The sequence below is a fragment of the Streptomyces sp. NPDC007157 genome, assembly GCF_040634235.1.
Taxonomy (GTDB): domain Bacteria; phylum Actinomycetota; class Actinomycetes; order Streptomycetales; family Streptomycetaceae; genus Streptomyces.
The window spans coordinates 56,429-112,232 of sequence record NZ_JBEYFE010000025.1 but is presented as its reverse complement, the minus strand read 5'-3'; the positions used below and the strand labels follow the sequence as shown (position 1 = coordinate 112,232).

Below are 55,804 nucleotides of genomic sequence, written 5' to 3'. Positions count from 1 at the left end.
CTCGGTCTCGGGCCCGCCGTGCCTGGTGTAGACGTACGCCTTGGGCATCGTTCTTCCTCGCTCTCGGATGCTGTCACCGGCGTCCCGGTACCGGCACTCTGGGCCAAGGACGATCGTCCGGCCGCTATTCCCGCGCCCTCGAATCGTTCATACGGCCGCAATGATCGAGGTCCTGACCTGGGCCGAATCGAGCGGGTCGGCCAAAAAGCGGCCTGGTGAGGGCCTGCCGGGCGGCCTGGTGGAGGGGCTGGTGGGTGGCCTGCCGGTCGGCCCGGTGGGGGGCCTGCCGGTCGGCCCGGTGGGGGGCGTACGGACCGGTTGGCTCGGGGCGCCGGGGCCGTGGATGCGGCGCGTGGCGGAATGTGCGCTTCGGCCGGTGTCGCCTTGGTGGCTCCGGCAGGTGGGCCAGGTACTCCGTACGGGGTAACAGATCGATGTGGACGCTCGCGTGCAAGGGGGGCACGCTGGGAGCTGCGGACCGGCTGTCCGGCCCTACGGCTCCCGTGGCGGCGAGGAGGTCGACATGCGTACCCGAGTGCATGGCTGGCGCTGGCGGCACAACCCGCTGCGGCGCAGGTCCGACCTGGTGGAGGCATGGATCGCGCTGGCCGTGGCGGTCCTGTTGTGCGTGGGTGCGCCCCTGGTGGGGGCGGTGGCGGGGCTGTGGGCCCATGAGCGGGCGCGGGCGGTGGCGACGGTGGAGCGGGCCGAGCGGCACATGGTCCGGGCGGTGGTCGTCGGGAGCACGCCGGAGCAGCTCCCGACGGCGGAGGGCGGCGACCGGGAGCACGCCTACCAGACGGACGTCCGCTGGACCGAACCCGGCAAGGGGACGAAGACCGCCCTGGCCCGGGTGCCGGCCGGGACCCGGGCCGGTGACACGGTGGAGGTGTGGTTCGACCGTCGGGGGCACGGTGTCGCCCCGCCGCCCGACGAGGTCGCCGTCTGGCAGCACACGGTCACCGTGGGCCTGTGCGGGGCGGGCGGCGCCGCGGCCGTGGTGCTGCTCGGCCACGGTGTCGTCCGCCGGGTCGCGCTGCGGCACCGGCTCGCCGAGTGGGAACAGGAGTGGGCTCGCACCGGCCCGGACTGGACCCGCGGCCGCGCCTGAGGCCCCGGAGATCCCCACCTCGCAGGTTCCCCTGCCCCGCCGTCCGCATCCACACCCACATCCGCATCCGCCGGATCCGCATGCGCGGTGACCCGACCACTTGTGACGGCGGCCGGTCGCCAGAGAGCTCCCGGGCGCCGTCGGCGACTGGCAGCCTGGCGCCCCTGACCAGCGGATCGACGGCCGAGGGCATGGGGTCACGGTAGGCGCCGGGCGGTGCGGAAGCCTGGCGACTCGTCCGATGACCGACGTACGGTGTGATCATCTGCACGATCCCTTCGCCAAAGGCGGTTGTTGATGGCTCTGTTCGACCTTCCCTTCGAGGAACTCCGTGAGCACCGCAGTGCGTCGGTGGCGCCCGAGGACTTCGACGCCTTCTGGTCCAAGACGCTTCAGGAGGCTCGCGAGCACGATCTCGACGCCCGCTTCGAGCCGGTCGACACCGGACTGTCCACGGTCGACGTGTACGACGTGACGTTCGCCGGGTTCGGCGGCCACCCGGTCAAGGGCTGGCTGCGGTTGCCGGCCGGGGCCACCGGACCGCTGCCGCTGGTCGTCGAGTTCATCGGCTACGGCGGCGGGCGCGGCCTGGCGCACGAGAACCTGCTGTGGGCGTCGACCGGGCGGGCGCACTTCGTGATGGACACCCGCGGCCAGGGCAGCGCCTGGGGCGGCGGGGGCGGCACCGCCGACCCGGTGGGCGGCGCGCCGGCGTTCCCCGGGTTCATGACGCGGGGCATCGACGCGCCCGAGAACTACTACTACCGCCGGGTGTACACGGACGCGGTCCGGGCGATCGAGGCGGCACGCTCGCACCCGCTGACCGACGCGGCGCGGACGGTGGCGCTCGGCGCCAGCCAGGGCGGCGGGATCACCATCGCGGTCGGCGGCCTGGTCCCGGACCTGGTCGCGGTGGCGCCGGACGTGCCGTTCCTGTGCGACTTCCCCCGTTCCGTCTCGCTGACGGACCGTCACCCGTACCGCGAGATCGCCCTGTTCCTCAAGACGCACCGCGGCCGCTCGGCGGACGTCCTGCGCACCCTGTCCTACTTCGACGGTGTGCACTTCGCGGCGCGCGGCCGGGCACCGGCGCTGTTCTCGGCGGCCCTGGAGGACCAGACCTGCCCGCCGTCCACGGTGTTCTCGGCCTTCAACGCCTGGGCGCACGAGGACAAGGAGATCGAGGTGTACGACTTCAACGACCACGAGGGCGGCGGTCCGTACCACGAGGCGGCGAAGCTGAGCTGGCTGCGCACCTACGCCTGAGAGACGGAGGAGTGCCGGAGATGGACACGCGCGAGGCCGCCGAACGGTTCGTCCGGGTCTGGGAGCGGGGCTGGGCCGCGCACGACGTGGAGACGCTGCTCGCCCTGTACGCCGAGGAGTGCGTGCACCGCTCGATGCCGTTCCGCGCACCACACCGGGGCCGGGACGCCCTCGCCGCGTATCTGCGCTGGTCGTTCGAGGGGGAACGGGTGACGGACGTGCGGTTCTCCACGCCCCTGGTCGGACCTGACGGGGTCGCGGTGGCCGAGTTCCAGGTGTTCTCCGAGGAGAGCGGCACGGCGGTCACGCTGGCCGGGTGTGTGTTCGTGCGTTTCGACGAGCGGGGTCTGGCGGTGGAGAGCCGCGACTACTGGCACACCTCGGAGGGCCACCAGGAGCCGCCCGGGGGTCTCTTCCTCCGCTGACCTTCCCTCCAGTCCGACCAGTCGGTACGTTCAGGGTGCCCGGGCCGCAGCGTCGCGGTCCGGGTTTTCCGGCGTACGACGGAGGACGCATGTCCGAGCACGAGCCACCGGTCCACGGTCACTGCGAGCCGCGTTTCGCGGCGGTGCGGGAGGCCTTCGAGGAGAACTTCCGGGACCGGGAGGAGCTGGGCGCCGCCGTGGCGGTGACGGTCGACGGCGAGACGGTGGTGGATCTGTGGGGCGGCTGGGCCGACCCGGCGCGCGACCGGCCGTGGGAGCGGGACACCCTGGTGAACGTCTGGTCGACGACCAAGGGGCCGGTGGCCCTGTGCGCGCACATCCTGGCCGACCGGGGGCTGCTGGACCTCGACGCGCCGGTGGCCGACTACTGGCCCGAGTTCGCGGCGGCGGGCAAGGAGCGGGTCCTCGTCCGGCATCTGCTCTCGCACCGCGCCGGACTGTCCGGCCTGCGCGAGCCGCACTCGCTCGAGCAGCTGTACGACTGGGAGCTGACGACCGCCCGGCTGGCGGCGACCGAGCCCTGGTGGGAACCGGGAACCCGGTCCGGGTACCACGCGATCACCTACGGCTTCCTGGTCGGCGAGGTGGTGCGCCGGGTGTCCGGGCTGCTGCCGGGGGCGTTCCTGGAGCGGGAGGTGACCGGGCCGCTGGGCATCGACTTCTGCATCGGGCTGCCGGAGAAGGAGTCCGGGCGGGCCGCGGTGCTGGACCATCCACGGGTCACGTCCGCCAGCGAACAGGCCGCGATCTTCAGCCAGTTGGCGCCGGCCGCGGTGGCGGCCCTGGCCAACCCCGGGGTGGGTGCGTCCGCGGCGAACACGCCGGAGTGGCGGGCGGCCGAGATCCCGGCGGCCAACGGTCACGGCACGGCCCGGGCGGTGGCCGCGCTGTACGGCGTGTTCGCGGGCCGGGGCGAGTACGGCGGCCTGCGCCTGCTGTCGCCGGAGGCTGCCGAGCGGGTGCGCGAGGGGCAGGGCAGCTGCCGTGACCTGGTGCTCGGGGCGGGCTTCGAGCACGAGACCGAGGTGGCGCTCGGCCTGTGGCTGAGTGGGGCGAACGGCTCCTACGGGCCGAACCCACGGGCATTCGGCCACGACGGGTTCGGCGGTTCGTGCGGGCTGGCCGATCCGGAGGCGGGGGTTTCGCTGGGGTACGTGATGAACCGGATGGGGCCACGGATCGCGGATGATCCACGGAAGACGGCCCTGGTGACCGCCCTCTACGCGAGCCTGTGAGGCCGGTTCGGTTTCGGCCGAACCTGTGAGCCGCCCTTCCCTGATGGTTTAGACCAATGCTAGATCTGGTCGCGCAATGAGCCCGCACGGCTACGTCTTGTCACCAACAGGAGGCGCGGCATGGCCCGCACCACCCCGCACGACCACTCCGACAGCGAAGGGCAGCCCCTGTACGGGCGGATCGCCACACAGCTGCTCGGCGAGCTGCGCGCCGGTATCATCCCGCCGGGCGAACGGCTGCCGGGGGAAAGACAGTTGGCACAGCACTTCGGCGTCAGCCGGGAGACCGTCCGGCAGGCGCTGGAGGTGCTGCGCCACAGCGGCCTGGTCGCCACCGACCGGCGCGGCAGTCACGCCATGCTGCACGGACGCCCGGTGGAGAGCCCGGTCTCCCTGGCGTTCCCGGTGGGCGCCGGGACCACGGAGCACGGCGCGGTCGACCGGGCCACGGTGACCTGGGAGGAACCACCGCCGCAGCACGCGGCGGCCCTGGGCCTCGCCCCGCACCGGCCGACCCTGGTCCACCGCTACGAGTCCGCCTCCCCCGACGGCCGCGCCCTGCGCACCGCGGTGACCTCCTTCTCGGCCGTCGCCCTGACCGAGGTCGAGGAACTGGGCCGCTACCGGGACCGGGCCGACGGTACGGCCGCCGCCCAACTGCGCCGGGCCTACGACTGGATGCGCAAGGCCGGCCTCACCCTGCACCACCGGGACTCGATCAGTCAGATCGCGGACGCGGCCTCGGTCCTGGTGACCCGCAGGGTGCACGACCAGTACGCCCGCCCGCTGGAGATCACCGACCTGGTGGTGGACGCCCAGCAGGACACGCTGGTCTACGAGTTCACGGTCCCGGCCGCGGGCTGACCTTCGCCGGCCTTCCTGGCCACGACGAGCCGGGCGCGCGGGCTGTCGTCCTCGCGCCGGCCGAACTCGGGCAGCGCGCACAGCTCCACCGAGAACCCCGTCCGCTCCAACTCCTCCAGCACGGAGCCGAGTCGGAAGGCCCGGTAGTACATGACGAACGGCGGCCGCCACAGGGCGTTGCGCACCCGCATGACGGCGTCGAAGCCGAGCAGCATCCAGAACCCGAGGCCGGTGGGGCGGGGCGGCGCCAGCACCGGGAAGGCGAAGGTGCCGTCCGGCCGCAGTGCCGAGTGGACCTGGCCGAAGAGGCCGGGCAGCTCCCGGGGCAGGAAGTGCCCGAACGCCCCGAAGCTGACCACCAGGTCGAAGGCGGCAGGCCCGAACGGCAGGGCCCGGGCGTCCGCACGCACCCAGCGGACGTCCGGCCCGTCGGGCGGGGGCAGCCGCCGGGCGATGTCGAGCATGCCGGCGCTGAAGTCGACGCCGGTGACGCTGCTCCGGCACACCTGGGCCAGCACGTCCAGACCGGCGCCGGTGCCGCAGCACAGGTCGAGGCCGTCCGTGAACGGGCCGAGCGGGGTGAGTGCCTTGGCGACCGACTCCAGGACCTGGTCCGGGGTCCGGAAGGGGGTGTGGTCGAACTTCGGGGCCAGCAGGTCGTAGCCGCGCTCGACCGAGGACAGGGCCTGGACGGTGAGCTCGCGAAGACTCGGGCCATCGGGGCTGAACATCCGGCCAGCTTACGGGAGCCACCGGCGCCGGACCCGGCGAAGGCGCGGTCCGGCGAAGGCGCGGTCCGGCGAAGGCGCGGTCCGGCGAAGGCGCGGTCCGGCGAAGGACCGCGCCTCGGGCCGGGCGTCAGGCCACCGTGAGCGTCAGGGCGCCCGTGTAGGTGGAGCCGGCGGTGAGGGCGGTCTCGGTGCCGTCCACGGTCAGCTTCACCGTCCTGCCGCGCGGCGCCCGCACGGCCGCGTCGGCGGCCAGGGTGAGGCCGGTCAGGTACGAGGTGCCGGTGACCGTCCAGGTCGAGCCGCTGTTCAGCCGGACGACGACGCCGTTGTTGACGGCGGCCTGCACGGTGTTGGTGACGATGCCCAGCTCGTAGAAGGTGGACGAGTCGATCGAGGGCACCCGGTGCCTGGCCCTGGTCGCCGAGATGACGCCCTCGACGCCGGAGTCCTCGAAGGTGAGGACCATGTTCCTGCCGCCCCGCACGCCGTTGTAGAAGTCGCCCTTCACCTCGATGGAGCTGAAGGTGGCGGCGCCGTCGGTGGCGTGGACGGCGGTGACGTCGAAGGAGGAGTCCTTGGCCGGGTCGGTGGTGGGCTCGGTGTAGACGCCGATGTTCATCATCTTGCCGTTGACGTTGACCGGACCCGGGTCGTCCAGCTCGATCATCTGGAGGATGACACCGTCGCGTGGGTTGAGCCGGGCGCCCTGCGAGCCGTCGACCGAGATCGTCGTCTGCTGGCCCTTGTTGAGGAAGGTGGCCCGTTCGGAGTTGACGACGGTGCCGCCGTCCAGGGTGAGTCGACCCGCGCCGAAGAACATGTAGCCGAAGTGACCGGAGTTCACGACCGTGCTGCGCACCGGAACGCTCGCCAACTCGGCCTTGGACAGGCCCAGTTCCAGTTCGGTGTTGAGCGCGGCGACCGCCTCGCGGGTGCTGTCGCCGTAGTGCACGACGGCGGCCGGTCCGGCGATGATCGTCGCGTAGGAGCCGACGTCGAAGCGGGAGCCGAGCACGCGGACGGTGGCGTCGCCGATGGCATAGGTGCCGTAGCCGTAGTCGCCGGTGTTGCCGACATGGCTGTTGATCGCGGTCAGCTTCAGCCCGCTGCCGCCCTCCACCGACAGTGCACCCCACGTCTCCGAGAAGACGGTCGAGTTGAGGTAGGTGGCGATGCTGTTCTCGCCGATCAGGTTGGTGGCGCGGACGTTGCCGTCGAGGCCGAGCATCCAGGGCACGGACTCCATGTACGGGGTCTCGACGGTGGCCTGGTAGTCGGCGGGCAGGACGCCGTTGCGGGCCCGCAGGAAGGAGTCCTTGACGAGGACGTTGGCGCCGTTGTCGGCGATGACGGTGGTACGGACCACGCCCTTGTTGCTGATCCGGGCGCCGTCCACGACCAGCCTGGTCGCGGAGCCGTCGCCGACCACGGCCGCGCCGTACCCGGCGAAGTCGGAGCGACCGTTGCCGTCGAGGGTGATGGTGGGGCTCTGCAGGGTGTAGCTGCCGCTCTCCACGTACACGCCGTTGAAGCACTCGCCGGTGGACGCGATCGACACGTCGCGGGCGGCCGTGTCGGTCACCTTGCCGCCTTGTACGGCGGACAGCACGGACTTCGCGGCGTCGACCCCGTCGGAGCCGACGTACAGAGCCTGCCGGAACGGGAAGGTCAGCGTCTGATAGGTGACGTCGTGGGACCCGGCGACCGTGAGGACGACGTCACCGCGGTAGGTGCCGGCCTGGATGAGGGTCGCGGTGCCGCCGGTCGCGGTGAGCAGCTGGCCGGTCTCCACGCCGTCGACGGTGAGGCTGATGTCGTACCCGTCCGGGGCGACGATCCTGCCGCCGGCGCCGATGGTCAGCAGGCTGACCCTGGTGGTCGCGGCGAGTTCGTGGGTCTCCCCGGCGCCTACGGAGAGGGTGCTGCCCGACGCCTTCGGCGCGGCGGTGGCGGTGCCGGAGGCGGCCGGAACGAGCACGGCCGCCGCTGTGGCGGAACCGGCGATCAGGAAGGAGCGTCGGGATGTCAGCGTCATTGCGGGCCTTTCCACGGGTGGAGTGCGTCGTCGCGCAGAGTCACGAGTCGCCCGTCGGAACCGAGGCGACGAAGGCACTTGAGGTGTGCAGGTGGGAGTGAAGCAGCCTGCGGAAACCCGGGACAGGTCGCGCACACACGCATCCCGGAACCCGATGCCTTCGATCGTCCCGCCCACTGGACAGCGATCACACAGAGTGGCCACAGTCAGAGGCGGTGAGTACGCACGACGGCGGGGCGGACGACCCGCGCGCCGTCCACCTCGCCGTATTTCCCTGGGTGATTACGCCGGTGCGATCATCCCCGCCGACAGGTCGATGTCCGCCCCGCACAGTCCGGGCATCGCGAGCATCGCGACGAGGGCCTGTGCGACCTCGTCCTCCTCGACCAGCCGGCCGAGCGCGGCCCGGGAGACGAAGTCGCGCTCCGCCTCCTCGGCCGTGGCGCCGGTGAGTTCGGCGGTGAGCCGGAAGTTGCGGTCCATGCGGGGCCCGCGGACCGGGCCCGGGGAGAGAGAGTTGACCGCGATCCCCAGCGGGCCGACCTCGCCCGCCAGGGTGCGGGTGAGGCCGATCAGGGCCATCTTGGAGGCGGTGTACGGCGTGCGATGGAGCAGCGGGCGCTTGCCGCTGACCGAGGCGACGTTGACGATGTCACCGTGTCCGGCGGCCAGCATGGGCGGCAGGAAGGCCCGGCACATGAGGTAGACGCCGCGGACATTGGCGGCGAACACGTCGTCCCACTCGTCGGGTTCGATGTCGACGAGCGGCCGCACCGGTCCTGCGACACCGGCGTTGTTGACGAGCAACGACACGTCCTCGTGGCCGAGTCGGCGGGCCAGGGTGCGCACGGACGCCGGGTCGCGGACGTCGCACACCGCCGTGCGGGCCGCTTCGCCCACCTTGGCCGCCGTCTCGGCGAGGGCCTGCTCGTTCCGGCCGACGAGGACCACCCGGGCGCCGGCGTCGGCGAGCGCCAGCGCGAACGCCCGGCCCAGCGGGCCTCCGCCGCCGGTGATCAGGGCCGTACGGCCGTCCAGGCTCACGTTTCGTTCCAGGGCAGCTCGTCGCCCGCGGCCTTCGCGGCCCGTACGTCGCCGGAGCGCGCGTGGCCCTCGAACAGCTCCACCCGGGAGGCGCGTCCGCACAGCCGCCCGAGCAGGGCCTGCGAGGCGGTGTCGGTGACCTCCTGGTAGGTGACCGTCTTCAGGTACTTCCCCACCCACAGGCCGCCGGTGTAGCGGGCGGCCCCACGTGTGGGCAGCACATGGTTCGTGCCGATCACCTTGTCGCCGAACGACACACAGGTGCCCTCGCCCAGGAACAGCGCGCCGTACTGGGTCATCTTCTCCAGGGCCAGGCGCGGCTCGGCGGTGAGCACCTCCACGTGCTCGAAGGCGAACGTGTCGGCGAGGGCGTACAACTCGTCGAGGGTGTCGACGACATGGACCTGACCGTGGTCGCGCCAGGCGGGTCCGGCGTAGTCGCGGGTGGGCATGCCGGGCAGGATCCGTTCGACCTCGGCGATGGTCTTCTCGGCGACCTCGCGGGAGGTGGTGATGAGCACGGCCGGGGAGTCCGGGCCGTGCTCGGCCTGGGAGAGCAGGTCGACCGCGCAGACGAACGGGTCCGCCTGCGCGTCGGCGAGGACCAGGATCTCGGTGGGTCCGGCGAACAGGTCGATGCCGATCTCGCCGAACAGCTGGCGCTTTGCCTCGGCCACATAGGCGTTGCCGGGTCCGGCGATGAGGTCGACCGGCTCCATGGTGGCGGTGCCCACGGCCATCGCGGCCACCGCCTGGACCCCGCCGAGCAGCCAGATCTCGTCGGCGCCTGCCAGGTGCATGGCGGCGACGGTGGCGGCCGGGATCTCCCCGTGGATGGGCGGGGTGCAGGCGACCACCCGCGGCACGCCCGCCACCTTGGCGGTGACGATGGTCATGTGGGCGGAGGCGGTGAGCGGGTAGCGCCCGCCGGGGATGTAGGCGCCGGCCGCCCGCACCGGGATGTGCCGCTGCCCGAGCCGCACGCCCGGCAGCGTCTCCACCTCGAACTCGCGCAGGGAGTCGAGCTGGTGCCGGGCGAAGCCGCGGACCTGTTCCTGCACGAACGTGATGTCGTCGATGACCTGCCGGGGCACCGAGGCGACGATCTTCTCGACCTCCTCGGCGCTCAGCCGGAAGGAGCCGGGGCTCCACTGGTCGAACTTCTCGGAGTACTCGCGGACGGCCGCGTCACCGCGTTCGCGGATGTCGGCGATGACGCCGGCCACGGTGGCGCGCACCTGGTCGAGGGTGGCGGCCACCTCGGCCCCGGGCACGGCGTGCTTCAGGATCTCTGCCACAACTACGGCCTTTCTCAGGGGGATCGGGGTCACACCGGGGGCGCTTCGAAGAGCACGTCGGGGTCGTTGAACTGCTCCTTGGCGACCGACTCGCTCATCGGGTCGGCGGTGCCCCACTGGTCCTGGGTGAGCGGGTCGGCCACGTCGTGCCGGCCGGGGTGCCAGAGGTCCTCTTCGAGGACGGCGAGTTCGGTGGTGTACTCGACGGTGTTGCCGTGCGGGTCGTGGAAGTACGAGAAGGTGTTGTCGCCCGCCAGGTGCCGTCCCGGCCCCCAGGTGAGCCGGGTCCCGGCGCGCAGCGCCCGCCCGGTGCCGCGCATGTACTCCTCCACCCCCCGCATCTCGAACGAGGCGTGGTGCAGCGACACATGGGGCCCGCGGGCGATGGCGAAGGAGTGGTGCAGCGGACTGCACCGCAGGAAGTACATGAGGTCACCCATGTGCGTGGAGTACAGGGTGTCGGTGAGCCGGAAGCCCAGGTGCCGGACGTAGAAGTCGCGCAGTCCCTCCGGGTCCTGGGAGTTGACCACACAGTGCGACAGCCGCACCGGGATGGCCTCGCGCTCCTCGATCCTTCGGTGGCCGCGGGTGGCCACGTCGGCCGACACCTCGACGACCCGCCCGTCGGGGTCGAAGAAGCGCAGCCCGTATCCGCCGCCGGGGGTGTCCAGCGCCCGGGGCTCGTGGACGATCCGCACTCCGGCGCGGCCGAGCCGTACGGCCAGTTCGTCCACCGCCGCCGCGGACACCGCGCCGAAGGCGACGAGGTCCATCCGCTTCCGCTCGTCCTCGCGGACGCGGACGATGTACTGCTCGGGGCTGCCCTCGGCGGCGAAGAACGCGATCCCGCTGTCGTTCGCGACCTCGGTCAGGCCCCAGGTGGTGCCGTAGAAGGCGCGCTGGGTGGCGAAGTCCGGTACGGCCAGGTCGACATGGCGCAGATGGCTGACGGGCTGGAAGCTCATGGGTGGCTCCTGACGGTGTTGCGCTGGTGGCCGAGGCCGGTGATCTCCGCCTCGATCACGTCTCCGGGCCTGAGGAAGACCCCCCAGTGCGCGCCGTTGCCGCCCGGGGAGCCGGTGAGCAGCAGGTCGCCGGGGCGCAGGGTGGTGGTCGTGGAGGCGTAGGCGATCAGCCGCGGAATGTCGAAGATCATGTCCTTGGTGGACTCGTCCTGCCGGACCACCCCGTTGTGCCGCAGCGTGATCCGCAGGTCGCCCGGGTCGCCGACGAATTCCGCGGGGACCAGGAAGGGGCCGGTCGGCAGGAAGGTGTCGGCGTTCTTGGCGGTGAACCAGTCGGTGCCGATGGCCTTCAGGTCGGGCCGGTAGAGCCGGTCCCGGGTCGTCAGGTCGTTGCTGATCGTGTACCCGGCGACGTACGACATCGCCTCCTCGGCCGGGATGTCCTTCCCCGACCTTCCGATGACCAGGGCGAGTTCGAGTTCCCAGTCGTGCTGTTCGCCGAGCGCGGGGAGCACGATGTCGTCGTAGGGTCCGCACAGCGCGCGGGGTGATCCGAGGAAGAGGTACGGGACTCCGTCGCGGATCCGTTCGTCCATCATCGTCTCGGCGTCGGCGCGGGCCTCCCGCGGGGTGGCGCCGTGCACGCTCTCCTTCTCGGCGGCGACCAGGTCGACCACGTGTTTGCGGTAGTTGGCGCCGCTCTGCAGGATCTGGCCCGGCTCGATCGGTGTCAGGACCCGCAGCTCCGCCAGGTCGCGCCAGGTGCCGTCGGCGTGGTCGGCGTCGTCGGCCAGTTCGTGGAGCCGGGGCAGCCAGGTGTCCCAGTCCTCGACCAGCGCGCGTACCGACGCCACCAGGCCGGAGAGGTCACGGACCCGCGCGCCGGCGAGCAGCCCGGGGAAGGCGGCCGCGCCGTCGCCGAAGGTGCCGAGCGCGAAGGAGCCGGCGGGGAAGGGGCCTGCGGAGAAGGGGGAAGGTTCGGGCACGGGCGGCTCTCCTCGTACGGGTGGGGGCTCGCCCTCGACGCTAGGCATCGGGCGCGGGCGACGGAAATGGCCGTTGGCGATGGCTGCCATCGCCCGCGCCGCCACCCCGTGCCGGCAGTGACGTACGGCGGCGCCATCGCCGTACGGGATGGATGCCGTCCCCCTTGCCGATGCCTCGATCCGTTGACCCTGCACGGACCGCCGACCAGGCTCGATGCCACCCCGAACCCGAGGAGAACACCGTGGTGGTCGAGCATGCCGAGCTGACCGTCGAGGAAGGCCGGGAGGCCCAATTCGCGGAGGTCTTCGGCAAGGCCCGTGAGGTGCTCGCCGAGGCCGGCGGCTTCCGCTGGGCGGAGCTGCTGCGCTGCGCCGAGCGGCCGCGGACCTTCCTGCTGCTGGTCGGCTGGGAGTCGGTCGAGGCGCACACGGTCGGCTTCCGGGAGTCGGAGCGGTTCGCGCGCTGGCGGGCGCTGGTCGGTCCGTTCCTCGCCGCGCCGCCGGCCGTCGAGCACTACCACGAGCTGGGCCCGCGCTTCACCGGCTGACAGCCGCAGGCCGTTGCTCTTCGTCTTTCTCCTTTGAGGTCTTTCTACTGTGAGCAAGGATCGCCCATGCCCGTTCACAAGGTGCTCGTCGTCGGCGGCGGCATCACCGGAAGCGTGCTGTGTCTCGCGCTCGCCCAGCGCGGTGTCGAGGTGGAGCTCGTCGAGATCTCGCCCCAGTGGTTCGGGGTGGGCCATGGCATCACCATCCAGGGCAACGCGCTCAAGGCGCTGCGCGCGGTCGGCGTGCTGGACCGGGTACTGGCCCGGGCGGTGCCGTTCGACCTCATGCGGCTGCGCCGGGCGGACGGCGGTCTGATCACCGAGCTGGAGACCCCGCACACGGGCGGTGCGGACCTGCCGTCCACGGCGGGCGCACTCCGCTCGGACCTGCAGAACGCGCTGTGCGACGCGGTGTACGCGCACGGCGTCACGGTCCGCCTGGGCCTGAGCGTCGAGCACCTCGACCACTGCCCCGGTCACATCGATGTCGCCTTCACCGACGGCTCGGCCGGCCGCTACGACCTGGTGGTCGGCGCGGACGGCATCAACTCGGCCATGCGCGCGCTCATCGGCATCACCACGAAGCCCCGCCCGGTCGGCATGTCGATCTTCCGGGTGGTGGCGGAGCGGCCCGCCGAGATGGACTGCGCCGAGGTGTACTACGGCGGCCCGCGCTACAAGGCCGGCTACAGCCCGATATCCGGCGACCAGTGCTACGCCTACCTTCTCGACGAGAACCTGGACGCCTCCCTGATCGGCCCGCGCGCCCCGCTGGACCTGCTGCGCGAGCGCGGCGCCGGGTACGGCGGCACCTGGGGGAAGATCGTCGCCGCGCTGCCGGACGACACGGCGGTGGACTACCGCTGGATCGAGGCGGTGCTGGTCGACGAGGACTGGCACCGGGGCCGGGCGATGGTGATCGGCGACGCGGCGCACGCCTGTCCGCCGCTGATCGCGCAGGGTGCCGCGATGTGCATGGAGGACGCGGTGCTGCTGGCCGAACTGGTCACCGCCGACGAGCCGGTGGACCGGACGCTGGCCCGGTTCATGGCCCGGCGGCTGCCGCGGGTGCGGATGGTGCTGGACAACTCCCTGCGGCTCGCCGAGTGGGAGATCCACCCGGAGACCCCGGGCGCCGACCCGGCGCGGATCATGTCCGAGACGCTCTCCTCGCTGACGGTGGCAGCATGAGCACGCCCGTCGTCGACTTCCACGGCCACCTCGCGGTCCCCGGGGCCGACGCGCTGGTGGCGGGCACCGGGGGCTTCGCGGCCGAGCTGGCCGCCGAGCAGCGCGCCCACTCCCCCGCGTCGCTGGCCGTCAACCGAGCTCAACTCCAGCGGCTCGCAGCGAAGTTGACGGACGTCGGGGCCCGCCTCGCCGACCTGGACGCGATGGGCGTCGACATCCAGGTGGTCGGCCCGATGCCCATGCACCACTACTGGGCCGACCCCGATCCGGCGGTACGACTGGCCCGTACCGTCAACGAGGCGGTGGCCGCGCACTGCGCCACCGCGCCCGAGCGGCTCCACGGCCTGGGCACGGTACCGCTCCGGCACCCGGACCTCGCGGTCGCCCTGCTGGACGAGGCGGTCACCGAGCTGGGCCTGTACGGCATCAGCGTCTCCACCACCGTCGAGGGCCGCGAGCTGGCCGACCCCGCGCACGACGAAGTCTGGTCGAAGGCCGAGGAGTTGGGCGCGGTCGTCTTCGTGCACCCCTGGGGCTGCTCGCTCGGCGAGCGGCTCGCCACGCACTACCTGGGCAACACGGTCGGCCAGCCCACCGAGACCACGGTCGCGCTCTCCCGGCTGATCTTCACCGGGGTCCTGGACCGGTTCCCGCGGCTCAAGCTGGTGGCCGCGCACGGCGGCGGCTATCTGCCGACGTACATCGGCCGCTCCGACCACGCCTGGCGGGTCCGGCCGGACGCGCGCGGCTGCGCCGAACCGCCCAGCGCCTACCTGCGCCGGATGTGGTTCGACGCCCTGGTCTACACCCCCCGCGCGCTGCGCCATCTGGTCGAGGAGGTGGGCGCGGACCGGGTGGTGCTCGGCACCGACCACCCCTTCGACATGGGGGTGACGGACCCGGTGGCCCGGCTCGACGCGGCCGGTCTCGACCCGGTCGCGCGCGACGCCATCGCCGGGGGCAACGCCCTGGAACTGCTGCTGAAAGGACCCGTCCGATGACCGTCGGTCCCATCGAGGAAGAGCTCGCCAAGGCCCGCGCCCTGTACCGCAACTGGGGCCGCTGGGGCGAGGACGACGTCCTTGGCACACTGAACTTCGTCGACGACGCGATCCGCGCCCACGCCGCCGGTCTGGTCCGGCGCGGACGTTCCTTCTCGCTGGCGCAGGAGTTCAACGAGTCAGGCCCGCAGCGCGGCTTCCGGGGCCGGATCAACCCGGTGCACTACATGCGGGACACCGGCTCCGACGCGGCGGCCGGCACCCAGGGCTTCCCGCACGGTTTCGGCGGCGCCGACGACCATGTGCTGATGCCTCTCCAGGCCTCCACGCAGTGGGACGGGCTGGGCCACATCTACGACAACAAACAGGCCTGGAACGGCCGTCCGTGCACGATCGTCAACGGCGACGGCGACTCCGTGACCGGTATCGAGCACATGCGGGACGCCTTCACCGGCCGCGGGGTGCTCCTCGACGTCGGCCGGGCGGCCGGCGACGCGCGCGGTGAACTCCCGGACGGCTTCCCGATCCTGGAGGAGCACCTGCGCACCACCATCGAGGCGCAGGGCGCCACGTCGGGAGTGCGCCGGGGTGACATCGTGCTCGTCCGCACCGGCCAGCTGGGCCGGGTGCGGCGGCTCGGCGAGTGGGGCGGGTACGCGGCGGGGGACGCGCCCGGCCTGTCCTTCACCACCCTCGGCTGGCTGCACCGCACGGAGATCGCGGCCATCGCCTCCGACACCTGGGGGCTTGAGGTACGGCCGTACGAGTTCGCGGAGCCGGCGATGTCGCCGCTGCACCAGATCGCCATCCCCAACATGGGCCTGCCGCTGGGCGAGATGTGGGATCTGGAGGCCCTCGCGGAGGACTGCGCGGCCGACGGTGTCTACGAGTTCCTGCTGGTGGCGGCACCGCTGCCGGTGACCGGCGCGGTCGGTGCCCCCGTCAACCCCATCGCGGTCAAGTGAGCCGCCCGGTGACTGCGATCATTGGGGGGACGACCCCTGAACCCCCGAGGGCGAACCGCTTCTCCGGCACCCTCCGTCTCTCCGGTGACGAGGGCTTCGAGGAGGCCGTGTACCGGAGGGTCTTCAACGCCCGCCGTCCGGCCGACCGCACTCCCGCCGCCGTGCTCGAGGCGGCCACCGAACAGGACGTGGTCGAGGGCGTACGGCTCGCCCTGGAGCGCGGCTGGCAGGTCGCCGTGCGCTCCGGCGGGCACAGCTGGGCGGCCTGGTCGGTGCGCCGGGACGCGCTGCTGATCGACCTCGGCGGCTTCCGCGAGATGGCGTACGACCCGCGGACCGGGATCGTCACGGCCACCCCCAGCGTCAAGGGCGGTGACGAACTCAACCCGTATCTGGGTGAGTTCGGGCGGTTCTTCAACGGCGGGCACTGTCCGTCGGTGGGCATCGGCGGTTTCCTGCTCCAGGGCGGGCAGGGCTGGAACGCGCGTGGCTGGGGCTGGGCGGCCGAGAACATCGTGGCGATCGACGTCGTCACGGCGGACGGCGAGCTGGTCCGGGCCGACGAGACGCGGCACAGCGACCTGTTCTGGGCGGCGCGCGGTGCGGGCCCCGGTTTCTTCGGCGTCGTGACCCGCTTCCATCTGCGCACCCGGCCGCTCCCCGGGCATCTGGCACACACCGTGCACGCCTACCCGCTGGACCTCTTCGACGAGGTCATGACCTGGCTGCACCACACCCATCACACGGTCTCCGACCTGGTGGAGATCGTCGCCCTCACCCAGTCCCCGCCCGATCTCGACGGACCGGTGCTGCTGGTGACGGGTGTGGCGATGACGGACACCCTTCAGGAGGCGGCCGAGGCGCTCGCGCCCCTGCACGCCAACCCGTACGCCGACCGGGCCCTGTTCCGGGTCGAGGCCCGACCCACCACCTTCGTCGAGCAGTTGGCCGGGCAGCGCACCGCCAACCCGGAGGGTCACCGCTACTTCGTCGACAACGCCTGGCTGGCCGGCACCGCCGAGGAGGTGGTCCCGGCGATCCGCAAGGCGTTCACCGAGCACCCGACCCGGCAGACGTTCACCATCTGGTTCTCCATGGCGCCGCTGCGCCGACTGCCGGACATGGCCTTCTCGTTGCAGTCGGAGATCTACTGCGCGAGCTATGTCGTCCATGACGAACCGGGGCGGGACGCGGAGCTGCGCGGCTGGCTGGACGCGGCGATGGCGGCGATGCGGCCGGTGACCGTCGGCCAGTACCTCGGGGATTCCGACTTCACGGTACGGCAGGCGAGGTTCATGGGCGACGAGCAGTGGCGGCGGCTGAACGAGATCCGGGCCGCCCGTGATCCCAAGGGCGTGTTCGCCGGCCATCTGAGCGCCGGAACCGTCACCAACACCAACGACTGGGAGCAGTGAGCCATGCGTTTCGCGACCTACGAGCACGACGGCGAGGAGCGCGCCGGTGTGGTGCGGGACGGAGTGATCCACCCGCTGTCCGAAGGGGTGAGCCTCCTGACGCTGATCGAGGCGGGGGTGCTGTACGCGGCCGGCATCGAAGCCCTCGATGCGCCCGGCAGGTTGACGGTGGATCAGGTACGGCTGCTGCCGCCGCTGAAGCCGCCGTCGATCCGGGACTTCGTCGGCTTCGAGGCGCACATCGAGGGCGTGTCGAAGTCGCTGGACGGTCTGGAGCGGGTACCCGAGGAGTGGTACCGGGCGCCCAACTTCTACTTCACCAACCCACACGCCGCCTACGGAGCGCACGACGACGTTCCGGTGCCCGCGGGCTGCTCGGTGCTCGACTTCGAGCTGGAGGTCGGCGCGGTCATCGGCCGCAGCGGGCGCGACCTCACCCCCGAGCGGGCCGGGGACCACATCATCGGCTACCTGGTCTTCAACGACTGGTCGGCCCGTGACCTGCAGAAGCCGGAGAAGAACCTCGGCCTGGGTTTCTCCAAGGGCAAGGACTTCGCCAACACGCTCGGCCCCTGGCTGGTCACCGCCGACGAGGTACGGGACCGGCGGGATCCGGACGGCTTCCTGGACCTGGAGATGACGGTCACCCTGAACGGGGAGCTGATCGGCCGGGACACCCTCGCCAACGTCTCCTGGACCTTCGAGGAGATGATCGCCTACGCCAGCCGGGACGCCTGGGTGCGGCCCGGTGACATCCTCGGCTCGGGCACCTGCGGCTGGGGCTCGCTGGCGGAGTTCTGGGGCCGGCTCGGGGAGCGCACCCCGCCCCCGCTGAAGCCCGGCGACGAGGTGACACTGAGCGTCGAGGGGCTCGGCACGGTGTCCAGCCGGATCGTGCCCGGGCGGGCGGACGCGTATCTTCCGCGGGCTCGCAAGAGGGGTCGCACGTCCCGCCCCTAGCACCCGAAGCTGTGCGGGGCCTGTGGTGCGTACAGGCCCCCCACCTGGGGGTATCCGGTGCCCGGATGCCTGGCATCGCATCTTCCTGAGAGTCGCCCCGACCCCCTTCCTCGACGGCCGTCCGCTGGTTAACCTCCCGTTTCACCGAAGCTTCAATGACGTGGCCGGCCGGAAGGGGACACCCGTGGGTCTCGGAGCGATCGATCTCAATCTTCTGGTGGCACTGGAAGCGCTCCTGGAGGAGAAGAACGTCACCCACGCGGGTGTGCGGCTGTCCACCAGCCAGTCCGCGATGAGCGGCTCGCTGGCCCGGCTGCGCCGGCACTTCAACGACGAGCTGCTGATCCGGGTGGGCCGCGAGTACGAGCTGACACCCCTGGCGGAACGGCTGCTGCCGGTCGTCCAGGGCTCGCTGCAGAAGGCCGAGGAGGCGCTGTCGCTGACCCGGCACTTCGACCCGGGACGCAGCCGCCAGCGCTTCTCGGTGGTCATGTCGGACTACGTGATGACGGTGTTCGTGGAACCGCTGCTGCGAGTCATCGCGGCCGAGGCGCCGGGCGTCCGGATCGACTTCCACCCGATCGTCGACGGGCAGCTGGAGACCGAGACGCATCTGCGCTGTCACGACCTGATGATCGTGCCGCTCGGCTACCAGCTCCCCGGGGTCAGCGAGGCCGTGATGCACGACCGGTTCGTGTGCCTCGTCGACCCGGACAACCCGCGCCTGGTGGACGGGCGGCTCACCCTGCGGGACCTCGCGGAGATGCCGCACGCGTCCTGCGCCATCGGCAAGAGCCACACGCCCGCCGAGCGCCAACTGGAGACCCTCGGGATCACCCCGAAGGTGCAGGTGAGCACGCCCGGCTTCAGTGTGCTGCCGTTCCTGGTGAGCGGCACGGACCTGGTGGCGATGGTCCCGGAACGGCTGGCAAAGCGGTACGAGGGTTTCGCGCGCTGTGCGGTCGTACCGGCGCCGTTCCCGGACGTGCCGCTGGTGGAGGCCATGTACTGGCACCACAACCGGCACGCCGACCCGGCCCACCGCTGGCTGCGGGACACGGTGCGCAGGGTCGGGGACGCGCTGGGCCAGAAGGCCGCCGAGGAGAACCCGGACGAGATCCCGGGCGAGATCCCGGGCGAGATCGACGGGGCGGATGCCAGCCATCCCGAGCGCGCGTTTCCGCAGCTGTCCGCGGCTTCCTAGCGTGGGCGGGAGGACACTCCCGTATCCCCTTGGAGGAAGCCGTGAGCCGCACGCGCCTGGCGGGCCGTACCGTCGTCGTCACCGGAGCCGCACAGGGCCAGGGAGCCGCCGAGGCGGCCGCGGCCGCCCGGGAGGGCGCCACGGTGATCGCGACCGACGTACTGGACGAGGCCGGCGAGAAGCACGCCGCCGCCCTGCGCGCCGACGGTCTCCACGTCCGGTACGTCCACCTGGACGTGGCCTCGCCCGAGGACTGGGCCGCGCTGGCCGCCTCCCTCGATGCCGTGCACGGACTGGTGAACAACGCCGGCATCCCGATGCGGGCCCGGCTCGGCCAGGTCGAACTCGCCGACTGGAACCGGGCGTTCGCCGTGAACACCACCGGCGCCCTGCTCGGCATCCAGGCCCTCGCCCCGCTGATGCCGGCCGGCTCGTCGATCGTGAACGTCGGCTCGGTCGCCGGGCTCACCGCGCATCACGCGGTCGCGTACACGACCAGCAAGTGGGCGCTGCGCGGCCTGTCCAGGGTCGCGGCCCTGGAACTGGCCCCGCGCGGCATCCGTACGAACGTCGTCCACCCCGGCTACATCGAGACCCCGCTGATGGCCACCGCCAACCCGGTGTTCGTCACCGCCCACCTCGCCATGACACCCCAGGGCCGCCCGGGCACGGTCGACGAGGTGGCGCCGCTCGTCGTCTATCTCCTCTCCGACGAGGCGTCGTACGTCAACGGCGCGGAGATCACCGTCGACGGCGGCTACTCGGCGCACGGCCCGGTGAAGGCCATCACCGACGCCCTCGACCGGAACTGAACGTCAGTCCTTGAGCCGCTCCAGCGTGGACTTGGTGTCTGTCTTCAGCCAGCCCGTCACGTCGTCGAGCGTCGGCGGGTCGGTGTCGCTGTCGTACGAGGAGAAGTACGCGCTGTAGTACATGGTGTAGGTCATCCAGCCGTCCCGCACCGCGAGCGTGGCGTACCGCGAGCCGCTGGTGGTGGAGCCGTTGCTGGTGTCCTGCGTGACCAGGTAGGCCTCGTCGCCGATGCCGCTCACCGGGCTCACGTCGTAGTCCGTGTGGCTGTCGCCGTACTTCTTCCAGGTGGCCGTGAACTCCGGCCCTGGGTCGGTCTTCTTGTGCAGGTCGACCTGTATGGTGAGATAGGCGTCCCCGTAGCTGGCGCTGGTCTTCTTGAGACTGAGACTGCAGTAACTCTGGTCCAGCGCCGGGTCCTTCAGCACGTTCTTCGTCGGGGACGAGTCGTCGACGGGGTACTCCTCCTTGAACGACGAGTAGTCCGCGCTGGAGCAGAGGTTCGCGGGCGCCCGGTAGCCGCGCAGGTCCGCGCTGTTCCCGAGACCGCCGGTCAGGTAGAGGCCGGCCGCCCAGCCCGCGGAGGCGACCACCGCGCCCACGACCGCCCACAGCACGGCTCTTCCGGCCGTGTTCCCGCCGGCCGACGGCGGTGCGGCCGGGGGCGGGTAGCCGTAACCGGGCTGCACGGCATAGGGGTTGCCCTGCTGCGCGCCTTGTTGCGGCGGTGGCACGGGCTGGTTGACGAGGGTCGGCTGGGCGTAGGGGTTCTGCGGCGGCGACTGCGGGTTCGGGTACGGGTACGCGGTCGGCTGGGGCTGCTGGAGCGGTGTCGCCGGCGGCTGGTCCGGCTGCTGCAGAGGCTGCTGCGGGGGCGACGAGGGCTGCTGGGGCTGCTGGGGAGTCGACGGCGGCTGCTGCGGAGAGGAAGGCGGCTGCTGCGGTGGCGTGGACATGTCGTGAAGATAAGGCATTACCCGACATCAAGTCCCCTCCCGGCCAAGACCGTTATGGATTGCGGACATGCGTCGCGGTCCCACGACCCGTCACCGGTACGGCAGTTGGGCACATGTCAGAAGGCCGGGGCGGGAGCCCCGGCCTTCTCGTGGTGTCCGCGGTCAGGCGGACGCGGGCTGCACCGGCACCTGGGCCGCCGCCCGCGCGGTGTTCCTGCGAACCAGCAGCAGGGTGACCAGCGCGCCGAGCAGCGAGGCGCAGCCGCAGATCACCACGCCCAGCGCCATGCCGTGCGCGAGGGCGTCCTGCGCGGCGGCCCTGGCGCTGTCGCTGCCCGCGTTGACCACCGCGAGCGGACCGGCCGCGGCCTCCATGCCCGCGTCGGCGCCGCTCAGCTTGCCGACCAGCGCGGAGGAGGCCGCACTCATCGCGATCGTGCTGATCACGGCGGGCCCGAGGCCCTGACCGAACTCGCGGACCAGGCTGGTCGCGCCGCTCGCCATGCCGGTCATCTCGATCGGTACGGCGTTCACGGCGGCCGACGTCAACGAGGAGACCACGCAGATGAAGCCGATGCCGAGCAGCAGCACCGGGCCGATGAAGGCCGCGAGGTCGGTGGTGGTGATCGGCAGCGCGGCGATCCAGAACTGACCGGCCGCCATCGGCAGCAGACCGCCCATCAGCAGCCAGCGCGGCTCGACGCGGGTGAGCATCCGGCTGAGCACGGGTGCCAGGAGCAGCGGGATCAGCTGAAGGATCACGAACGGCATACCGGCGCGCAGCGCGCTGAGATGCATCACCGCACCGAGCCGGATGGAGACGCAGTAGGCGGTGCCGATGAAGCCGAACATGCCGGTCAACGCGACCACCGCGGCGGCCGCGAACGAGGGGATCTTCAGCAGCTCCAGGTTGAACATCGGAGACTCGGCGCGGCTCTCCGCGACCACGAAGCCGGCCAGTGCCACGGCGGCGAGGACCAGCGCGAGAACGATGGAAGGGCTGCTCCAGCCACGGTCGCCGCCCTCGATGATGCCCCACAGCAGGGCGGTGAGGCCGACGGCGATGCTGATCTGGCCCGGCCAGTCCAGGGCGCGGCCCTCGGGCGCCTTGGAGTCGGTGACCAGCGCCCAGCAGGAGATGCCGACCACGACACCGAGGACGACCGGGGGCACGAACGCCCAGCGGAAGTCGGCGACCGTGGCCAGGATGCCGGAGGAGAGCGGGCCCACGGCGGAGGCGAGGGAGATGCTCAGGGCCCAGGTCGAGACCGCTTTCGCGCGGTCCTTCTCTCCAGGCGTCGCGGCCGCGATCACGGCGAGGGAGCTCGGGAACAGGGCGGCGGCGCCGATGCCGGCGAGGGCCTGACCGATCCAGAGCATGGTGATGTTCTGGGATGTGGCGTTGAGGAGTTCACCGAGCGCCAGCACGAATCCGCCGAGCACCAGCAGCCTCTTACGGCCGAACAGGTCGCCCACCACACCGAAATTCAGTTCCAGAATCGCGGTGGGCAGAATGAAGGCCGAGGTGACCCAGGCGACCTGCGATCCCGAGGCGCCGAACGCGGCCTGTATTTCCCCGTTGATGGGCGACGGGACGGTAATGCACAGCTGCGCGGCGGCAACTGCCAGACAACAGGCGACGAGCGTGCCCACGTCCAGTTTTCTCACAGCGTTGGTCATTCCGTACTCCATCTCACGGGTCAACAGTGGTGCCGCGCTCTATGAGTTCGATGAGATTTCCCTCGGGGTCCTTGACCCAGGCCATCCGTATCCCCGGTTCGGGGGACGGCCCGGGTTTCAGCACCTCGCCCGCCCCGTTCGCCACCAGGGCGGTGTACACGGGGTCGAGTGCCGGGGTGGTGACCGCGAAGTGCCCGTACCCCTCGGTGAGGGCCGCGGTCATCGGGTCCGGGGCCCGGAGGCCGGGTACGGACCCGGGTCTGGCGAGGAGTTCGATCCGCCAGCCGTGCGGGTGTTCCAGGACGACACCGGTGAGGCCGGGGCCGTCGAGACGGAACTCGAAGACGGTCCTCAGCCCGAAGGCCGTTCGGTACCAGGAGAGTTGGGCGGGCAGGTCGCGTACGTTGACGCCCACGTGGTCGAGTCGTGCGTGCATCCGCGCTCAGCCCGCCATCGCGCTGTCGCCGCCGTCGACCATGAGGTTGGCGCCGTTGACAAAGGCCGCCTCGTCCGAGCAGAGGAAGGCCGCCGCGCGGGCGATGTCCTCGGGCCGGCCGACCCGGCCGACCGGGATCCGTGCCTCCAGCTGGGCCTTCGGGCCGTTCGGGTCGTCGAGGAAGGGCGCGGTGGCCGCTGTGCGCGTCATGCCCGGGGCGATGGTGTTGACGCGGATGCGGTGCGGGGCGCCGGCCGCGCACAGGTGCTTGCTCATCGCGAGGACCCCGCCCTTGGCGGCGCCGTGCGGGACCATCGGCATGAACGGCGCGCCGCGCACGGCGGCCACCGAGGCGACGTTCAGGACGGCCCCGCCGCCGCGCGCGACGAGGTGCGGCCAGGCGGCCCGGGTGCAGAAGTAGGGGATGTCCAGCTCGTTCCTGATGGTGAAGTACCAGTCTTCGACGGGCATCGTCTCGAAGGGGCCGTTGCGCAGGGCGGAGGCGTTGTTGTAGAGGATGTCGATCCCGCCGAACTCCGCGATCCCGGCCTCGACCCACTCCCGCGCCCCGGTCTCGGTGGAAAGGTCGACCGGTGCCAGTGAACGCATCACGCCGCCGGACTTGTCGACGAGTTCCACGGTTTCGGCGGCGCTCTTCTCGTCGATGTCGCAGCCGAATACGGTGGCGCCTTCCGCTGCGAATACCTGTGCCGCGGCCCGGCCGATTCCCGCCCCCGTTCCACTGATGAAAGCGATTTTCCCGGCCAGTCGACCCATGATTCCCAAGTCCCTTGTCCCATGCCGCCGAAGTGCGGTGGTGGCAGCGTAGGTAGGGCTTATGGCCAGAACAAGAAATGCGTCAGGGAAGGGCCATCGGGGGTTCGTATGGCTGGTATGCGCCTCAGCCGCCGGTCCGAGGACGAAGTCGTACCGGGAGGGCGCGCACGCTGTTGCCGACGAAGCCGGCGTGCCGGGCGAGGCCGTCCTCGGGGACGGCGAGGTCCAGGGCCGGGAAGCGGTCGAAGAGCCGCTCCAGGGCGACCGTGGCCTCCAGCCGGGCCAGCGGGGCGCCCAGGCAGTAGTGGGCGCCGTGGCCGAGGGAGAGGTGGCGGACGGCGTCGGGGCGGGCGGGCCGGGTGACGTCGAACCGGTCGGCGTCCGGGCCGTGCGTGGCCGGGTCGCGGCCGGCGGCGGAGTAGCCGGCCAGGACCGGGGTGCCCGCGGGGATCAGCGTGCCGTCGACGGTCAGGTCCCGCACGGGGTAGCGGAACGGAAAATAGCTGACCGGCGCGTCCCAGCGCAGTGTCTCCTCCACCACGTCCGCCCAGCTCGCGTCGCCCTTGCGGACGAGTTCGAGCTGGTCGCGATGGCCGCACAGGGCGCGCACGGCGTTGGTGATCAGGTTGAGGGTGGTCTCGTGCCCGGCGATGATCATCAGGACCAGGGTGCCGATCAGCTCCTCCTGCCCGAGCCGGTCGCCGTCCTCTTCCCGGGCGGCGATCAGGGCGCTGGTCAGATCGTCGCCGGGATGCCCGGCGCGGGCCGCGGCGACGGCGGCGAGGACGGCGACCAGCTCCCGGTTGGCGGCGACGGCCTCGGCCGGTCCGATGTCGGTGGCCACGACCTGGTTGGACAGATGATGCAGCCGGTCACGGAACTCGGCTTCCACGCCCAGGAGTTCACCGATCACACCCATGGGCAGCGGCAGCGCGAAGTGCCGGCGCAGATCGGCGACACCGTCACCGTCGGCCGCGGCCCGCTCCAGGTCGCCGAGCAGGGTTCCGGTCAACTCCTCCATCCTGGGCCGGAGTTCCTCGACCCGGCGCGGCGTGAAGGCCCGGCTGACCAGCCCGCGGAGCCTGCGGTGGTCGGCGCCGTCGGCGGTGGTCATGCCCCGCACGGTGGCGAAGGTCAGCAACGGCCAGCCCGCGGGGATACGGCCTTCCCGCAGCTGCGTGAAGTGCCGTGCGTCCTTGGCGACCTCGGGATGCTGGAGGAACTCCCTGAGCGCCTCGTGCCCGAGCACGGCCATGCCCTCGACACCCCCGGGGAGCACGACCGGAGCCACGGCACCGCGCGCCAGCAGCCTGGCGTTGTCGGCGTGCGGGCAGCCGCCGGCGGGGTCCGGGCGGTGCGGCACGGGCGGGGTCTCCACCAGGGGCTCCTGACAGCGGGTACGACGCGGACACGGCCGATCGTAGGTGCCCGAGGGCCCTTGGGAAGGGGCGTTTCCCGGCCAGTCGCGTCCGGGCGGGAACCGATGCCACGCCGAACCCGGAGCGGCAGGAGCCGATGTCGCCTTCTGCACGGGGAACAGGAATATCGGTGACCGGTGCCATGTTGACGACGGCGGAACCCCGGGTATAGTCCGATCAGCACGTGTGGCCGCCCCACTGTCGGGTGCCGCGTGCCGGTTCCACTCCTCCAGCCGCATCGCCCGTCGTCTCCGACCGGCTCACCGGCTTCTCAGCACCACCTCGTGACCTGGGTCTTCCTGTCGTTCCCGAGGTGTCGTTCCCCGCCGCACGGAGGCCTGCGCACACGCCCTCCCGCTCGCGGCCCACTCCCCCTTCACTCATGTCTTCCGTCCTCGAAAGGACCACCTCTCATGACCACCACACTCGAACCCCCTGTACAGCAGCAGGACCGGGCCGCCACCCGGCCCGCCACCGGTGTCCTCGACATCGACGCGGGCGGGAAGGGGCAGCTGCGGGCCCTGAACTGCCTGTCCTCCCCCGCCGACCCGCAGGTCTCCCCGGCGCTGATCCGCCGTCACGGCCTGCGCAAGGGCGACCTCGTCGAGGGCGTCCGCGGCGACCGGCGCACGCTGACCGAGATCACGCGCGTCAACGGCCGTACGCCCGAGGAGCTGCGCGGCCGCCGTCACTTCCGGGACCTGACCCCGCTGCACCCGCATGAGCGGATCCGGCTCGAACATCCCGCCGCCGGGCTCGCCGGACGGGTCGCGGACCTGTTCGCGCCGGTCGGCAAAGGGCAGCGCGGGCTGATCGTGGCCCCGCCCAAGACCGGCAAGACCGTGCTGCTCCAGCAGTTCGCGGCCGCCGTCGCCGGCAACCACCCGGAGTGCCATCTGATGGTGCTGCTGCTCGACGAGCGCCCCGAGGAAGTCACCGACATGCGGCGCTCGGTACGCGGCGAGGTGTACGCCTCCACCTTCGACCGGCCCGCCAAGGAACACATCGCCCTCGCCGATCTCGTCGTCGAGCGCGCCAAGCGGCTCATCGAGGACGGCCAGGACGTCGTCATCCTGCTGGACTCCCTGACCCGGCTGTGCCGGGCCCACAACAACGCGGCCGCGTCCAACGGCCGTACCCTCAGCGGCGGTGTCGACGCCGGCGCGCTGCTCGGCCCCAAGCGGTTCTTCGGCGCCGCCCGCAATGCCGAGGAGGGCGGTTCGCTCACCATCCTGGCCACCGTCCTGGTGGACACCGGCTCCCGGGCCGACGGCTACTTCTTCGAAGAACTGAAGAGCACCGGCAACATGGAGCTGCGCCTGGATCGCGAGCTGGCCTCCCGGCGGGTCTTCCCCGCCCTGGACATCGCCCCCTCCGGCACCCGCCGCGAGGAACTCCTGCTCGCCCCGGCGGAGTTGACCGCCGTACGCGGACTGCGGCGGGCCCTGCAGAGCCGCGAGGGCACCCAGGGCGGCCTGGAGACGCTCCTGGAGCGGCTGCGGGAGACCCCGGACAACGCGACCTTCCTGCGGCGCGTGCAGCCGACCCTGCCGACGGGCTGAGAGCGGGGCGACCCTTCCGGCCGGCTCACACCGGGGCCGGGCGTGCGGCATCCGGGTTGCTCACGGCGCCCGTCCGGCCCAGGCAGCGCGCCGTACCCCGCCTCCGTTCCTACGTTGATCGTATGACGATCGGATTCCCTGACCGATTCCCTCGGCGAGCGGTGGTGTCGACCTGCTCCGTCTGCCTGGCGGGCCTGCTGGCGCTGACGCCCGGCACGGCCGTCGCCGGCACCGCGGCGCTGGACCCGGCCCCGCCCCCGAGGGCGGTGGTGCCCGGGCCGTCGCTGCTCTACCACTCCGGCCCCCAGGTGCGGCCGCACCCCGGGGCCCCGGAGCTCCCCGACCTCTCCGCACTCTCCTGGCTGGTCGCCGACGCGGGCACCGGCCAGGTGCTGGCAGCCAACCACGCGCACCGCAAACTGCCGCCGGCCAGCACCCTGAAGACCCTGTTCGCCCTCACCGTGCTGCCCGTCCTGCCCGCGGACCTCCAGCACCGGGTGACGTCCGAGGAGCTGGCGGACGTCGCCGAGGGCAGCAGCCTGGTCGGCGTCGAGGAGGGCCACACCTACCGGGTGTCCGACCTGTGGCGCGGGGTCTTCCTCAGCTCCGGCAACGACGCCGTGCACGTCCTGGCCGCGCTCGACGGGGGCTGGGACCGCACCGTCACCCGGATGCAGGCCAACGCCCGCTCCCTGGGCGCCCTCGACACCCATGTCGAGTCCCCCGACGGCTACGACGCACCGGGACAGGTCTCCTCCGCGTTCGACCTGGCGGTGTTCGGCCGGGAGGGGCTGCGCAACCCCGACTTCGCGCGGTACTGCTCCACCGCCCAGGCCCGTTTTCCGGACGGCGCCGGCTGGTCGTTCGGTATCGAGAACACCAACCGGCTACTGACCGGCGAGGACGGTGTGGGGCGGTACCCGGGCCTGATCGGGATCAAGAACGGCTACACCAGCAACGCCGGCAACACCCTCGTCGCCGCCGCCCGGCGCGGCGGGCGCACCCTCCTGGTGACGGTGATGAACCCCCAGGACGGCGGCGTGTACGACGAGGCCCGTCAGCTGCTCGACTGGGGTTTCGGCGCGGCCGGACGGGTCGACCCGGTGGGCTCGCTGGACGGTCTGCGGGCCAAACCGCGGCCCCGGCCGGGCCCGAGCACCGTACCGGTGGCGGCGGCCACGGCGCCCGAGGACGACTCGGGCTGGTCGGGGACCGCGCTCGTGGCGGGCTTCGCGGTGCTCGGTGCGGGCGCCGTCACCCTGGCGATGCGGCTCAGAGGAGAACGCTCCGGACGGGACTGACCGACCGGCAGGCCCAGCAGCAGGCCCAGCGTGATCCAGGTGTAGATGTTGCTGCCCAGGAACCCGTCGATGCCTGACGCGTCGTCGAACCACAGCCACACCACGCTGGTGCACATCACCGCGTAGAGGGCGCCCGCGATCCGCGGGTGCCCGGCGCGCGCCAGCAGCGCGAACGACGGCAGCACCCACACCAGGTGGTGCACCCAGGTGATCGGGCTGACCAGGCAGGCCGCGAGACCGGTGAGCGCGAAGGCGGCCGTCCAGTCGCCGGCCGTCACGGCCCTACGGGTCCGCCACGCCCACACGGCCAGCGTGAGCAGGGCCACGATCGCCCACAGCGGCTTGTCCGGATGACCGAGCCGGGCCAGTACGCCCTGCAACGACTGGTTCGAGACGTAGTCGAGCCGGCCGACCCTGCTGGTGTCCCAGAGCGCCTGCGTCCAGTAGAAGCGGGACGCCTTCGGGTCGGCCCAGGCCGCGAGAGCGGTCGCGGCGAGCGCCACGGCCGTGGCGACACCGGCCGCACGCCACTTGCGGCCGATCAGCAGCATGCCGATGAACAGCGCGGGAGTGAGCTTGACCGCCGCGGCGAGCCCGATGCCGATCCCGGCCCAGCGGCTCCGCCCGCTGCGCAGCAGCCAGCAGTCCACGAGCACCAGGGCGAGCAGTATCAGGTTCACCTGGCCGAAGCTGAACGTGTCCCGCAACGGCTCGAACAGCGCCAGCGTGCACAGGGCCAGGGCCCAGCGGTACCAGCCCCGGCGCCGCCAGCCCGGTCCGGCCAGGATGCGCAGCACGAACGCCAGCGCGGCCAGGTTCAGCAGCAGCGAGGCGGCGATGGCCAGGCGCAGGCCCACCAACGCCATGGGCAGCATGCCGACGGCGGCGAACGGCGGATACGTGAACCCGTACGTCGTCCCGGGCACCCGGTAGTCGTAGATCCGCCCGCCGTGGTGCACCCAGGTGTGCACGGTGCCGTAGTACACGCGCAGGTCGAACCAGTCGCGCAGCAGCGGCACGGTGGCCGTGAACACGGTCACGGCGGCGACCAGGACCAGGACGAGCAGCAGCCTCCCCCGGTCGGTCCGCGGTCCTCTCGGGCCCCTCATGCCGTACGTCCCACGGCCGGGGCCTGCGCGGCCTGGTGGGCCTGCCACAGCACGACCACGCCGAGCACCCCGCCGGAGACGGCGAGGACCAGCTGGCCGATGTCGGCGGGGCCACCGCTGGGCAGCACGGCGAGGGCGAGCACGCCGGTGACGGCCGCCACCCGGTGCCGTACCGAGGTGCTGGGCGCCGCGGCCGCTATCAGGAACAGGCCCCAGATGGCGTACCAGGGGCGGATCGCCGGCCCGAAGGCGGCGACCGCGGCCAGGCTCAGGCCGAGGGCGTAGACCGGGCGGGGCCGCAGCCGGACCCATATCAGCAGCACGGTCACCGCGGTGAGTGCCAGCCCGAGCAGATGCCAGACCGGGACGGCGAGCGGTGCCAGATCGCTGCCGAGGTGTTCGAGGAGCGCGCCCGTGGCCCGTCCGAGCAGGCTGCTGAGCGCCCAGTTGTGCGGGGAGACGGGCGTGTCGAGTGCCCTTATCCACCCGTACCCGGTCCCGGCGACGGCGGTCGCCAGCACCGTCGTCGCTCCCGACGCGATCGCCGTCGTCAGGGTGGCCCGCACGGGACTGCGGCCCTTGCGCGCCTGGACGACGACGACCGCGAGCAACCCGAGCGCGGCGGGCGCCTTGACCAGCGCCGCGAGCGTGACGAGCACGACGCCGAGGAACGGCCAGCGGCCGAGCGCCGCGACCAGGCCGAGGCCCAGCAGACCGAGCATGATCGCGTCGTTGTGGGCGCCGGCGACCAGGTGCAGCAGCACCAGCGGGTTGAGGGCGCCGAGCCAGAGCGCGGCGGCCGGGTCGGCGCCGCTGTGCCGGGCGAGCCGGGGCAGCGCGGCCGCCATCAGGCCGACGCCGAGCAGGGCGACCAGCCGCATCCCGAAGAGCCCGGCCGGGAGTTCACCGCGGGTCAGCCCGGACAGCAGCGAGGCCACGCCCATGAACGCGGGGCCGTAGGGGGCGGCGGTGTTCTGCCACACCGGGGCGACCTCGTCGGCCAGCGGGCCGCCGAGCTGGGCGGGGCCCGACGTGTAGACGTCCATGTGCGCGTCGACCATGGCGCCCTGCGCGAGGTAGCTGTACACGTCCCGGCTGAACAGCGGGGGCGCCAGCAGCAGCGGGGTCGCCCAGACGGCGAGGACCAGCAACAGCTGTCGCGGGGTGGGTGGTTCGGCGCCGCGCACGAGGCGGCCGAGCAGCAGCCACGCCGCGATCAGCAGCACGACGCCGAAGTAGACGCCGACCAGTCCGAACGCCGCCTGCACGGAGCTGGGGGCCAGCAGATCCTCCACGGGCAGGGCACCGGCTGTCTCACCTCCCAGGGCAAGGAAGGCGGTGCCGGCCAGGCCAAGCACCTGGCAGCGGCGTAGATCGACGGGAAAAGCCATGGCCAACACTGGGTCAGCGTGTCAATTGCGGGTGGCCGGAAAGCGACGGGGTGTTTTCTTGGGAGGGGCCTGGTTGTTACCTGTGGGTGGTGGATCGTGGTCGGGGGCGGGTGGGCGGGTGTCGAGCGCGCCACCGTGGGCGGTTCACGCCCCCAGGGTGCGATAGGTGCCGTCGTGGTACAGCAGGGGACGATGGTCGTCGCCGATCGCCGCGTGCCGCACTCTGGCTATGGCCAGCCGATGGTCGCCCGCCGGTATGAGGCTCTCCAGGGAAAGCAGCAGCCAGGTGTCCACCCCCGCCAGCACGGGCTCGCCTCCGGGCAGCAGACGGTAGCGGGTCGGCGCCGCGAAACGGTCGATGCCGCTGGTGACGAAGCGGCGGGCGACGTCCTCCTGGCCGGCTGTGAGGAGGTGGGCCACGGCCGTGCTCCCGTCCCGCACGAAGGGCCAGCTGGACGCGGCGGCCGCGATGGCGAAGGAGACCAGCGGCGGGCTGAGTGACAGCGACACCAGCGAGGTCGCGGTGAAACCCGCGGGACGCGGCCTGCCGGGCAGCGTGATGACGGCCACGCCCGCGGGATGGCCCCGGAAGACGGCCTTGAACCGCTCGGGCGCGACGGCGGGCTCCGGCGGCGCGGAGTCGACGGCGAACATCCTCGTCAGGGACATGAGGACTCTCCTTTCGACATGAGCTGCTGCTGATGTTTCCGGCCTGAGCCGCCGGCGGCGTCGGGCCGCCTGGTGCGCCGTGCGCCCGGCGGGCGGGACAGGGGGAACCGGAACGGGTGAGGCGGGCCGTGAGCCGGGAGTCTGTGCTTCCGGTTCACGGCCCGCCGAGGACGTCACGGACGGATCCGCCCGGGGGATTCGACGCCCCGTCCCGCACGCCCAGCCCAGGGAACGGGGTCAGGCCTTGCCGGCCTCGTTGAGGGATCCGGCGGGTGCCGCCGGGGGTGCCGCGGCGGCCGCGGCCGCGTTCCGCTCGGTCACGGCGAGGAGGAGCGCCGGCAGGGTCGCCGCCACACCGATGGCCAGTACCCAGCCGAAGGCCACACCGAAGCCGCTCGCCTGGTCGCCCGACGAGTGGGCGTCCTGCAACTGCTTCTGGAGGACGACCGCGAGGATCGCCGCGCCGAGCGAACCGCCGATCCGCTGGCCCATGTTGAGCTGGACCGTGGCGTCCGGGATCTTCATCATCGACACGGCTCGGTAGGCCGCGGTGACCGCCGGTACCGCGCAGGTGCCGATACCGAATCCGCGCACCACCATGGCCACTCCGATCCACCAGTACGAGGTGTGCGCGCCGATCACCACGAAGGGCACGGTCGAGGCGATGCTGATGAGACCGCCGACCAGGGCGACCGGGCCGCTGCCGAACCTGTCCACGAAGCGGGCCACCCGCCACATGGCGATGGCGACGCCCACGCCCTGCGGGATCAGCAGCAGACCGGTGTTGACCGCGTCCTCGCCGCGGACGACCTGGAAGTACAGCGGCATGAGGATGACGGCACCCAGACTCAGCGCGCCCATGAAGAAGTTGGTGAGGGAGGCCGCGGTGTAGAGCCGGCCCTTGAACAGCCTGATGTCCAGCAGGGGTTTGGCGCTGCGCAGGGAGAGGACGACGAAGGCCACCAGGAGCGCGACGCCCGCGACGAGCGCGACCACCACCTTCGGCGAACCGGCGTCACCGGAGTTGCCGATCTCGGCGAGCCCGTAGGTGAGTGCGATGCTGGACCCGACGATGGTCACGAGACCCGGCACGTCGAGCCGGCCCGGCTGCGCGGCCGTGTCGGCGGGCAGCAGCCACAGGGCGAGCAGCACCGTGATGATCCCGATCGGGATGTTGACCAGGAAGATCGACCGCCAGCCGACGTGCTGGAGCAGCAGTCCGCCGACCGTCGGGCCGATCACCGGCGCCATGATGACGGGGATACCGCTGACGCTCATCACGCGGGCCATCAGCCGGGGGCCGGCGGCGCGGACCAGGATCGCCTGGCTCACCGGGACGGCGATGCCGCCGATGCCCTGGATGGTGCGGAAGACGATCAGCTGGTCGATCGAGGTGGCGAGTCCGCAGGCCAGGGAGGCCAGGGTGAACAGGGTGATCGCCCCGATGAAGACCCGCTTGGCGCCGAGCCGCATGCCGAGCCAGCCGCTGATGGGGATGACCGCGGCCATCGCCAGCAGATAGGCGGTGACCAGCCACTGGATGGTCGACAGCGAGGCGTCCATCTTGATCGTCAGGGTCTGGAGCGCCACGTTGACGATCGTGGAGTCGAGGAAGGTCATGAACGCGCCGAGGGTGGTCACCGCAATCACTTTGCGGAGCCCGGGCGAGAAGGGCTCCCGTCCGGTGTCCGGCGGGCTGGTGGTGCTCTCCGCTGCCATGGGTCGGTCTCCCTATGAGTGTCGACCTGGAGGTTATGTAGGATGAGGAGCACTGCTCCGATAAAACGGAGCGGTGCTCCTAATGAATATACGGAGCACTGCTCCGATTCTCAACCGAGCGAGGTGCCATGAGTGACAAGCAAGGCGCGGCCTCGGGTCCGGCCGACGGTGCGGGCTCGTCCCGCGGCCCGGCGGGAGCCGCGGCGTCGGACGGCCGCACGCCACGGACCCCGGCCGAGGGCGGCATGCGCGTCGATGCCCGCCGTAACCGCGACAACCTCCTCGCGGTGGCCCGCACCGTCCTCGCCGAAGAGGGGCTGGAGGCGTCCCTGCGGGATGTCGCACGCCGCGCGGGGGTGGGTATCGCCACTCTCTACCGGCACTTCCCCACCCGCGAGGCCCTCGTCCAGGCGGTGCTCAGCGACCGGCTCAACGCGCTCGCCGACGCGGCCGACGAGTCCCTCACCGCGCCGTCCCCGGGCGAGGCGCTGACCGCGTGGCTCCAGCGGTTCGCCGCCGGCTCCGGCACCTTTCACGGGCTGCCCGGTTCCGTGCTGGCCGCCCTGCACGACGTCCGTTCCGAACTGCACGGCTCCTGCGCGGCGATGCACGAATCGGCCTCCCGGCTGCTGGAACGCGCCCAGGCCGCGGGAGAGGTGCGGCCGGACGTGGACGCCGAGGACCTCTTCACCGCCGCCGCCGCCATCGGCTGGGCCGCGCAGTACTCCGACCGCGAACGCGCCCAGCGCATCCTGACGCTGCTCACCGACGGGATGCAGTCCGGCCGCGCGGACGCCGTACCGGGCGGCTGACCGGTCCGCACAGCAGGTCAGGACCGCGCGCGGTGCAGCACCTGGAGCTCGGTGAAGGAGTGATGGCCCCACAGACCGTTCTCGGTCCCTTTGTGGCCGCCGAAAGGCTGGTGCGGCCCGAGGGCGAAGTGGGTGTTGACCCAGGCCGTGCCGCACTCCAGCCGGCCGCCACGGCCGCGGCGCGGTCCGGGTCGGCACCCCACACCCAACCCGACAGCCCGTACTTCGTCCCGTTCGCCCGGTCCACGGCGTCATCGACGTCCGTGTACGGCACCACCGGCAGCACCGGGCCGAACTGCTCCTCGTCCACGACGGGAGCACCGTCCACGGCACCGTGACGTACGCCTGGCCGACGAACGAGATCGCGGTCATGGGCGCCGAGGGTGCGGCCAACGTGATCTTCCGTCGGCAGATCGCGGAGGCGGACGACCCCGAGGCGATGCGCGCCCGCATGGTCAAGGAGTACAAGGCCGAACTCATGCACCCCTACTACGCGGCCGAGCGCGGCCTGGTCGACGACGTCATCGACCCGGCCGAGACCCGCGAGGTACTGGCCTCCGCCCTCGCGATGCTGCACACCAAGCACGCCGACCTGCCGCTCCGCAAACACGGAAACCCCCCGCAGTAGCGACCGGGTTGCTCAGCTCACGGCCGCGAACGGGTTGTCCTGCCGGAATGTCCGGGTGCGGCCGGCGGACATACCCAGGTCCTGGTGAAGCACCGGAACTAGAACACGGACAGACCGGTGAGTGTCGTGAATCGGTCCAGCGCCGCCACTCCCGCCACCGAGTTGCCCCGCTCGTCCAGCCCCGGGCTCCACACGCAGAGCGCGCAACGCCCCGGTACCACGGCGACGATGCCACCGCCCACCCCGCTCTTGCCGGGCAGGCCCACCCGGTACGCGAAGTCGCCTGCCGCGTCGTAGGTCCCGCACGTCAGCATCACCGCGTTGACCTGTTTCGCCTGGCTTCTGGTCAGCAGGCGGGTGCCGTCGGCCCGGATGCCGTGGCGGGCCAGGAAGGTGGCCGCCAGGGCGAGGTCCGCGCAGGAGGCCGCGACGGAACACTGGCGGAAGTACTGGTCGAGGAGGACCGGGATCTCGTTGTCGATGTTGCCGTAGGACGCCATGAAATGGGCCAGCGCGGCGTTGCGGTCGCCATGTTGGGACTCGGAGGCGGCCACCTCCATGTCGAACTCCAGCGAGGCGTTGCCGCTCTCGGCGCGCAGGAAGGCCAGCAGCTCACCGGCGGCGTCTCCGGTACGGGTCTGGAGCCGGTCGGTGACGACGAGGGCACCCGCGTTGATGAACGGGTTGCGCGGGATGCCCTGCTCGTACTCCAGCTGGACCAGGGAGTTGAAGGGGTTGCCGGAAGGCTCCCGGCCGACGTGCTCCCACAGTTCGTCGCCCTCGCGGGCCAGGTCGAGGGCGAGGGTGAAGACCTTGGTGATGGACTGCGTGGAGAACGGCTGCCGCCAGTCGCCGACGCCGTAGACCGTGCCGTCCAGCTCGGCCACGGCCATGCCGAAGCGGCGGGGATCGCAGGCGGCGAGCGCCGGGATGTAGTCGGCGGGCCGCCCGCGACCGGGCGTCCGCTCGATCTCCTCCGCGATCCGCTCCAGGACCGGCAGAAAGGCTGGGGACGACGTCATTGTCATGATCACCATTGTGCCTCCGGGCCGGTCCTGGTGCGTACTCGCAGGTCAGGCGAGGGGCGAGCCGCTGCCGGCGACGACCTCGGGGCGCAGCAGGTCGGCGAGCCGCTCGGCGGGCAACAGGCCCTTCTCCAGGACGAGTTCGGCCACGCCCCGGCCGGTGACGAGGGCCTCCTTGGCGATGTCGGTGGCCGCCGTGTACCCGATGTACGGGTTGAGGGCGGTGACCAGGCCGATGGAGTTCTCGACCGTCGCCCGCAGCACCTCGGTGTTGGCGGTGATGCCGTCGACGCAGCGCTCGGCCAGCGTCAGGCAGGCGTTCCGCAGATGCGTGATGCCCTCCGACAGGGAGTGCAGGATGATCGGCTCGAACGCGTTCAGCTGGAGCTGCCCGGCCTCGGCCGCCATGGTGATGGCGACGTCGTTGCCGATGACCTCGAAGGCCACCTGGTTGACGACCTCGGGGATCACCGGGTTGACCTTGCCCGGCATGATCGACGAACCGGCCTGCACGGGCGGCAGATTGATCTCGCCGAGTCCGGCACGCGGCCCGGAGGACAGCAGCCTCAGGTCGTTGCAGCTCTTGGAGAGCTTGACCGCGATCCGCTTCAGCACGCCGGACATCTGGACGAACGCACCGCAGTCCTGGGTGGCCTCCACCAGGTTGGCGGCGGTGACCAGGGGCAGTCCGGTGATCTCGGCGAGGTGCCGGCGGGCCGACTCGGCGTATCCGGCGGGCGCGTTGAGGCCGGTGCCGATCGCCGTGGCTCCGAGGTTGATCTCGTGGATCAGCTCGACGGCCTCGGCGAGCCGGCTGCGGTCCTCGTCGAGCATGACGGCGAAGGTGGAGAACTCCTGCCCGAGTGTCATGGGAACCGCGTCCTGCAACTGCGTACGGCCCATCTTCAGCACGTCACGGAACTCGACGGCCTTGCGCCCGAAGGAGTCCTGGAGCACGGCCATCGCCCGGAGCAGCCCACGCACCGCGAAGACGGTCGCGACCTTGACGGCCGTCGGGTAGACGTCGTTGGTCGACTGACCGAGGTTGACGTCCTCGTTGGGATGCAGGTACCGGTACTCCCCCTTCCGGTGCCCCATCAGCTCCAGCGCCCGGTTGGCGACGACCTCGTTGGCGTTCATGTTGGTCGACGTCCCGGCACCGCCCTGGATGACGTCGACGACGAACTGGTCGTGCAGCTTGCCGGCCCGTATCTCCCGGCAGGCGGCCACGATCGCGGCGGCCTTCGCGGGAGCCAGCAGCCCCAGCTCCTCGTTGGCGAGGGCAGCGGCCTCCTTGACGGCGGCGAGCGCGTCGATCAGATGCGGATAGGCGGAGATCGGCATCCCGGTGATGGGGAAGTTCTCGGTGGCCCGCAGGGTGTGCACACCCCAGTAGGCGTCGACGGGCACATCACGGTCACCGAGCAGATCGTGCTCGCTACGGGTGACGAGGGCGGTGGTCATGAGGGTGGGAGTTCCTCTTTCGGAGGGAGTGATTCTTCAGTGAACGGGGACGGATGCGCCCCGATGGGGGCGCGGGGCTGTGACAATTGCGGCTCCGCCGCGTGGGCGCGACCGGCCAGGGACGACCCGCGGCCGCCCACCGGCATGGCCACCCGAATCACCAGGCGCACACGGGAACGTCGACCGGCTCCAGCGAGCGAACGGGCCGTACACGCCCGACCTCCCGGCCGCCGCCGAGCAGCGCCTCACCGGCGAACTCGCTCAGCAGCTCCGGGTCAACCCCGGCCCTCGCCAGCGCAGCGGCCGCCACCGGAACCCGCGCCCGGTTCGCCCCGTCCGCGATCTTCACGGCCACGGCCCGTCCGTCCGGCAGCGCCGCGACCTCGACGCCCTCGAAGCCGTCCTTGGCCAGCAGCCCCGGCACGGCCCGCATCAGCGCGGCCACGTCCCGGCCCGCACCGGACGCCATCTCGGCGTGCTCCCGCATCGCGTCGGCGACCCGCGCCTCCGGCGTCCCCGGCGGGGCGGTCACGATCCGCGACATCGCTCGGGCCAGCCCGTGCAGGGAGACGGAGAACAGCGGCGCTCCGCACCCGTCCACGGTGGTCCGCGCGACGCGCTGCCCGGTCAGGTCCTCGACGATCTCGGCGATCGCCTGCTGGAGCGGGTGCTCCGGCTCCAGGTAGTCGTCGAGCGACCAGTCGTTCAGCTTCGCGGTCCACAGCATCGCTGCGTGCTTGCCGGAGCAGTTCTGGGCGAGCCGTGACGGCTTCCGGCCCTCGCGGATCCAGGTGTCGCGCACGGCGGGCCCGTAGGGCAGGTCGGGGACGTTGCGCAGGTCGTCCTCGGTGAGGCCGGCGAGGTCGAGGATCCGCCGGGTGCCGGCGAGGTGGCGTTCCTCGCCGGAGTGGCTGGCGGCGGCCAGCGAGAGCAGCTCGCCGTCGAGCGGCAGCCCGGCCCGCAGCATGGCCACGGCCTGGAGGGGCTTGACGGCCGAGCGCGGGTAGAACGCGGCCTCGATGTCGCCGAGCTGGAACTGGACCTCGCCGTCGGCGCCCAGGACGACGACGGATCCGTAGTGGATGCCCTCGACGACCCCGCCGCGTATGAGGTGGGCGACGGGGGCGTGCAGGGGTTCACGGACGACGGGTGCGGCCGCGGGGGAACTGCTGTACATCACTGCCTGGTCTCGGGTGAGTCGGGACGGACCGGTACGCGGTTCACGCGTCGGTTCCGGCGGACGGGCGCGCGAGTCGGCCGCGGATGGCGTACCAGCCGGCGACCAGCGCTGCGACGATCAGCGGCAGGCACAGCACGGTGGTGCGTCCCGCGCCGCCGTCGGCGTACATGAGGACCAGGACGGTGGCGAGGAACGCCAGCGTCACGATCTCGGTCCAGGGGGAGCCCGGCAGTCGGTAGCCGGGGCGGGTCAGTTCGCCCTTCCGGGTCTTCTGCCAGAAGAGCAGGTGACAGAGCATGATCATGCCCCAGGTGGCGAGGATGCCGATCGCCGCGAAGTTGAGGACGATCTCGAACGCGTCGGCGGGGACGACGAAGTTGAGGCCCACGCCGAGCACACAGATCCCGCTGGTCAGCAGGATTCCGCCGTACGGCACCTGGCTGCGGCTCATCTTCGCGGTGAAGTTGGGGGCGGAGCCGTTCACGGCCATGGAGCGCAGGATGCGGCCGGTGGAGTAGAGGCCGGAGTTGAGGGAGGACATGGCCGCGGTGAGGACGACGAGGTTCATCACACCGCCGGCCGCCGGGATCCCTACGTGCGAGAGGACGGTGACGAAGGGGCTCTCCCCCGCCGTGTACTTGTTCCAGGGCAGCAGCATCGACAGCAGGACGACCGAGCCGACGTAGAACAGGCCGACCCGCCACATGATCGAGTTGATCGCCTTGGGCATGATCTTCTCGGGGCTCTCGGTCTCGCCCGCCGCGACGCCGACCAGTTCCACCGACGCGTAGGCGAAGACGACGCCCTGGATGATCAGCAGCATCGGCAGCAGGCCGTTGGGGAAGACACCGCCGTTGTCGGTGATCAGGGAGGGGCCGGGGGCGGCGCCGTCCACGGGGTGCTGGGTGACCAGCAGGAAGATGCCGATGCACATGAAGATCACCAGCGCGCTGACCTTGACGATCGCGAACCAGAACTCCAGCTCGCCGAAGATCTTGACCGAGATCAGATTGACGGTCAACACGACGGCAAGGGCGATCAATGCGATCAACCATTGCGGGATGTCGGAGAACATCCCCCAGTAGTGCGTGTAGGTGGCCACCGCGGTGATGTCGGCGATGCCGGTGGTCGCCCAGTTCAGGAAGTACATCCAGCCCGCGGTGTACGCGCCCTTCTCGCCGAGGAACTCCCGGGCGTACGAGACGAACGCGCCGGAGGACGGGCGGTACAGGACGAGTTCGCCGAGGGCGCGTACGACGAGGAAGGCGAAGACTCCGCAGACCGCGTACGCGACGAAGAGGGAGGGGCCGGCGTCGGCGAGGCGGCCGCCGGCGCCGAGGAAGAGGCCGGTGCCTATGGCGCCGCCGATGGCGATCATGTTGACGTGCCGGTGCTTCAGCGACTTGCTGTAGCCGTGGTCTCCGGCGTCGACGTGACGGGAGGGGCGCGTCTCGTCTTTGAGGTGCGGTTCGCTCACGCCTCGGTTCCGCCTTCCGTGTGCTCGTCCGTGCGCGCGGGGCGCACGATGCGGGTGAGGGTCGTCTCGACGCGGTCCAGGTGGTGGCTCATGGCGTCCACGGCGTCGGGTTCGGAACCGTCGATCAGCGCTTCGACGATGGCCCGGTGCTCCCGGTTGGACTGCTCGCGGCGGCCGCCCAGCTCGTTGAGGAAGGCCGACTGACGCGCCAGTGCGTCCCGGATCTCCTCGATGACCCGGCGGAAGACCGGGTTCTGGGCGGCCTCGGCCACGGCGAGGTGGAAGAGGGTGTCCATCGCGACCCACGCGGTGGTGTCCGTCTCCCGCTCCATGCGGTCGAGCAGATGGGCCAGGTGGTCCAGGTTCTCCGGGGTGCGGCGCAGCGCCGCGTACCCCGCGACCGGGATCTCGATGTGCCGGCGGACTTCGAGCAGGTCGCTGGCGGCGTAGTCACCGAAGGTGGGGTCCTCGACGGCGCTGGCGACGACGAAGGTGCCCTTGCCGGTCTTGGAGACGGTCAGGCCCATCGTCTGCAGGGCCCGCAGGGCCTCGCGCAGGACGGGCCTGCTGACCTCCAGGGAACGGCACAGCTCCGCCTCGGAGGGGAGCTTGTCGCCCATGGCGTACTCGCCGCGCTCGATGGCACCGCGCAGATGCGCCAGTACCGCCTCCATGGCGCTCACACGCCGTAGGGGCTGTCCGGCTGTCGGGCTGTCTGACAGGTTCACGGGTGAGATGTTCCGGGTTGCGGGCCGGGACTGTCAAGGCGTGCGGAAAGAAAAAATTCACGGGGTGCGACACCTGAATGGACAGGCGTCACACCCCGTGGCGGCGCGAGGAACGGGTCAGGCGCTGATCGAGTTCGTCGCGAGCAGCCCGAAGAGGGCCAGGCCGATGACGATCCGGTAGATCACGAACGCGTTGAAGGAGTGCTTGGCGACGAACTTCAGCAGCCAGGCGATGGAGCCGTAGGCGACCACGAAGGAGACGACCGTGCCGACGACCAGCGGGGCGGCGCCGACGCCCGCGCCCAGGGCGTCCTTGAGTTCGTAGAGGCCGGCGCCGGTCAGGGCCGGGATGCCGAGGAAGAAGGAGAGGCGGGTGGCGGCGACCCGGTCCAGGTCGAGGATGAGCGCGGTCGACATGGTGGCGCCGGAGCGGGAGAAGCCGGGGAAGAGCAGGGCGAGGATCTGCGAGCTGCCGACCAGCATCGCGTCCTTGAAGGAGGTGTCGTCCTCACCGCGCTTGTGGCGGCCCATCTGGTCCGCCGCCCACATCACCCCGGAGCCGACGATCAGCGAGCCCGCGACCACCCAGAGCGAGGCGAGTGGGCCGTCGATCAGCGGCTTGGCGGCGAGGCCCACCAGGACGATCGGGATGGTCGCGGCGATCACCCACCAGGCGAACTTGTAGTCGTGGTGGTAGCGCTCCTCCTTGTTGACCAGCCCGCGGCCCCAGGCGGAGACGATCCGCCGGATGTCCTTGAAGAAGTAGACCAGCACGGCGGCGATGGCGCCGACCTGGATGACGGCTGAGAACCCGACGACGGACTTGTCGTCGACGGGGATGTTCATGAGCCCCTCGGTGATCTTGAGGTGGCCGGTGGAGGACACCGGGAGGAACTCGGTCACCCCCTCGACAACCCCGAGGATGGCGGCCTGACCGACGGAGATGGCGCTCATGGGATCCAGTTCTGCAGAGTTTGGTCGACAGTGCTGTAGACAGTCTTACAACGGGCGGGTGCGAGGCAAGTCCTAGGCCCACACCGCCTGGGCGATCGCCACTCCGGCGAAGGCCGCTCCGAGCCCCGCCACCACAGTGGCGACGACGTTGGCCGCAGCGTAGAGCCCGGCGCCGGTCTCGGTCAGCCGCAGGGTCTCGTAGGAGAAGGTCGAGTAGGTCGTGAGCGCCCCGCACAGCCCGGTGCCCAGCAGCAGCTGGAGGTGAGGGCTCGCCGCGCCCGCCGAGGCCGCTCCGGTCAGCAGCCCGAGGATCAGGCAGCCGACGACGTTCACCACGAGGGTGCCACAGGGGAAGACGGAGTCGTGCCCGGCCTGGACGGCGCGGTCGGTGAGGTAGCGCAGCGGAGCACCGACGACGGCTCCGGCGACGACCAACAGCCAGTTCACAACGACTTCTTACCCTTCGCATCCGTTTTGCCGGAGTTCGCGGCCCGTCCGACGTACCTGATGACCTCGCAGTCGTCCAGGGTGACGAGGCCCTCGGTCGCGAGACCGGCCGTGTGGGCGCGGTGCACGATCTCCGTGTACAGGGAGCTTGTGGTGCCGGATGCCGTCCTCGCCGATGCAGACCGTCAGGCGCAGGGCGCGGCCGGTCAGTCTCGTCATCGCTGCCTCCGGGTGAGGACACGGCGGGTCGCGGTCGCCGCGCACCACACCGCCGCGAGAGCCGCGCACAGGGTCGCGGCGAGGTAGGCCAGGCCCGTGGCGGGACGGCCGTGGTCGACCAGCTTCTGGATGTCGACGGCGTAGGTGGAGAAGGTGGTGAAGCCGCCGAGGACGCCGGTGCCGAAGAAGGGCCGGACGAGGCGGTGCGCGGGCAGGCCTTCGGTGATCAGGACCAGGAAGGTGCCGATCACCGCGCAGCCGACGACGTTCGTCCAGAAGGTCGCCCAGGGGAATCCGCCCGCCGCCGTGGGCAGCGCCAGGGCCAGCGCGTAGCGGGCCACCGCTCCGATCGCGCCGCCGGCGGCGACCACCGCGACGACCGGCGCCTGGGCACGCCACTCGGACCGCCGCTGGGGGCTCGGCTGGACACGGAGGCTCTCGGCTTCCGGGGCTGTCATGGGTCGTGGGTCTCCTGTTCGGCACCGCCCCGACGGGTGCACCAGGGTACCGCCGGGTCTACCCGGCGGTCACTTCGCGGTGGGGGCCGTACAGACCGCGACACCGGGCTCCCAGACGCTGCCGAGGACCAGGTGGCGGCCGGTCACGCAGACGCTGGTGGCCATCCGGAAGCCGGAGTGCTGCCGGGCGAGGTGGTGGACGACCCTGCCCTGGTCGTCGAGGGCCGTCACGGCGATGGTGCCGGCGGGGCGGTAGGGGGCGTGGACGGCGGCGCGCGCGGCGGCCCGGCGGACGGCGGCCGGGGTGCGGTGGAGGAGGTCGAGCGGCGGGTTGCGCGGGCCGGCCAGGGCGACCCAGGTCAGCTCGCCGTCGCGCCACATGTTGTCGGGCATGCCGGGCAGCTCGGCGAAGAACTCGGCGCGGCCGGCCCGCGGGCCGGTGAGCCAGTAGCGGGTCAGACGGTACGCGCCGGTCTCGGCGACGATCAGAAAGGTGCCGTCGCCGCTCACGGCCAGCCCGTTGGCGAACTGGAGCCCGTCGCAGACCACTTCGGCGTTGCGGGCGCCGGGCGCGAGGCGCAGCAGCCGGCCGGTGCCGCTGTGCTCCACGATGTCGCCGATCCACCGGTCCAGCGGGAAGCGGCGGCTGGAGGCGGTGAAGTACACGGTGCCGTCGGGCAGGGCCACCACGTTGCTCGCGAACCGCAGCGGCTCCCCCTCGACCGAGTCGGCGAGGACATGGACGGCACCGTCGGCGAGGCCGACACGCAGCAGGCCGCGCTCCGCGTCGCACACCAGCAGATCGCCGTCCGCAAGGAGCTCGAGGCCCAGCGGTCGGCCGCCGGTCCGGGCCAGCTCCCGGACCCGGACGGTGTCCGGGTCGCCGAGCCCGTCCAGGCGCAGGATGCGGCCGTCCGCGACGCCGGTCAGGACCCCGCCGTCCGGATCCGTCACCACGTCCTCCGGGCCGCGGCCGCCGATGGCGACGTAGTGGAGCGGGACGAGGCGCGCGGGTCGGTCCATGAACCCCATACTGACAGGCGTGGCCGGTCTCACCAGCCCTTCTCGAACATCCGGGCCACCTCGGCGATCCGGACCTCGTCGCGCCGGTAGTAGGTGCGGTGCCGGACGCGCCGGGTGCGCAGCAGGCCGAGCCGGGTCAGCACGCCCAGATGGGCGCCGGCGACCTTGCGGGAGACGCCGAGTTTGGCGGCGACGGCACGGACGGTGACGCCGTTCTCGGTGAGGTCCCCGTGCCGCCGGGGTGGGAAGTGGGTCGCCGGGTCCTTGAGCCAGTCCAGAATGTCCAGGCGGCTCACGCTCTGGGAGTTCCTCAGCATCCGACCGGCCTCCGTCCGTCCCCTGCCTCCTCGTAGTTGGTTTTCCCACTGTTCCGCAGCCGAAGCCCCCACGTCAGGGAGTCGGCGAGCCTTGTCCGAGACCGCACGGCGGTACGAAGTCGACCGACGGGGGCCTTGTCTTCGCGGCCCGCCCGGGACAGGGCTGAGGGGCCCGGCCGTCCCCTTGTGGCCGGGCCCCCGTCAGTGGTGGTTCAGCGGTGGCTGAACCACGCCATGGAGGAGAGCGCCTTGTCGTCGTAGCCGAACAGGGCCTGGTTCTCCCACCCGTTGCCGGAGGTGGCGTCGGTCGGATCCCAGCCGTTGCCGGTGACGGCGGTCCAGGTCGCCTCCCAGTAGAAGACACCGAGGCCACGGCCGTTCGGAACGGCCTCGACGATGTTCGCGACGGCGTTCATCCAGGCCAGCTGGCCGGCCGCGGTGGCCGGGTAGCCGGTGACCAGTTCACCGCTGGTGTCGATCTGGTTCTCCAGCGAGTCGTCCTGGGCGAGGGTGAACGGGTAGGCGGTCTCGGCGATGTAGACCGGCTTGGAGTAGCGGGAGGCCACGTCGTCCAGGGTGGTCTGGGCGGCGGCGAGCGAGCCGTGCCAGTAGCCGTAGTACGACAGCCCGATCACGTCGTAGTTGATGCCGTAGGTCTTGGCGTTGTCGAACCACCAGCGGACCGTGGCGTCGTCGCCCGCGTTCGCCAGGTGCAGGGCGACCAGGGTGCCGGAGGAGACCGCCTTGGCCGCGCTGTAGCCGGAGTTGATGAGGCCGGCGAGCTGGGACCAGTTGTCGGTGGAGCCCTCGGACCAGAGCATGCCGCCGTTGATCTCGTTGCCGATCTGGACCATGTCGGCGGTGGTGCCCTGCGCCTTCAGCGCGTTGAGGACGTCGTACGTGTGGTTGTAGACGTCGGTCTTGAGCTGGCTGTAGGAGTGGCCGGACCAGGCGGCGGGCTTGGTCTGCTGGCCCGGGTCGGCCCAGCTGTCCGAGTAGTGGAAGTCGACCAGCAGCTTCATGCCGGCCGCCTTGACGCGCTTGGCCATGGCCAGGACGTGCGCCTTGTCGTTGTAGCCGTCGGCCGGGTTGACCCAGACCTTCAGGCGCGCGTAGTTCATGCCGGCGCTCCTGAGGATGGTGACCGCGTCCCCGGTGGTGCCGGAGCTGGTCTTGTAGACGCCGCCCTTGGCCTCGCTCTTGGCGAGTGACGAGATGTCGGCGCCCTTGATGGCCAGGCCTGTCGAGCCGGCGGCGAAGGTCAGGTCGTCGACGTTGATCCAGTTGCCCGCGTTGGCATCGGAGTTGATGCTGATCGTGCACTGGTTGCCGGTGACCGCGATCGAGGTGACGATCCGCACCCAGCTGCTGGTGGAGACCGGCAGATCGGTCCGCTGCTCCGAACTGCCGCAGTTCTTCAGGGATATGTAGGCGGAGTTCTGCCCGCCGCTGGAGCGGACCCAGGCGGTGAGCGTGTAGGTGCCGTTGGTCAGGCCGGAGAGGTACTGGTACGTCTCCACCTTGTAGGCGGCGGCCGAGTAGTGGCTCAGGCGGTAACTGCCGCTGTGGCCACCGGACTCGGTGTACGAAGCGCCCGTGTCGCCGTACTCCGACCAGCCGGTGGGCGCGGCCGCACCGGCACCGTCCGACTCGAAGCCGCCGTTGGTGAGGGTGCTCGCGGCCTGGGCGGTCTGCGCGGGAAGGGCGGTGAGGGCGAGCCCGGCCAGCAGCGGCAGCAGCAGGGCTCTGATGGTGCGTCTGGGATGGAACATCATCGTCCGTCGTCCCTTCGACATGACTGGGGAGGGGTGTCCTCCGGCGGGGCCGGAGGAGGCCCCTCCGCCCACGGCTCTCGTGGCACTCGCGGGCGGAGGGGAGTCTCGGCGGACCGGGTGCGGCGAACCGGTCCGCGGCCGGGGCTCAGCCGTCGAGCCGTACGACCCGGACGGCGCCCGCGGGGACCGCGAGGCGGCCGGCGGCGCGTTCGCCCGTCAGCAGTTCGGTGCCGTGCGTCTCCAGGGGCACCTTGGCGTCGGTGGCGGTGTGGTTGATGGCGAAGAGGAAGGTGCCGGACTCGCCGGTTCGGCGGACCACTTCGACATCGCGGGGCAGGTCGGCGCGGGGTGCGATCCGGGCGTCCTCGGCGGCCCGGCCGAGCAGCGCGTCCAGGCCGTGCGCGTCCAGGCGGGTCGACACGTACCAGGCGGTGCCCTCCCCCGACCGGTGCCGGGTGACCGCCGGGTGGCCGGCGGTGAGGCCGTCGGCGTAGGTCCAGACGGTCTCGGCTCCGCGCGGGGCGACGAACTCGGTCCACACGTCGCCGGTCGGCTCCAAGCCGTCGGGGCCGGTCAGCCGTACCCGCTGGTCCTGGAGGAGGGGTGAGAACTCCTCGACGGTGAGGCCGAGGACGTCGCGCAGCGGACCCGGGTAGGCGCCCTCGTGCACGGCGTCGTGCTCGTCGACGATGCCGGAGAAGTAGGAGACGACCAGGGTGCCGCCGTTCTCGACGTACTCCTTGAGGTTGTTCCCGGCGGCCTCCGTCATCAGGTAGAGGGCCGGTACGACGACAAGGGGATAGGCCGACAAGTCGCTTTCCGGGTGCGCGAAGTCGACCGTGAGGTGGCGGTCGTAGAGGGCCTCGTAGAAGGCGTCGGCACGCTCGCGCGGGTCGTGGTCCTCGCTGGGGCGCCACTGGAGATTCTGCGCCCACCAGGACTCCCAGTCCCACAGGACGGCCGCGTCGGCCTGCGTGCGGGCACCCTTGACCTGGGCCAACGAGTCGAAGGAGGCGCCGAGTTCGACGACCTCGCGCCACACCCGGGTCCCGGTGCCGCCGTGCGGGAGCATCGCCGAGTGGAACTTCTCGGCGCCGCGCCGGGACTGCCGCCACTGGAAGAACATCGCGCCGTCGGAGCCGCGGGCCACATGGGCCAGGGAGTTGCGGGCCATCTGCCCGGGCGCCTTGGCCGGATTGCGCGGCTGCCAGTTGACGCCCGAGGTGGAGTGTTCGAGCAGCAGCCAGGGAGCGCCGGCGGCGACCGAGCGGGTGAGGTCGGCGGCCATCGCGAGGTTGACGTGGGTGCGGCGGCCGTCGGTGATCAGGTAGTGGTCGTTGGTGACCAGGTCGACCTCGCGGCCCCAGGCCCAGTAGTCCATGGAGTCGCACTGGCTGAGGGCGGTCATGAAGTTGGTGGTCACCGGGACGCCGGGCGAGAGGCGGTGCAGGATGTCCCGCTCCGCGCGGAAGTTCTCCCGGATGGTGGCGTCGACGAACCGCTTGTAGTCGAGGGCCTGGCCCGGGTTGCCGACGGTCGGGGTGGCGCGCGGCGGGTTGATCTGCGCCAGGTCGGTGTAGTGCTGGCCCCAGAAGGCCGTGCCCCAGGCCTCGTTGACGGCGTCGACCGTGCCGTAGGCGTCGGTCAGCCAGCGGCGGAAGTGGGCGGCGCAGGAGTCGCAGTAGCAGGCCGAGACGGGGACGCCGTACTCGTTGTGGACATGCCACAGGGCGAGCGCGGGGTGGTCGCCGTAGCGCTCGGCGAGGCGGGTGGTGATGTTCGCGGCGGCCGCGCGGTAGTCGGCGTTGGAGTGACAGATGGCGCCGCGTGAGCCGAACTCGTACCGCACGCCCTCCGCGGTCACCGGCAGGGCCTCGGGGTGGGCCCGGTAGAACCAGGCGGGCGGCACCACGGTGGGCGTACCGAGGTCGACGCGGATGCCGTTCTCGTGCAGCAGGCCGATGACCCGGTCCAGCCAGCCGAAGTCGTACTCCCCCGGCGCCGGCTCCAGCAGGGCCCAGGAGAAGATCCCGACGCTCACCATCGTGACCCCGGCCTCGCGCATCAGCCGGACATCCTCCTGCCAGACACTTTCCGGCCACTGCTCGGGGTTGTAGTCCCCACCGAAGGCGAGCCTGGTGAGGCCCCTGGGGGTGGTGTCCGACATGGATCTCTCCCGTTTAATCGATCATTTGGGAACGTGCACACACATCGATCGTGGCGTGAGCCCAACATAACCGCACAGCAACAACCATTGACAAGTGTCCGGGATGTTTCTCTACTGTGAACGCTCACAGAGCATGACACGGACTCGCGACGGGCGATGATCCGGGTCTGAGAACGCTCACACATCTGCATGGCAAGGTCCCCGCGTCGGGTGGGGACCCAGGTCAGGGGAGAGATCCATGCCGCACACGAAGCGCCGCCGCCTCGTGACAACCGCCGTCGCCGTCTCGCTCGGCGCCACCGCCCTCGCCGCCTGCGGCTCGTCCGACGACGACAGCAAGGCCGACTCCGGTCCGGTCTCGCTGACGTACTGGGCCTGGGCGCCCGGTATGGACAAGGTCGTGGACCTGTGGAACAAGGGCGAGGGCAAGAAGGATCAGATCACCGTCACGGTGAAGAAGCAGGCGTCCGGCGACACGCTGGTCACCAAGATCCTCACCGCGCACAAGGCGAAGAACGGCCCCGACCTGGTGCAGGCCGAGTACCAGGCGCTGCCGACGCTGGTCAGCAACGACGCGGTCGCCGACATATCCAAGAGCGTCGGCGAGGCCAGGTCCAAGTTCGCCGACGGGGTCTGGCAGCAGGTCACGCTGGGCACGGACGCGGTGTACGCGGTGCCGCAGGACATCGGCCCGATGATGTTCTACTACCGCGCGGACCTCTTCAAGAAGTACGGCCTGACGGTCCCCACCACCTGGGACGAGTTCGCGAAGACCGCCCGCGCGCTGAAGAAGAAGGCGCCGGACACCGACCTGACCACCTTCTCCGCCAACGACTCCGGTCTCTTCGCGGGCCTCGCCCAGCAGGCCGGCGCCAAGTGGTGGACCACCTCCGGCGACAAGTGGAAGGTCGCCATCAACGACGCGGCCACCCAGAAGGTCGCCAAGTTCTGGGGCGGCCTGGTCAAGGAGGGCGCCATCGACAACCAGCCGATGTACACCCCGGCCTGGAACAAGGCGCTGAACACCGGCAAGCAGATCGCCTGGGTGAGCGCGGTGTGGGCGCCGGGCACGCTGACCACGGCGGCGCCGGACACCAAGGGCAAGTGGGCGATGGCCCCGCTCCCCCAGTGGTCCACGTCCGAGGACGTCACCGGCAGCTGGGGCGGCTCCTCCACCGCCGTCACCACCGACTCCAAGCACCAGGAGGCCGCCGCCAAGTTCGCCGCCTGGCTGAACACCGACGGCGACGCGCTCAACGCGCTGGCCAAGGAGAGCGGCATCTACCCGGCGTCCACCTCGGCCCAGCTCAGCGGCGCCTTCGCCAACCCGCCGGAGTACTTCTCGAACCAGGCCGACTTCTACACCGAGGCCGCCAAGATCGCGAAGACCACGGCGCCCTCCGCGTGGGGCCCGAACGTGAACGTCGCCTACACGTCGTTCAACGACGCGTTCGGCGCCGCCGCCAAGAACAAGTCGGACTTCGGGGCCGCCCTGAACACCATGCAGGACGCCACGGTCGCCGACATGAAGAAGCAGGGCTTCGAGGTCTCTCAGTGACCAGCCCCACCAGCCGGAGGTCGTACGGGGTCAAGGGGGCCCCGTACGGCCACCCGTCGCCCACCACCACCCGCGAACGAGCGCGCAGCGCCCCCTACTTCTTCCTGCTCCCCGCCACCGCCCTCTTCGCCCTGTTCTTCGCGCTGCCCATCGGGTACGCGGTCTGGCTCAGCTTCCGCAAGGTGCACGTCTCCGGGCTCGGCCTGGGCGCGGGCGCCCGCAGCGAGGTCTGGGCCGGACTGGAGAACTACCGGGACGCCCTCAGCGACAACGAGTTCTGGGCCGGCGCGCTGCGCGTCGTCGGCTACGGCTGCATCGTCGTCCCGGTGATGCTGGCCCTCGCCCTGCTGTTCGCGCTGATGCTCGACACCGAGCGGGTCCGGCTGGCCCCCTTCACCCGGCTCGCGATCTTCCTGCCGTACGCCATCCCCGGCGTGGTGGCCGCGCTGCTGTGGGGCTTCCTGTACCTGCCGGACGTCAGCCCCTTCTACTACGTGCTCGACAAGCTGCACCTGCCGCAGCCGAACCTGCTGGACGGCGGGCCGCTCTACCTGGCCCTCTCCAACATCGCGGTCTGGGGCGGCACCGGCTTCAACATGATCGTCATCTACACCTCGCTCAGGTCCATCCCGGCCGAGGTCCACGAGGCGGCGAAGCTGGACGGCGCCACCCCGCTGCAGACCGCCCTGCGGATCAAGATCCCGATGGTGGCGCCCTCGCTGGTGCTGACCTTCTTCTTCTCGATCATCGCGACGCTCCAGGTCTTCAACGAGCCGACCACCCTCAAGCCCCTCACCAACTCGGTCAACACGACCTGGAGTCCGCTGATGAAGGTGTACGTCGACGCCTTCACCAAGGGCGACATCTACTCGGCGGCGGCCGAGGCGACCCTCATCGCCCTCGCCACGCTGGTGCTGTCCTTCGGGTTCCTGCGGGCCGCGAACCGCCGCAACAAGCAGGAGGCAGCGCAGTGAGTTCTGTCGCCGTCCGCAAGGCCGCCCCGGCCGCGGGTACGACTCCCGGTACCGCCCAGGGACCGCCGCTGCGCCGCCGGATCGCCCTGATCCCCACGCTGACGCTCCTCCTCGGCGCGGTCTACACGCTCCTCCCGGTGGCCTGGGTGGTGATCGCCTCCACCAAGTCCGGCAGTGAGCTGTTCTCCACCTTCACCTTCCTGCCCGGCACCGGCTTCCTGGACAACCTCAAGGACCTCGACGCCTACCGTGAGGGCATCTACTGGAACTGGATGGGCAATTCCGCCCTGTACGCCGGTCTGGGCGCCCTGCTGTCGACCTGCGTGTCCGCCTTCAGCGGCTACGCCCTCGCCACCTACCGCTTCCCGGGCCGCGAGTCGATCTTCAACGTGCTGCTGGCCGGCGTGCTGATGCCCCCGGTCATCCTCGCCATCCCGCAGTACCTGCTGCTGGCCAAGGCCGACCTCACGGACTCCTACTGGTCCGTGCTGCTGCCGCAGATCCTCTCCCCGTACGGCGTCTACCTCTCCCGTATCTACGCGGCCGCGGCCGTGCCCACGGACGTGGTCGAGGCCGGGCGGATGGACGGGGCCGGCGAGTGGCGGATCTTCACCCGGATCGCGCTGCCGATGATGATCCCCGGCATGGTGACGGTGTTCCTCTTCCAGTTCGTGGCCGTCTGGAACAACTTCCTGCTGCCGTACATCATGCTCAGCGACGACGAGAAGTTCCCCCTCACGCTCGGTCTGTACACGCTCCTCGAACAGGGCGCCAACACCCCGGCGCTGTACACCCTGGTGATCACCGGGGCGTTCCTGGCCGTGCTGCCACTGATCGCGCTGTTCCTGGTCATTCAGCGCTTCTGGAGCCTTGACCTGCTGTCCGGGGCCGTAAAGTCATGACCATGGGCAGTAATGCGGGGGGCCGGCGCAAACCGCCGACGATTCACGACGTGGCGCGCGAGGCCGGCGTCTCACGAGGGACGGTCTCGCGTGTGCTCAACGGCGGGCACTACGTCAGCCCCGCCGCCGAGCAGGCCGTGAACGACGCCATCAGCCGTACCGGGTACGTGGTGAACCGGCACGCCCGTTCGCTGATCACCGGACGTTCGGACTCGGTCGGCTTCCTGCTGACCGAGCCCCAGGAGAGGTTCTTCGAGGACCCCAACTTCAACGTGCTGCTGAGCGGTTGCACCAAGGCGCTGGCCGGGCACGACATCCCGCTGCTGCTGATGCTGGCGGGCACCAAGGACGAACGGCGCCGCATCACGCGGTACATCACCGCCGGGCACGTCGACGGAGTGCTGCTGGTGTCCAGCCACTCCGGCGATCCGGTCGCCGAGGAGCTGCGGGCGGCGGGCGTGCCGCTGGTCGCCTGCGGCAAGCCCATCGGCCTGGGCTCGAAGGTGAGTTACGTGGCCGCCGACGACCGGGACGGCGCCCGGGACATGGTCCGGCATCTGCTGGAGGTGGGGCGCCGCCGGATCGGCATGATCACCGGTCCGCTGGACACCCCCGGCGGTGTCGAGCGGCTCGCCGGGTACAAGGAGGTCCTCACCGAGGCGGGCGTCGAGATCGACGAGTCGCTGATCGTGTCCGGGGACTACAGCCGGGCCAGCGGCGAGGCCGGCGCCGAGCGGCTGCTCGCGCAGGCCCCGGACCTGGACGCCGTGTTCGTGGCCTCCGACCTGATGGCCCAGGGCGTTCTCACGGTGCTGCAACGGGCCGGCAAGCGGGTCCCGGATGACATCGCTGTCGGCGGTTTCGACGACTCCCCGGTGGCGACCTCGGTGTCGCCGGCGCTCACCACGATCCGGCAGCCCTGGGACCGGATCAGCACCGAGATGGTCCGCGTGCTGCTCGCCCAGATAGGCGGCGAGGACCCGGCGGCGGTGATCCTGCCGACGGAACTGGTGCGGCGCGAGTCGACCTGAGGCGTGGGACGGGCGGTCCGGCAGCCGGTCAGTTTTCGAGAAGCCGTGCCGCCCCTCGTCCTCCTAGCGTGGGAAGCACCGGACGGACCGCGCCGGGCAGCCAGGTACGAGGAGCGAGAAGACCATGACCGCAGGCATCCAGACGATCATCTACCCCGTGAAGGACGCGGAGCGGGCCAAGGCCCTGTTCACCGCCCTGCTGGGCGTCGAGCCGTTCGCCGACGAGCCGTACTACATCGGGTACAAGGCCGCCGGACAGGACGTCGGCCTGGACCCGAACGGGCACGCCCAGGGACTGACCGGGCCGACGCCGTTCTGGCATGTCACCGATCTGCGGGAGCGGCTCGCGGCACTGCTGGCGGCCGGTGCGGAGCTGGTGCAGGACGCCCGGGACGTCGGCAACGGCCGGCTGGTCGCCTCCGTGAAGGACGCCGACGGGAACATGGTGGGGCTGCTCCAGGACCCGGTGGCCTGACCGTCGTACTCCCCCTGGTGCGACCCGCGGAACGCTGCTTGCACCCGCACTAGTTGCACACTCAACGATTGGCCGGATCGGTGCTACGGTGCGGGTATGGCAGTCAAGACGGCCGAGGCCCGGCTGGAGGAGCGCTGGCGGGACATCCTGTCGGTGCACGCGCGCACGATGTGCGAGATCGACCGGGTGCTGCACCCGCACGGGCTGGGCGCGAGCGACTTCGAGGTGCTCGACCTGCTGGCGACCGAGTCGCCCGCCGAAGGTGACCACTGCCGGGTGCAGAACCTGGTGGGACGGGTGCATCTGAGCCAGAGCGCGCTGTCCCGGCTGATCGGGCGGCTGGAGAAGGACGGCCTGGTGGAACGGTCGGTGTGCGTCGAGGACCGGCGGGGCGTGTGGGTCGCGCTCACCGCCAGGGGCCGCGCCGTGCACGCCGAGGTACGGCCGCTGCAGCGGGCCGCACTGGAGCGGATGCTCGAAGGTCCGGCCGCCGGCTAGAGCGCGAACTCGACGCCGTCCGGCAGGACTTCGATGCCCGCGCGGTTCCGCCGCGGGAATCCGCCGCCGGCGGCGGTGCCCAGCAGGACGAGCCCCACGACGATCCGCCCCTCTCGGTCTCCCCGGCCCCTGCTGGGATCTTCCCTCAGGATGGGCCGCGCTGCCCGTGGCCGGGGGGAACCTACGGCCGCCCTTCGGGGGGCTGCCGGTCCACCGGGCGCATCGGCGGGATCGGTTCCGACGGGAAGTCGCGCCCGCCGGTCCACAGCGCCGGTACGGCGTCGCACCGGCGGCACAGTTCGTAGGCCACGGCCTCGTAGTTGACCCGCCAGCCGTGGAAGTGCGGCCAGGCCTCCCGCGTGCCGCGTTCCGCGTGGAAGCCGGTCTTCTCCAGCATGGCCACGGCCGCCTCGAACTCGCCGTACGTCAGGTCGATCGGGGCGTCCGGGGGCGGGTCGGAGTCGAAGGTCGCCCTGACCGAGGCGGCGATGTCGCGCAGGGCGGTGAACCCGGCGCGCAGCACCAGGCGGGCCTCCGGTGGGGCGGCGCGCGGGCTGAGCGCGAGCTGCAGGGCGGCCGCGTCCATGACGGCGATCAGACCGACCAGCCAGCTGCGGTAGGGGCGCGGCGAGCGGAACGCCAGCAGCACCGGGTAGGTGGCGTGGCTCTCCCCCATGTCCGCGGCCAGCCGTTCCCAGTCCCGGTACAGCTGGGGCAGCGCGACCTCGGTGTCGACCAGCCACTGGCGGGCCAGGATCTCCGGACCCCAGGCGGGTTCGCCGGCCCGGGACTGCAGGAGGGTGACCTCCAGTTCGCGGCGGTTGTAGGCCGCGTACAGCGTGGGGAGGTAGGCGATCTGCAGGGCGATGACGACGGGGCCGGTGGCGGCGGCGACGAAGTCCAGCGCGGACAGCCGCAGCCGGACTCCGCTGGCGAACCCGAGGGTGAACAGGCTGGAGCCGGCCTCCCGGAACGCGGTGCTCCAGGACAGCGGGGAGAACGCGTAGAGCAGCAGGCCGAAGCCGAGGAACGCCCCACCGAGCCAGGCGGCGAGCATGCCGATCAGCATCAGTGGGGCGAGCCAGGTCTCCGCCCGGTCGATCGCCCGGTAGTCGCGGCCGCGCGCGGTGAGGCAGAGCAGCTTGCGCAGGGTCCACCAGAGCCGGTACACCAGCACGGAGTACAGGCCCCGGGGGACCACGAGAGTGCGCAGGATGCTGCGCAGGACCAGGATCAGTACCAGTCCCCCGGCCACCCCGGAGATCCATTCCATGAGGCCATTCTGGCCCGCACGGCGGCCTCCCGGTGACCGGGACCCGTCGTCAGCCCGTCGGCCGGGCCAGCAGGGTGCGCACGCCCTCGGAAGTGAGTGTCAGCGCGTGCGTCGAGCTGCCGTCGATGGCGAGCGACAGGTTGTCCTCGGGCCACTGCTGGGCGAGCGCGCCCAGCGGCACCAGGCGGTAGCGGGAGACCGTCGGCAGCAGACCGGTCAGCTCTCCCTCCGAGGTGAACACGGGGACGACGGGGTCGCCGTCGGGGCGTTCCAGGACGGGTAGCGCGATCATGGCGGGGTCGGCCGCCTCCGCCGCGTCGTCCGGCACCGGGACCAGCACGTCGCTGTGCGCGAGCGTGTCCAGTGCGTCACGGTCCTCGGCGTTCACGGCCAGCGTGTCGAGTGCCCGCTGGGCCGGCGTCGGAAAGTCGTCGTGTGCGGGTGTCTCCATGACAGATCCCCAGATAGTGGCGGTACGGGCCGCAGGTCCCGGCGAGTACCGGGCGGCCACGGCACGCGTACCCGATCGACGCCGGGGCATGCGTCCGGGCTCCCGGCCCCGGACGCCCGAAGGGCAGCTCCGGCCGGGTGACGGGGGGACTGGGCGGCGCGGCGCGGGGCGGGCACGGTGCGAGGCGGGCGCGGTGCGAGGCGGGCGCGGGGCAGGCGCGGTGCGGGGGTGAGGGCAGGGCGGGCGGGACGGAGGCGAGGGCGGGGCGGCGATGCGGCAGTGGGCCGTCGGCAGGGCGGGCGGGGTGGTCATGGGGGCAGTGGGCCGGCCCGGGTGGTCATGCGGGCGGCGCCGGAGTGGTCGCGGCCCGGGCCTCCTGGGCGCGGATCCGGCCGCGGCTCAGCGCCAGGGTGCCGACGAAGCCGAGTGCCAGGGCCGCCAGGACGCCCAGGTTGGCGTACGCCCACGCGCCCGACTTGCCGCCGAGGCCGAGCGGCCCCAGCAGATAGCCCTGCCAGGTCAGCCAGCTCGCGGCGGCGTTGGTGACCAGGCCCCAGCCGAGGGCGGTGGCGGCCGACGTGAGCAGCAGGGGCGGCAGCGGTACGTCGCCGTAACGGCCGGCCGGGCGGTAGAGGTCGGCCTCGTCGTAGTCGCGGCGGCGCAGCGCGAGGTCGGCGAGCATGATGCCGCACCAGGCGGCGATCGGCACGCCGAGCGTGGTGAGGAACCCCATGAACTGGCCGAGGAAGTCGTCCGCGAAGAAGACGATGTAGACCGCGCCGGCGGTCATCAGGACGCCGTCGACCAGGGCGGCCAGGTAGCGCGGCACCCGCAGGCCCGCGGAGAGCAGCGCGAGGCCCGAGGAGTAGATGTCC

Annotated in this window: 52 protein-coding genes and 4 pseudogenes (2 of these 56 cut by a window edge); 23 read left to right on the top strand and 33 right to left on the bottom strand. The window is 71.4% G+C overall.

Annotation, left to right across the window (positions count from 1 at the left end):
* Positions 1-48, bottom strand: the 5' portion of a protein-coding gene (locus tag ABZ642_RS35530) for an NADP-dependent oxidoreductase (RefSeq protein WP_360491961.1). Its footprint begins 876 nt before the window's first position; 48 of the gene's 924 nt are visible here — the first part of the coding sequence; the start codon lies at positions 46-48; the stop codon falls past the left edge of the window.
* Positions 49-523: 475 nt separating this feature from the next.
* Between ABZ642_RS35530 and ABZ642_RS35525 the strand changes: the two genes are divergently transcribed.
* The 5 genes from ABZ642_RS35525 (at position 524) to ABZ642_RS35505 (ending at position 4,922) form a co-directional block, all read left to right on the top strand.
* Positions 524-1,111, top strand: coding sequence for a DUF3592 domain-containing protein (locus tag ABZ642_RS35525; RefSeq protein WP_360491958.1), 588 nt, complete (start codon positions 524-526; stop codon positions 1,109-1,111).
* A gap of 297 nt (positions 1,112-1,408) precedes the next feature.
* The gene (locus ABZ642_RS35520) at positions 1,409-2,377 is read left to right on the top strand and encodes an acetylxylan esterase (RefSeq protein WP_360491954.1); all 969 of its coding nucleotides are present in this window, start codon (positions 1,409-1,411) and stop codon (positions 2,375-2,377) included.
* A 20-nt stretch (positions 2,378-2,397) separates the two neighbouring features.
* Positions 2,398-2,802 (top strand): nuclear transport factor 2 family protein, encoded by a 405-nt coding sequence (locus ABZ642_RS35515; protein WP_360491951.1) that lies wholly within the window; start codon positions 2,398-2,400, stop codon positions 2,800-2,802.
* A gap of 89 nt (positions 2,803-2,891) precedes the next feature.
* On the top strand, positions 2,892-4,058 hold the full coding sequence (locus tag ABZ642_RS35510; protein WP_360491948.1) for a serine hydrolase domain-containing protein: 1,167 nt from the start codon (positions 2,892-2,894) through the stop codon (positions 4,056-4,058).
* 120 nt (positions 4,059-4,178) lie between these two features.
* Positions 4,179-4,922: a GntR family transcriptional regulator gene (locus ABZ642_RS35505; RefSeq protein WP_360491945.1), complete on the top strand. Its 744-nt coding sequence runs from the start codon at positions 4,179-4,181 to the stop codon at positions 4,920-4,922.
* On the opposite strand, the gene ABZ642_RS35500 is transcribed toward ABZ642_RS35505, so the two are convergent.
* From ABZ642_RS35500 to ABZ642_RS35475, 6 genes are all read right to left on the bottom strand, one after another.
* Positions 4,892-5,653, bottom strand: a complete 762-nt coding sequence (locus ABZ642_RS35500) for a methyltransferase domain-containing protein (RefSeq protein ID WP_360491942.1) — start codon at positions 5,651-5,653, stop codon at positions 4,892-4,894. The two genes, ABZ642_RS35505 and ABZ642_RS35500, sit on opposite strands and share 31 nt — an antisense overlap.
* Positions 5,654-5,780: 127 nt before the next feature.
* On the bottom strand, positions 5,781-7,688 hold the full coding sequence (locus ABZ642_RS35495; RefSeq protein WP_360491939.1) for a hypothetical protein: 1,908 nt from the start codon (positions 7,686-7,688) through the stop codon (positions 5,781-5,783).
* Between the two features lie 282 nt (positions 7,689-7,970).
* On the bottom strand, positions 7,971-8,732 hold the full coding sequence (locus ABZ642_RS35490) for an SDR family NAD(P)-dependent oxidoreductase (RefSeq protein WP_360491936.1): 762 nt from the start codon (positions 8,730-8,732) through the stop codon (positions 7,971-7,973).
* On the bottom strand, positions 8,729-10,030 hold the full coding sequence (gene hisD, locus ABZ642_RS35485; protein WP_360491933.1) for a histidinol dehydrogenase: 1,302 nt from the start codon (positions 10,028-10,030) through the stop codon (positions 8,729-8,731). Before hisD ends, ABZ642_RS35490 begins: the two co-directional genes overlap by 4 nt.
* A gap of 29 nt (positions 10,031-10,059) precedes the next feature.
* Positions 10,060-10,995, bottom strand: coding sequence for a VOC family protein (locus ABZ642_RS35480; protein WP_360491930.1), 936 nt, complete (start codon positions 10,993-10,995; stop codon positions 10,060-10,062).
* The gene (locus tag ABZ642_RS35475) at positions 10,992-11,981 is read right to left on the bottom strand and encodes a fumarylacetoacetate hydrolase family protein (protein WP_360491927.1); all 990 of its coding nucleotides are present in this window, start codon (positions 11,979-11,981) and stop codon (positions 10,992-10,994) included. The genes ABZ642_RS35480 and ABZ642_RS35475 overlap by 4 nt, the downstream gene beginning before the upstream one ends.
* A 242-nt stretch (positions 11,982-12,223) precedes the next feature.
* Between ABZ642_RS35475 and ABZ642_RS35470 the strand changes: the two genes are divergently transcribed.
* From ABZ642_RS35470 to ABZ642_RS35435, 8 genes are all read left to right on the top strand, one after another.
* The gene (locus ABZ642_RS35470) at positions 12,224-12,529 is read left to right on the top strand and encodes an antibiotic biosynthesis monooxygenase (protein ID WP_360491924.1); all 306 of its coding nucleotides are present in this window, start codon (positions 12,224-12,226) and stop codon (positions 12,527-12,529) included.
* A gap of 66 nt (positions 12,530-12,595) precedes the next feature.
* Complete coding sequence (locus ABZ642_RS35465; protein ID WP_360491921.1) at positions 12,596-13,720, top strand: FAD-dependent monooxygenase; 1,125 nt, start codon at positions 12,596-12,598, stop codon at positions 13,718-13,720.
* Positions 13,717-14,721, top strand: a complete 1,005-nt coding sequence (locus ABZ642_RS35460) for an amidohydrolase family protein (protein WP_360491918.1) — start codon at positions 13,717-13,719, stop codon at positions 14,719-14,721. The genes ABZ642_RS35465 and ABZ642_RS35460 overlap by 4 nt, the downstream gene beginning before the upstream one ends.
* Positions 14,718-15,686, top strand: coding sequence for a cyclase family protein (locus ABZ642_RS35455; RefSeq protein ID WP_360491915.1), 969 nt, complete (start codon positions 14,718-14,720; stop codon positions 15,684-15,686). Before ABZ642_RS35460 ends, ABZ642_RS35455 begins: the two co-directional genes overlap by 4 nt.
* Positions 15,687-15,694: 8 nt before the next feature.
* Positions 15,695-17,101 carry an FAD-binding oxidoreductase gene (locus ABZ642_RS35450; protein WP_360491912.1) on the top strand — a complete coding sequence of 469 codons (1,407 nt, stop codon included), beginning with the start codon at positions 15,695-15,697 and terminating at the stop codon, positions 17,099-17,101.
* 3 nt (positions 17,102-17,104) lie between these two features.
* Complete coding sequence (locus ABZ642_RS35445; RefSeq protein ID WP_360491909.1) at positions 17,105-18,061, top strand: fumarylacetoacetate hydrolase family protein; 957 nt, start codon at positions 17,105-17,107, stop codon at positions 18,059-18,061.
* 184 nt (positions 18,062-18,245) lie between these two features.
* Positions 18,246-19,265: a LysR family transcriptional regulator gene (locus ABZ642_RS35440; RefSeq protein WP_360491906.1), complete on the top strand. Its 1,020-nt coding sequence runs from the start codon at positions 18,246-18,248 to the stop codon at positions 19,263-19,265.
* A gap of 41 nt (positions 19,266-19,306) precedes the next feature.
* A complete protein-coding gene (locus tag ABZ642_RS35435; protein WP_360491903.1) occupies positions 19,307-20,077 on the top strand; it encodes an SDR family oxidoreductase in 771 nt (256 codons plus the stop codon).
* Positions 20,078-20,080: 3 nt separating this feature from the next.
* On the opposite strand, the gene ABZ642_RS35430 is transcribed toward ABZ642_RS35435, so the two are convergent.
* The 5 genes from ABZ642_RS35430 to ABZ642_RS35410 form a co-directional block, all read right to left on the bottom strand.
* Positions 20,081-21,031, bottom strand: coding sequence for a hypothetical protein (locus ABZ642_RS35430; protein WP_360491900.1), 951 nt, complete (start codon positions 21,029-21,031; stop codon positions 20,081-20,083).
* A gap of 162 nt (positions 21,032-21,193) precedes the next feature.
* Positions 21,194-22,711, bottom strand: a complete 1,518-nt coding sequence (locus ABZ642_RS35425) for an MFS transporter (protein ID WP_360491897.1) — start codon at positions 22,709-22,711, stop codon at positions 21,194-21,196.
* 13 nt (positions 22,712-22,724) lie between these two features.
* Positions 22,725-23,147, bottom strand: a complete 423-nt coding sequence (locus ABZ642_RS35420) for a VOC family protein (RefSeq protein ID WP_360491894.1) — start codon at positions 23,145-23,147, stop codon at positions 22,725-22,727.
* A 6-nt stretch (positions 23,148-23,153) separates the two neighbouring features.
* Positions 23,154-23,924, bottom strand: a complete 771-nt coding sequence (locus ABZ642_RS35415; RefSeq protein ID WP_360491891.1) for an SDR family NAD(P)-dependent oxidoreductase — start codon at positions 23,922-23,924, stop codon at positions 23,154-23,156.
* A 124-nt stretch (positions 23,925-24,048) separates the two neighbouring features.
* Positions 24,049-25,302: a cytochrome P450 gene (locus ABZ642_RS35410; RefSeq protein ID WP_360491888.1), complete on the bottom strand. Its 1,254-nt coding sequence runs from the start codon at positions 25,300-25,302 to the stop codon at positions 24,049-24,051.
* A 453-nt stretch (positions 25,303-25,755) separates the two neighbouring features.
* On the opposite strand from ABZ642_RS35410, the gene rho reads away from it, so the two are divergent.
* Together rho and ABZ642_RS35400 are read left to right on the top strand one after the other, a co-directional pair.
* The gene (gene rho / locus ABZ642_RS35405) at positions 25,756-26,904 is read left to right on the top strand and encodes a transcription termination factor Rho (RefSeq protein ID WP_360491885.1); all 1,149 of its coding nucleotides are present in this window, start codon (positions 25,756-25,758) and stop codon (positions 26,902-26,904) included.
* Positions 26,905-27,026: 122 nt separating this feature from the next.
* A pseudogene (locus ABZ642_RS35400) lies at positions 27,027-27,920 on the top strand (serine hydrolase); the annotation flags it as partial.
* 41 nt (positions 27,921-27,961) lie between these two features.
* Here the strand turns inward: ABZ642_RS35400 and ABZ642_RS35395 are convergent.
* From ABZ642_RS35395 to ABZ642_RS35380, 4 genes are all read right to left on the bottom strand, one after another.
* Entirely contained in the window at positions 27,962-29,314 is a 1,353-nt protein-coding gene (locus ABZ642_RS35395) for a glycosyltransferase 87 family protein (protein WP_360491882.1), read from the bottom strand.
* Positions 29,311-30,705, bottom strand: a complete 1,395-nt coding sequence (gene mptB / locus ABZ642_RS35390) for a polyprenol phosphomannose-dependent alpha 1,6 mannosyltransferase MptB (protein WP_360491879.1) — start codon at positions 30,703-30,705, stop codon at positions 29,311-29,313. The genes ABZ642_RS35395 and mptB overlap by 4 nt, the downstream gene beginning before the upstream one ends.
* 144 nt (positions 30,706-30,849) lie before the next feature.
* Positions 30,850-31,374: a flavin reductase family protein gene (locus ABZ642_RS35385; RefSeq protein WP_360491876.1), complete on the bottom strand. Its 525-nt coding sequence runs from the start codon at positions 31,372-31,374 to the stop codon at positions 30,850-30,852.
* 237 nt (positions 31,375-31,611) lie between these two features.
* Complete coding sequence (locus ABZ642_RS35380; protein WP_360491873.1) at positions 31,612-33,093, bottom strand: MDR family MFS transporter; 1,482 nt, start codon at positions 33,091-33,093, stop codon at positions 31,612-31,614.
* 128 nt (positions 33,094-33,221) lie between these two features.
* On the opposite strand from ABZ642_RS35380, the gene ABZ642_RS35375 reads away from it, so the two are divergent.
* Positions 33,222-33,905, top strand: coding sequence for a TetR family transcriptional regulator (locus tag ABZ642_RS35375; RefSeq protein WP_360491870.1), 684 nt, complete (start codon positions 33,222-33,224; stop codon positions 33,903-33,905).
* 17 nt (positions 33,906-33,922) lie between these two features.
* On the opposite strand, the pseudogene ABZ642_RS35370 reads toward ABZ642_RS35375, so the two are convergent.
* A pseudogene (locus ABZ642_RS35370) lies at positions 33,923-34,224 on the bottom strand (aldehyde dehydrogenase family protein); the annotation flags it as partial.
* Positions 34,225-34,239: 15 nt separating this feature from the next.
* Here ABZ642_RS35370 and ABZ642_RS35365 point away from each other — a divergent pair.
* Positions 34,240-34,533: pseudogene (locus tag ABZ642_RS35365) on the top strand (carboxyl transferase domain-containing protein); the annotation flags it as partial.
* A gap of 98 nt (positions 34,534-34,631) precedes the next feature.
* Here the strand turns inward: ABZ642_RS35365 and ABZ642_RS35360 are convergent.
* From ABZ642_RS35360 to ABZ642_RS35300, 13 genes and pseudogenes are all read right to left on the bottom strand, one after another.
* The gene (locus ABZ642_RS35360) at positions 34,632-35,570 is read right to left on the bottom strand and encodes a glutaminase (RefSeq protein ID WP_360491867.1); all 939 of its coding nucleotides are present in this window, start codon (positions 35,568-35,570) and stop codon (positions 34,632-34,634) included.
* Positions 35,571-35,606: 36 nt separating this feature from the next.
* Positions 35,607-37,022 carry an aspartate ammonia-lyase gene (aspA, locus tag ABZ642_RS35355; protein WP_360491864.1) on the bottom strand — a complete coding sequence of 472 codons (1,416 nt, stop codon included), beginning with the start codon at positions 37,020-37,022 and terminating at the stop codon, positions 35,607-35,609.
* Positions 37,023-37,179: 157 nt separating this feature from the next.
* Complete coding sequence (locus tag ABZ642_RS35350; RefSeq protein ID WP_360491860.1) at positions 37,180-38,199, bottom strand: asparaginase; 1,020 nt, start codon at positions 38,197-38,199, stop codon at positions 37,180-37,182.
* A 43-nt stretch (positions 38,200-38,242) separates the two neighbouring features.
* The gene (locus ABZ642_RS35345; RefSeq protein WP_360491857.1) at positions 38,243-39,679 is read right to left on the bottom strand and encodes an amino acid permease; all 1,437 of its coding nucleotides are present in this window, start codon (positions 39,677-39,679) and stop codon (positions 38,243-38,245) included.
* The gene (locus ABZ642_RS35340; protein WP_360492077.1) at positions 39,676-40,353 is read right to left on the bottom strand and encodes a FadR/GntR family transcriptional regulator; all 678 of its coding nucleotides are present in this window, start codon (positions 40,351-40,353) and stop codon (positions 39,676-39,678) included. The genes ABZ642_RS35345 and ABZ642_RS35340 overlap by 4 nt, the downstream gene beginning before the upstream one ends.
* A gap of 171 nt (positions 40,354-40,524) precedes the next feature.
* Positions 40,525-41,361: an undecaprenyl-diphosphate phosphatase gene (locus ABZ642_RS35335; RefSeq protein ID WP_360491854.1), complete on the bottom strand. Its 837-nt coding sequence runs from the start codon at positions 41,359-41,361 to the stop codon at positions 40,525-40,527.
* A gap of 72 nt (positions 41,362-41,433) precedes the next feature.
* Complete coding sequence (gene crcB / locus ABZ642_RS35330; protein ID WP_360491851.1) at positions 41,434-41,808, bottom strand: fluoride efflux transporter CrcB; 375 nt, start codon at positions 41,806-41,808, stop codon at positions 41,434-41,436.
* Positions 41,805-42,027, bottom strand: a pseudogene (locus tag ABZ642_RS35325) (hypothetical protein). The gene crcB (ABZ642_RS35330) and the pseudogene ABZ642_RS35325 overlap by 4 nt, the downstream one beginning before the upstream one ends.
* Entirely contained in the window at positions 42,024-42,485 is a 462-nt protein-coding gene (gene crcB / locus ABZ642_RS35320; protein ID WP_360491848.1) for a fluoride efflux transporter CrcB, read from the bottom strand. Before crcB (ABZ642_RS35320) ends, ABZ642_RS35325 begins: the two are co-directional and overlap by 4 nt.
* A 69-nt stretch (positions 42,486-42,554) precedes the next feature.
* Positions 42,555-43,508: an SMP-30/gluconolactonase/LRE family protein gene (locus tag ABZ642_RS35315; RefSeq protein WP_360491845.1), complete on the bottom strand. Its 954-nt coding sequence runs from the start codon at positions 43,506-43,508 to the stop codon at positions 42,555-42,557.
* A gap of 29 nt (positions 43,509-43,537) precedes the next feature.
* The gene (locus ABZ642_RS35310; protein ID WP_360491843.1) at positions 43,538-43,825 is read right to left on the bottom strand and encodes a helix-turn-helix domain-containing protein; all 288 of its coding nucleotides are present in this window, start codon (positions 43,823-43,825) and stop codon (positions 43,538-43,540) included.
* A gap of 212 nt (positions 43,826-44,037) precedes the next feature.
* Positions 44,038-45,597, bottom strand: a complete 1,560-nt coding sequence (locus ABZ642_RS35305; RefSeq protein ID WP_360492074.1) for a glycosyl hydrolase 53 family protein — start codon at positions 45,595-45,597, stop codon at positions 44,038-44,040.
* 148 nt (positions 45,598-45,745) lie between these two features.
* On the bottom strand, positions 45,746-47,767 hold the full coding sequence (locus ABZ642_RS35300; protein ID WP_360491840.1) for a beta-galactosidase: 2,022 nt from the start codon (positions 47,765-47,767) through the stop codon (positions 45,746-45,748).
* A 238-nt stretch (positions 47,768-48,005) separates the two neighbouring features.
* Here ABZ642_RS35300 and ABZ642_RS35295 point away from each other — a divergent pair, with 238 nt between their 5' ends.
* The 6 genes from ABZ642_RS35295 to ABZ642_RS35270 all read left to right on the top strand — a co-directional run bounded on the left by ABZ642_RS35295 (position 48,006) and on the right by ABZ642_RS35270 (position 53,205).
* Positions 48,006-49,325 (top strand): extracellular solute-binding protein, encoded by a 1,320-nt coding sequence (locus ABZ642_RS35295; protein ID WP_360491837.1) that lies wholly within the window; start codon positions 48,006-48,008, stop codon positions 49,323-49,325.
* A 104-nt stretch (positions 49,326-49,429) separates the two neighbouring features.
* Positions 49,430-50,299, top strand: coding sequence for a sugar ABC transporter permease (locus ABZ642_RS35290; RefSeq protein WP_360492071.1), 870 nt, complete (start codon positions 49,430-49,432; stop codon positions 50,297-50,299).
* The gene (locus ABZ642_RS35285; protein WP_360491834.1) at positions 50,296-51,201 is read left to right on the top strand and encodes a carbohydrate ABC transporter permease; all 906 of its coding nucleotides are present in this window, start codon (positions 50,296-50,298) and stop codon (positions 51,199-51,201) included. The genes ABZ642_RS35290 and ABZ642_RS35285 overlap by 4 nt, the downstream gene beginning before the upstream one ends.
* Positions 51,198-52,232: a LacI family DNA-binding transcriptional regulator gene (locus tag ABZ642_RS35280; RefSeq protein ID WP_360491831.1), complete on the top strand. Its 1,035-nt coding sequence runs from the start codon at positions 51,198-51,200 to the stop codon at positions 52,230-52,232. Before ABZ642_RS35285 ends, ABZ642_RS35280 begins: the two co-directional genes overlap by 4 nt.
* Positions 52,233-52,356: 124 nt before the next feature.
* The gene (locus tag ABZ642_RS35275) at positions 52,357-52,707 is read left to right on the top strand and encodes a VOC family protein (RefSeq protein WP_351736329.1); all 351 of its coding nucleotides are present in this window, start codon (positions 52,357-52,359) and stop codon (positions 52,705-52,707) included.
* Positions 52,708-52,803: 96 nt separating this feature from the next.
* Positions 52,804-53,205, top strand: coding sequence for a MarR family transcriptional regulator (locus ABZ642_RS35270; protein ID WP_360491827.1), 402 nt, complete (start codon positions 52,804-52,806; stop codon positions 53,203-53,205).
* 181 nt (positions 53,206-53,386) lie between these two features.
* Here the strand turns inward: ABZ642_RS35270 and ABZ642_RS35265 are convergent, their stop codons facing one another.
* The 3 genes from ABZ642_RS35265 to ABZ642_RS35255 all read right to left on the bottom strand — a co-directional run.
* Positions 53,387-54,478, bottom strand: coding sequence for a hypothetical protein (locus ABZ642_RS35265; RefSeq protein WP_360491824.1), 1,092 nt, complete (start codon positions 54,476-54,478; stop codon positions 53,387-53,389).
* 49 nt (positions 54,479-54,527) lie between these two features.
* The gene (locus ABZ642_RS35260) at positions 54,528-54,929 is read right to left on the bottom strand and encodes an SseB family protein (RefSeq protein WP_360491821.1); all 402 of its coding nucleotides are present in this window, start codon (positions 54,927-54,929) and stop codon (positions 54,528-54,530) included.
* 337 nt (positions 54,930-55,266) lie between these two features.
* On the bottom strand, positions 55,267-55,804 hold the end of the coding sequence (locus tag ABZ642_RS35255; RefSeq protein WP_360491818.1) for a cytosine permease. 938 nt of this gene lie beyond the right edge of the window; the window shows 538 of its 1,476 coding nt (coding positions 939-1,476); its start codon lies beyond the right edge, outside the window; its stop codon occupies positions 55,267-55,269.

Coding starts and splice junctions, on each gene's coding strand:
- ABZ642_RS35525 (WP_360491958.1), top strand. CDS start 524: ATGCGTACCCGAGTGCATGGCTGGCGCTGGCGGCACAACCCGCTGCGG.
- ABZ642_RS35520 (WP_360491954.1), top strand. CDS start 1,409: ATGGCTCTGTTCGACCTTCCCTTCGAGGAACTCCGTGAGCACCGCAGT.
- ABZ642_RS35515 (WP_360491951.1), top strand. CDS start 2,398: ATGGACACGCGCGAGGCCGCCGAACGGTTCGTCCGGGTCTGGGAGCGG.
- ABZ642_RS35510 (WP_360491948.1), top strand. CDS start 2,892: ATGTCCGAGCACGAGCCACCGGTCCACGGTCACTGCGAGCCGCGTTTC.
- ABZ642_RS35505 (WP_360491945.1), top strand. CDS start 4,179: ATGGCCCGCACCACCCCGCACGACCACTCCGACAGCGAAGGGCAGCCC.
- ABZ642_RS35500 (WP_360491942.1), bottom strand. CDS start 5,653: ATGTTCAGCCCCGATGGCCCGAGTCTTCGCGAGCTCACCGTCCAGGCC.
- ABZ642_RS35495 (WP_360491939.1), bottom strand. CDS start 7,688: ATGACGCTGACATCCCGACGCTCCTTCCTGATCGCCGGTTCCGCCACA.
- ABZ642_RS35480 (WP_360491930.1), bottom strand. CDS start 10,995: ATGAGCTTCCAGCCCGTCAGCCATCTGCGCCATGTCGACCTGGCCGTA.
- ABZ642_RS35465 (WP_360491921.1), top strand. CDS start 12,596: ATGCCCGTTCACAAGGTGCTCGTCGTCGGCGGCGGCATCACCGGAAGC.
- ABZ642_RS35460 (WP_360491918.1), top strand. CDS start 13,717: ATGAGCACGCCCGTCGTCGACTTCCACGGCCACCTCGCGGTCCCCGGG.
- ABZ642_RS35455 (WP_360491915.1), top strand. CDS start 14,718: ATGACCGTCGGTCCCATCGAGGAAGAGCTCGCCAAGGCCCGCGCCCTG.
- ABZ642_RS35445 (WP_360491909.1), top strand. CDS start 17,105: ATGCGTTTCGCGACCTACGAGCACGACGGCGAGGAGCGCGCCGGTGTG.
- ABZ642_RS35430 (WP_360491900.1), bottom strand. CDS start 21,031: ATGTCCACGCCACCGCAGCAGCCGCCTTCCTCTCCGCAGCAGCCGCCG.
- ABZ642_RS35425 (WP_360491897.1), bottom strand. CDS start 22,711: ATGACCAACGCTGTGAGAAAACTGGACGTGGGCACGCTCGTCGCCTGT.
- ABZ642_RS35420 (WP_360491894.1), bottom strand. CDS start 23,147: ATGCACGCACGACTCGACCACGTGGGCGTCAACGTACGCGACCTGCCC.
- ABZ642_RS35415 (WP_360491891.1), bottom strand. CDS start 23,924: ATGGGTCGACTGGCCGGGAAAATCGCTTTCATCAGTGGAACGGGGGCG.
- rho (WP_360491885.1), top strand. CDS start 25,756: ATGACCACCACACTCGAACCCCCTGTACAGCAGCAGGACCGGGCCGCC.
- ABZ642_RS35395 (WP_360491882.1), bottom strand. CDS start 29,314: ATGAGGGGCCCGAGAGGACCGCGGACCGACCGGGGGAGGCTGCTGCTC.
- mptB (WP_360491879.1), bottom strand. CDS start 30,705: ATGGCTTTTCCCGTCGATCTACGCCGCTGCCAGGTGCTTGGCCTGGCC.
- ABZ642_RS35385 (WP_360491876.1), bottom strand. CDS start 31,374: ATGTCCCTGACGAGGATGTTCGCCGTCGACTCCGCGCCGCCGGAGCCC.
- ABZ642_RS35380 (WP_360491873.1), bottom strand. CDS start 33,093: ATGGCAGCGGAGAGCACCACCAGCCCGCCGGACACCGGACGGGAGCCC.
- ABZ642_RS35375 (WP_360491870.1), top strand. CDS start 33,222: ATGAGTGACAAGCAAGGCGCGGCCTCGGGTCCGGCCGACGGTGCGGGC.
- ABZ642_RS35360 (WP_360491867.1), bottom strand. CDS start 35,570: ATGGTGATCATGACAATGACGTCGTCCCCAGCCTTTCTGCCGGTCCTG.
- aspA (WP_360491864.1), bottom strand. CDS start 37,022: ATGACCACCGCCCTCGTCACCCGTAGCGAGCACGATCTGCTCGGTGAC.
- ABZ642_RS35350 (WP_360491860.1), bottom strand. CDS start 38,199: ATGTACAGCAGTTCCCCCGCGGCCGCACCCGTCGTCCGTGAACCCCTG.
- ABZ642_RS35340 (WP_360492077.1), bottom strand. CDS start 40,353: ATGGAGGCGGTACTGGCGCATCTGCGCGGTGCCATCGAGCGCGGCGAG.
- ABZ642_RS35335 (WP_360491854.1), bottom strand. CDS start 41,361: ATGAGCGCCATCTCCGTCGGTCAGGCCGCCATCCTCGGGGTTGTCGAG.
- crcB (WP_360491848.1), bottom strand. CDS start 42,485: ATGACAGCCCCGGAAGCCGAGAGCCTCCGTGTCCAGCCGAGCCCCCAG.
- ABZ642_RS35315 (WP_360491845.1), bottom strand. CDS start 43,508: ATGGACCGACCCGCGCGCCTCGTCCCGCTCCACTACGTCGCCATCGGC.
- ABZ642_RS35310 (WP_360491843.1), bottom strand. CDS start 43,825: ATGCTGAGGAACTCCCAGAGCGTGAGCCGCCTGGACATTCTGGACTGG.
- ABZ642_RS35305 (WP_360492074.1), bottom strand. CDS start 45,597: ATGTTCCATCCCAGACGCACCATCAGAGCCCTGCTGCTGCCGCTGCTG.
- ABZ642_RS35300 (WP_360491840.1), bottom strand. CDS start 47,767: ATGTCGGACACCACCCCCAGGGGCCTCACCAGGCTCGCCTTCGGTGGG.
- ABZ642_RS35295 (WP_360491837.1), top strand. CDS start 48,006: ATGCCGCACACGAAGCGCCGCCGCCTCGTGACAACCGCCGTCGCCGTC.
- ABZ642_RS35280 (WP_360491831.1), top strand. CDS start 51,198: ATGACCATGGGCAGTAATGCGGGGGGCCGGCGCAAACCGCCGACGATT.
- ABZ642_RS35275 (WP_351736329.1), top strand. CDS start 52,357: ATGACCGCAGGCATCCAGACGATCATCTACCCCGTGAAGGACGCGGAG.
- ABZ642_RS35270 (WP_360491827.1), top strand. CDS start 52,804: ATGGCAGTCAAGACGGCCGAGGCCCGGCTGGAGGAGCGCTGGCGGGAC.
- ABZ642_RS35265 (WP_360491824.1), bottom strand. CDS start 54,478: ATGGAATGGATCTCCGGGGTGGCCGGGGGACTGGTACTGATCCTGGTC.
- ABZ642_RS35260 (WP_360491821.1), bottom strand. CDS start 54,929: ATGGAGACACCCGCACACGACGACTTTCCGACGCCGGCCCAGCGGGCA.